We start from the raw sequence: 56,537 nt of genomic DNA on the forward strand, positions 1-56,537 counted from the left end.
GACGTGTGGTTCTCCCCCCGAAGAACGTGGGCGCTTCACCCACTGATCACTTGCTCCCCAGCAAGATCACTTTCCACACCTGAGGGAATACCCCCTCCACAGGCGCCTCCCGCGCGAACAGGTGAGTCGCTTCAGAGGTCGTGGCTTACTCGCGGGCTTGTCCGGCCTCCTGGGCCTCGGCGCTGCCGGTGTCGGTTGTCGGCCTGTTCCATTGGGCCAGCAAGCGCAGGGAGGTCTCGGACGGGCTGCCGGGTTCGGTGCCGTAGACGAAGAGGATCTGGTCGGGGTCGTCTGCGGGGGTGAGGGCCTGGTAGGTGACGGTGAGGTCGCCGACGAGCGGGTGGTGGTAGTCCTTGGTGCCGGTCGTGCGCCGGTGGACCTTGTTGTCCGACCAGAAGCGGCGGAATTCCTCGCTGCGTATGGACAGGTCACCGACCAAGGCGCTCAGGACCGGGTCGTCCGGGTGGCGGCCCGCGTCGAGGCGGAGCATGGCGGCGGTGTCGGCGGCGACGCGGGGCCAGTCCCGGTACAGCTCGCGCGCGTGCGGGTCGAGGAAGACGAAGCGGGCCTGGTTCCGCTCGGCCGCGGGGAGTGCGCGGAAGTCGGTGATCAGCCGTCCGGCGAGTGGGTTGTGGGCCAGCACGTCGAGGCGCCGTCCGAGGACGAAGCCGGGGCGGCCAGCCTGCTGGAGGGTGTCCAGCAGGTCCCAGGTAGCGGGGTGGACGCGCTGGGGACGGGGGCGCCGGCGGGCTGGCCGGGGCCGTGGCCGGGCGAGGGTGTGCAGATGGCTGCGCTCAGCGTCGTCCAACTGGAGGGCGGTGGCGAGCGCGTCGAGGACCTCTGTGGAGGCGCTGCGGCTGCGGCCCTGTTCGAGGCGGGTGTAGTAGTCCACGCTCACCCCGGCCAGCCGGGCGAGTTCCTCCCGGCGCAGTCCGGATACCCGGCGTCGGCCCAGGCCCGGGTCCTCGAGCCCGGCTTCCCGCGGGGTGAGGCGGGTGCGGGCGGAGCGGAGGAATTCCGCCATGGGTGCGCCGGTGGGGTGCTCACGGTCCATACATCCAGGGTATGCGCGTTCACTGAGGATTCGGCGGCGGCTGGGTGGCCCATTTTGTCCCCCGATCAGGCGGGCCCTTTTGAGGCCTCTTTTGCCTGCTCAGAGCTGGTTCAGTGAATGTCAGAGCCCGCCACCACAAGGGGTGGCCGGGCGAAGTAAACGGTATGGAGACATCTCATGGCAACGTGGTTCATCACCGGCGGATCCCGCGGGCTGGGACTGGAGATCACGCGGGCGGCACTGAACGGCGGCGACAACGTCGTGGTCGCTGCCCGTGACCCGCGCAAGCTGCCGGACGAGCTGCGCCGGCACGACCGAGTCCTCGGTGTCGCCCTCGACGTCACCCGCAGCGAGGACATCACCGCCGCCGTCGAGACGGCCGTGGAGCGCTTCGGCACGATCGACGTCCTCGTCAACAACGCCGGTCGTGGCCTGCTCGGCGCGCTGGAGGAGATCACCGACTCCGAGGCGCGGTCCCTGTTCGATCTCAACGTCTTCGGGCTGATCAATGTCACCCGCGCGATCCTGCCCGCAATGAGGGCGGCCAGAGCCGGAAAGGTCGTGAACATCGGCTCCCGTTCCGGCTTCGAGGGCGAGCCCGGGGTGAGCATGTACAGCGCGTCGAAGTTCGCCGTGGCCGGTATCAGCGAGGCGCTCGCGGTGGAACTGGAGCCGTTCGGGATTCAGAGCATGATCGTGGAGCCCGGCGTCTTCCGCACCGACTTCCTCGACGCCAGCTCCCTGTCAGTCGCCGCCGGGCGGATCGACGCCTACGACGGCACACCCGCCCACACCACCCTCGACTGGGCCGGCACCGTCAACCACACCCAGCTAGGCGACCCGGTCAAGGGCGCCGCACTGATCTATGAGGTGACCTGCCAGGACAAGCTGCCTGGGCACCTGGCCCTGGGGCGCGACGCGATCGAACGCCAGCTGGTCAAGATCCGAAGCCTTCAGGACGACCTCGCGGCCTGGCAGGACAAGTCCGCCGCCACCGCCTGCGACGACGCCGCCTGACCGCCCCGACCGATCCCCCCGAGAAACAGGAAGGAACCCTGATCATGACGCACCTGCTGACCGGCCGGCCGCTCGACGGCCGCGTGGCCGTGGTCACCGGAGCCTCCAGCGGCATAGGGGCGGCCACCGCCCGCCGACTCGCCGAACTCGGAGCCGCTGTCGCCGTCATCGCACGCCGCCAGGAAAAGCTCGCCTCCCTCGCCGCCGACATCACCGCGGCCGGCGGAGAGGCCATACCCCTGTCCGTCGATGTCACCGACCGGGCAGCCGTCCGCACAGCCGCCGACCAGGTGGCGGACACGCTGGGACCGGCGGACCTGGTGTTCAACAACGCGGGCGTCCAGTTGATCTCCGCCATCGACGAGCTCAAGGTCGACGACTGGCAGCGGCAGATCGATCTCAACGTCACGGGGGTGATGAATGTGATCGCTGCCTTCCTCCCGAACCTGACCGCCGCCGCCGAGCATGGAAAGCCCGCCGACCTGATCAACACCTCCTCCATCGCGGCGACCCGCATCCTGGAGAAGTTCTCGATCTACTCGGGCACCAAGGCGTACATCAGCCACCTCACCCGTCTCATCCGGGTCGAACTGGGCCGCAAGAACGTGCGGGTGAGCGCCATCGAGCCCGGCATGGTCGACACCGAACTACCCGACCACGTCACCGACCCCGACGCCAGCGCCCTGATGGCCGGCCTGCTCCACGACATCGAGTGCCTGCGCAGCACCGACATCGCGGAGACCGTTGCCTTCATTGCCTCCCTTCCCCGACACGTCAACATCAGCGAGCTGACCATCCTGCCCACGGCCCAGTCCGTATAGCGCAACAAACAGGCTGTGCCCACGCAGCTGCGGCAACTGCCGAGCAGTTGCCTCCCACCTGTGCCGGTGCCTGCCTGGTGCGCCGGGCAGACCGATGAGCCGAAGTTTTCTGAGGAGCACCATGACCATCACCGACACCGTGAGCTGGAACACGGAGGCCCTCGACGAGATCGTCTCGAACGACGGTGGGCGTCCCGTCCTGTTCACCAACGCCCGGATCGTGACTATGGACCCGCTGATCGGAACCGTGACCGGTGCCGACATCCTGTTCGTCGGTTCCCTGATCGTGGGCGTCGGCCCCGGAATCGTCACCGCGGCGGAGGACGACAACGCCATCGTCGTCGACTGCACGGGCATGACCATCGTCCCCGCCGTCGTGGACACGGTCGCGCTGGCCGGCGGACGCGGCCGCCGCTCGGATTACGTCGCGACGCTGACTCCGGGCAACACCACCGACTTCCTCGTGGTGCCCGACGAACTCGCCACCGATGTGCCGAGCGCAGTGGCCACCCTCCTTTCCCGGCCGGAGCAGGTTCGCGCGCTGGTCGCAGCCGGCCGACCCGTCCTGTGGGCGGGCACCGACGCCCCCGGCAGGGCCACCGCCCCCGAGGCGGGCATCCCGGCCGCACCGGACCTGACCGGCAGCCCGCAGGTCGGCGTCTGGATCGACCGGAAGGACTTCCTGCACCAGGGGCTCACCGCCGACGGCCGCTACGACGAGACCCGGGGTGGCCGCCCGCACGCCTACCAGGGCCGGTTCTGGATCGACGGCGACCGCATCGACTACCTGGACGACCTCGGCTTCTGGGCCTACGGAGAGTTCAAGGGCAACGAACTGCACCACGCGGGCTACGTCATGAAGCTGAGCTGACCCGCCGGTCGGCAGACGCCGTGTGGCAAACACAGCGGCCCGGCCCCCGGGCAGCCCACAGACGACCGGCTCCAGGACCGCGCTGCCCGTACACGTCCTGATCCTGGGTGCGCGACACCTGGGGAACGGCGGCCTGGTTGCCGTAGCCGGGGCGACCAAGGCTGGAAGCCGAGCAGCACCGGCGCCCCCGGCAGCCCGCCATCCCCCGCTCCGACGTACGGAAGAAGACACCTCATGAACGTCAACGACACCACCAGCGCGACCGTCCTCGAACAGCTCTGGCGCCGCCCCGCGGATGAACGGCGCATCCTGTTCACCGGCGCGACTATCGTCACCATGGATCCCGACCGCGGCGTCATCGACCGCGGCGACCTCCTTGTCGAGGGCAGCACCATCACCGCCGTCGGCCCCGGCCTCAGCGCCGGCGACGCCGTGGTCGTCGACGCCACCGGCACCATCCTCAGCCCCGGCTTCGTCGACACCCACCGACACGCCTGGGAGGCTCAGCTGCGCCGAATCATGCCTGACGTCGACGACCTCGGCGGCTACGTCATGTCCACGCTGGCCGGCTCCGCCACGGTCTACCGGCCCGAGGACATGTACATCGGTACGCGACTGGCCGCCCTCACCGCGATCGACAGCGGCATCACGACCATGCTCGACTTCTCCCACAACTCCCGCACCCCAGCACACTCCGACGCCGCCGTAGAGGCCCTTCGCGACACCGGCATCCGCGGCGTGCACGCCTCCATGGGCCCGCACTTCGGCGACTGGGACCGGCAGTGGCCCGGCGACCTGGCACGTATCAAGGGCCGGTACTTCAGCAGCGACGACCAGCTCCTCACCCTGCGCCTGGCGACCCTCGCCACCGACGAGATCGCCGGACCGGCACTCGCCTATGGCCCTGAACTAGCGCGTGTGGCAGCCGACTTGGGGATCGGAGTGAGCGTCGACGCCGTGTTCGGCCCGTCCTCGTCCGAGGCCATCCTGCGCTGGGCCAAGGACGGCATTCTCAGCCCCGACGTCACCCTCATCCATTCCACCGGACTGACCCCCGAGGCATGGAAGGCGATGGGGGAGACCGGCAGCACCGTGGCGCTCGCCCCCACCTCCGACGCCCAGATCGGCCTGGAGTCCGCGATCCCCGCCGTCGACGAGGCCCTGTCCGTCGGCATCCGCCCCGGACTGAGCATCGACGTCGAAGTCGCCCTGGTCAGCGACATGTTCACGCAGATGCGCGCCCTGCACGCCATCCAGCGCATGCGCGCCGTCAACGCCGCCTACGGCACCGACCGGCAGCCCGATCGCATCACCACCCACGACGTCCTGGACTTCGCCACCCTCCAGGGCGCCCGCACCAACGGCCTGGCCGCCGTCACCGGCTCGCTCACCCCGGGCAAGAAGGCCGACCTACTGGCCATCCAGGCCGAGGACCTCAACAACATGCCGCTCAACGACCCGATCGGCACCGTCGTACTGGGCTCCGACGCCCGCAATATCAGCGCCGTGCTCATCAACGGCGAGCCCCGCAAGTGGAACGGTCGCGTCCTCGACGTCGACGTGTCCGCCCTGCGTGAGGACGTGCGCGCCTCCCGCGACCGCGTCCTGCGCGCCTCCGGATACGCCGACCGCCGGGTCTGACCGGCCGCACCGTCGCCGGTGCCGACACGATCAGCAGGATCGGCCCGGCCATCGCCCGGCCACTCGCCTCGGCCGGGCCGTCCTGCCCATCACCTGTCAACCCAACGGAGCCCGTCCATGTTCAAAAACACCCTGCACCTGCTCGGACTGTTCACCACGCTGCTCGCCTGCGCCGCTCCGGGCGGCGGCCGCCCGGAGCCCGCCCCTCACCCGTACGTCGGCATGTGGGTCACCGCAGACGGGCGCATCCGCCAGGAACTCCTCGCCAACGGCCGCTACGAGGAGGAACGCGACGGCCGCAAACGCGCCTACACCGGCCGCTACACCGTCACCGGCACACACCTCGACTACCACGACGACCTGGGCTTCACCGCCACCGGCGACGTGCGGAACGGCGTGCTCTACCACGAGCACCTGGTGCTCTACCGCGAAACAATTTCTCGTCGATGAAAGGTCCGCGTTGCCGCGTGCGTGGTGCCGGTTGAACAGCTTCTTGCGCTTGCCCAGGTTGCGATGCTTCTTGCGTTTGTAGGGGGTACCGACTCGAACCCACAACCTACGGATTAAAAGTCCGCAGCCTCGTCGCTCCTGTGCAACGCCTGTGAGGGGCAACCAGGCCCGATCCGTGCCCATGTCCTCAGGCCCGGCCGTCCCTGCATAGGAACCGGTCTCCGGCTGGCGTGATGTGCTCATCTGCGGTCACCCAGCCGGTCAAGCACTGGTGTGCCCCGGGTGTAGTGGAGGTGGATTAGTGGATTCTTGTGCCACTTGAGTTGAAGGAGTGGCATGGGACGTCGTGGGTATCCGCCGGAGTTTCGACGCAAGGTGCTGGACCTGCTGGAGGCGGGCCGCAAGGTCGTTGACGTGGCCCGGGACCTGGAGATCAGCGAGCAGACGATCTATCTGTGGCGGCGCCAAGACCGGATTGACCGGGGCCTGGAACCGGGGCTGACCAGTGGGGAGAAAGCTGAGCTCGCCGCGGCCAAGGCCCGCATCGCGGAGTTGGAGACTGAGCTGGCGGCGACCCAGCGAGCGATCCAGTTGGTGCGAGAGGTGGTGCCCCCAAAAGGAGGTTCCAAGCCATTGCGGTGATGGCCGGCGAGGGCATCCCCGTCGAGGTGGCGTGCCGCGTGCTGGATGTGTCGGTGTCGGGCTACTACGCGTGGCTCACCCGCCCGCCGTCACAGCGCGCGGTCCGGCACGCCTGGCTGACCGACGTCATCACTGAGGTGCACCAGGCCTCGCGCAGCATCTACGGAGCCCGGCGCATCCATGCCGAGCTGACCCTCGGCCGCGGCATCACCATTGGCCACGGCCAAGTCGAGCTGCTGATGCGCCGAGCCGGCCTGCAAGGCGTCACCGGCCGCCCCAAATGGCGGCGCGTCAAGCCAGACCAGATCGCCACCGACCTGGTCGACCGGCAGTTCAGCCGCACCGGTCCTGATCAGCTGTGGGTCACCGACATCACCGAACACCCCACCCGCGAAGGCAAAGTGTACTGCTGCGTGGTCCTGGACGCCTACTCTCGTAGGGTCGTCGGCTGGTCCATCGACTCCTCACCCAACGCCGCACTGGTCACCAACGCCCTCGGCATGGCCATCGACACGCGCAGGCCCCGGGCAGGCACCCTGATCCACTCCGATCACGGCGTCCAGTTCGGGTCCTGGGTCTTCACCCAACGGGCCAAGGACTCGGGCCTGGTTCCCTCGATGGGCAGTGTCGGTGACTGCTACGACAACGCCATGATCGAGTCGTTCTGGTCCCGGATGCAGGTCGAACTGCTGGACCGGCAGCGGTGGCGCACCCGGATCGAGCTCGCCAACGCGATCTTCGAGTACCTGGAGATCTGGCACAACCGCCAGCGCCGCCACAGCGCCCTCGGAATGCTCACCCCGATACAGTTCGAAAACACACCCACCGTGGCATGAGGTCCAACAATCCCACTCCACGCAACCCGGGGCACACCAGAGCCTCCATCCGACCCGGGGCGCTTCACATCACCTGCCACCAGCGGCCCTACTTGTGCTGCGTGTCTTCAATGGTGCGACGCCGACCCGCAGTGCGGTCGGCCAGCACGCCCCTTGTGTTCTCAACACGCTCTGAGTGAGCGATGGTTCAGAAGTGACAACCGCACCTCGCGACGACTCCAGCCAGGACATCGACTACAGCGACGCCCCAAGTAACGACTCTCTGACTCAGAGTAGCCCTGCCTCCATCTGCTCGAACACCAACGACCACCAGTTTCCCTCGTCAGCAAACGCAGCCAAGTCAATTTCCTCTATCTCAACTCTCAGCATGGCTACTGAACGATCAATTTCCATATCATCCATCTGAGAAAATTGATCCCGAATTTTACCAACCCGGTACAGAAATTCTACAAGATGAATGAGTGAGCTGTTAACGAAAACATCCTGTTGTCCCGGCTGAGGATTTACAGCGTACACGCCCACCCCGCCCTTCGCCACCCCAATGTAGCGCCCTAGATCCCAACCTAGTTGATATAGAAGCCCATGCGAAGTCGACGGGAGGGTCGCCTCTACGCTATCTTGGATAGCCGCCTCGAAAAAAGGATCGACGGTGGAAGGTATTCCATACTTGCAAAAAAATTCTTTCTCCGCATTCGTTATCGCCCATCGAGCGACCACCGCGGCATCGCCATGAGCTATACCGTCAGGCCTAACCCAGCCAATGCAGGACTCATCCATTAGCACTACCTCTTTGTGGCCACATATTGAAGCATGAACAGTGTCATTTATCATACCAGGCGGCGAGCGGAGTGCGGCAGCCCGCACTCCGCTCCGGTCGTCAGAAGATCTCAGCGACCGCATCCCTGAGTTGCCGAACAGCTTCTTCACGTCCCTTGACGGCCTCCGCCGAACGACCGCCCGGGTAAAGGAAGGACCAGGTCACCTTGGCATCTCTGAATTTGCTATCGATCATCTGCTTGCAGTATCCGCCGGGCATCTCGTCGCAGGGAGACAGTTCCGAGTAGATCCGTTTGACTTGACCGGGCTTGATACCTAGCTTTTCGAGTTCCGCTGCTATTCGCCGCTCAGAATGACCAACCCCCCTAGCACTTTCTCGGGCGATAGTGTAAAGCTTTCCATTGTGCGCGAATTCAAATACGGCGACATTTCCACCCCTAATTCCATACTTCTTGCGATAATTGATCGCAGCTTTGGCCAGGTCCGTGGATCCGTATTTCACCGCTCCTGCAACCTTGGCACCTCGAGCGCTTGCCAGCGCTGAGGACCTGGCAACACCCGCCACTTCTAGGAGAGCCGAATCACTGCCGCGCGCCATAACCTTCATGACGCCTCTGATGCCACCCCGAAAAAGCCCTGGGACGCTGGAGGCCATCCCAATACCTTCACCGAGAAGATAGGAATTGCTATCTTCGTCGATTTTGTCGTCTTCGCCATACATTTGGCTTCTTGCAAGTTCTGAAGCACCCAGGGTGTTCGTGTCGATGATGCCCATGAGCATGTTCATCGCCGGATCCACCACATGCGTTTGCAGTGCTTTATTCGCGGCTTCCCATCCGCAGGAGATCGGAACCAATCCACTGCAATGTCCGTCGAACTCAATGTTCGATACGGGATTTCCGCCTCCAAATCCGTACCTGTTTCCAGTGAACGGGTCAGAGGTCAGATTCATGTCGGCGAGGGCGCCGTTATACATGTCCCGAGTAAGGAATCTATTTAGGCCGGGACTGTAGTTGCGGAAGCCCATGTCGTAGTTACCGGAGGCCGAATCCCAGCGTTTGGCGTTGAAGCGGTAGGGGTTGTAGGGCTCATTGGTGGGGTTCTGTGGATCGGGTTTGTCGATACCCGTGATCTCGTTGTCGTCATTCTGGCCGTAGGCGGTGTATCCGTAAGTAGCCTTGGTATCTCCGGTCGAGTCTGTGACTGTCTCAACGTCGGTATGGCTGTTGTAGCCGTAGTAACCGTCCTCTTTAGGACTGGAGTCGGGCTTGAACCGAACTTGGGAAAGACGTTCTCCCCATGGGGAGTATTGATATGTCTTGGTGATGTCGCCGGCAATGCTTTCGTCGAGAACCTCGCCGGACAAGCCGAGATAGCCATAGGTCGTAGTTTTGGCGTTACTGGTACCGGCGTTGGTAGTTTTAGTGGTGGTGCGATCGAGCGGGTCGTAGGTGTAGCGAGTGGTGGTCACCCCACCGGCATTTCGTTTCTGATTTTCCGTGACGTGGTCGAAACCGTTGTAGTTGTTTCGTTCGATAATTTGGCCTGCGGCAGTGACCGTATCGAGGCGTCCAAAGGGGTCGTAGTTATAGTTGGCGGTGACACCACCGCTGACGCTCGTGAGCAGACGGTTACGGTCGTAGGTGTAGGCCGTGGTGGCATTCTTAACGGTTTGCGAGATGACGTTGTTATTGGCGTCGTGAACGTAACTCTCGGCGGAGCTTACAGTTCCCGTTTTGGTAAGCTTGGTGATTCGCTCAAGCGGGTCGTATTCCCAGACAGTGGTAGTCTCTATGTAGGCGCCGTGGTTGTCGGCGTTCATCTTGCGTGCGGCATCGCGGGTCTTGTTGCTGTTCGGGTCGTAATCGAGGGCGTGTTCGGCGACCACCACGCCGTTCGGCTTCTTTTCGACTTGGCGCTGGAGGAGTCCGTCGAGGAAGTAGTCGTAGTCGACGGTGTTTCCGTTGCCCCTGGTCTGGATGTCGCGTTGCCCGCGAGAGGTGTAGGTGAAGGTGGTGACCTTGGGGGCCGGGTCAGAATCGGAGTCCTTGTCGGTGATCTTCGACGGCAGGTCGCGCGGGTCGTATTCGTAGGCGGACGACTGGTCGATACTGCCGTTCGTTTCGTGGGTGCGGGTGGCGGGGTTGCCGTTGGGGTCGTAGGTGAACCCAGTGGCGCGCTTGATGCCGGCGCCGTTCTTCTCCTCGACCCGGGCAACTTGGTTCAGCCCTGTGTAGGTGACGGTGTAAGCGTCGATCTGGGTACCGGGCGAGTGGTCGGCGATGTCAGTGAGGTTGCCGTTGGCGTCGTAGACGTAGCCGAAGTCGGTTTTCTCGCTATCGGTCTCGCCCGTGTTGTCGCGCACGAGTTTGACCGCGTCGGCCAGGACGGTGGTTCCCGCGGTGGCCTGGTCAGACAGGGTGATGTGTTGGGCGGTGCCGTCTTTGGTGAAGGTGTGTACTCCGAGGCTCTTCCAGGTGCCGCCGCCAGTGCCCTGGTCGACGGTCTTGGTGGTGCTGCTGTCAAAGTCTTGGATGGTGTACGTGGCGTCGGGCGCGGCGCCCTGCACTGACGGGTATTTGACGAAGACCTCGTAGTCGCCGTCTTGGGGGATGGTGAGTTTCCACAGGAACGAGGAGGTGCCTGTGCCGGCGTCGTGGGTGGCGTAGTCGTAGCCCTGGAAACCGGTTCCGGTCGAAATGGATGTCCAGGTTCCTCCGGTGGAGCCGGCGTTCTGGTGATCGGAGTCGTCGACCAGGACAACCTGCTTCCCGACGGGCACTCCGTCATCGGAGCGGCTCGCAAGCTTCCCGTCGGGGTAGTAGCCCCAGGTCATCGTTCGGGAGGACGAGCCTCCGGCGGAGGTCAGGGTTCGGTTGGTCTGCTTGCCCAGGTCGTTGTAGTCGTAACTGGTGACGATGTCCCACGGGTCGGTGGAGGTCTTCGTCCAGCCGTTGTCAAAGTAGGTGTAGACGGTGTCGTTGCGAACCGTCTGGCCCTCCGAGGGAGGGGCGGATACCTTCGCCAGGCGGCCGACGGCGTCGTAGTCGTAGATGGTCTTGTTCGGTGTGTTGTACCGGTCATCGCTGGGGTCGAACGGGGTGAGTTTCTGTTTGACCCGGTTGAGTTCGTCGTAGACGGTCTCGGTGACAAAGTCACCCTCGGTCGCAGTGGCTACGCCTCGTGGCGAGATGACCTTGGTCTGATTGCCGACCTGGTCGTATTCGAGCCGTGTGGTGTTGTAAAGGATTCCGCCGTCGTCTTTACGTGGCACCTCGACCTTGATCGGCTTACCGCGAGCGTCCAAGGTGATCTTGGTGGTGGTCCCTTGCTGGTCGGTAGTGGCGGTGACCAACCCATCGTGGTCATAGGCGGTCATGATGGTCTTGCCGATGGCATCGGTGACTACCGTCACGCGGTGGCTGAGGTCGTAGGTGTATTTAGTGGTGTAGTCGTCGGTGGCAGTGGTGGCGCTCTTTCGAGGATCAACGACGGTGACCACGTTGCCAGCATCGTCATAGGTGTAGGTGATCTTGTCATTTTTGGCGTTGACCACCGAAATCAGCTGATTGATCTCGTTATAATCGAAGGTCGTGGTGTAGTCGTTTTCAGTAGCGGTCAGGTTGCCATTCGGCTCGGTCCGGGTCTTGATGTTGCCGACCCTGTCGTACGTCAGCGTGCTCTTACGCTCTGGGCCGCCTGCCACATCCTTGGGAGCAAAGGTTTGCGTGACCTGGTCAGTCTCGTCATAGACAGCGGTGGTGACAGCGCCGTTGGGTGCTGTGGCTTTGACGACGTTGTCATTGGTGTCGTACTCGGGCGCGGGCGTGGTGATAAAAGTGCCGGCTGTTTGGTCCTTGGGCTGCTTTGATTCCAGGGGACGGCCGTAGACGTCATACGCCTGGGTGGTGGTGTGGTTAAGCGCGTCGGTGACGACGGTCACTTGACCTCGTTCGTCGTAGGTGAACGAGGCTGACTTTTGCAGCGGATCAGTGATGCTTCTCGGATAGCCGTTGGGATCGAAGTCGGTGTTAGTAGTGGTGTGGCCGTTGGCGTCAGTGGCGGTCTTGAGTTGGCCACTGGTGTCGTAGGTATAGGCGGTGGTGTAGTCGCCCTCGTCAGAAGTGGCATTACCGATCGGATCTGTGACCGTGGCCAGGTCGCCCTCGGAGGTGTAAGTGAAGGTGGAGGTGCGACCTTCCGGACTTTGCTTGGCGATGAGGTCGGCAATGTGGCCGTTCAACCCAGTCTGATAGGTCAGCCGGGTGCCGTTCCAGCCATTCTTAACGGCTTCGGCGTCTTTAATTTCGGTGGGGTATCCGGTCTTCGGGTCATACGCCCAGGTCGAAACCGCTGGCGTAACGCCGCTGGCGGCAGGAGGTTCCTCGAGGCGGATGACGTTGTTGTCGTCGTCCCAGCCGAGTTTGGTGGTCTGCTGCCTGGCGTTGGTGGTCTGGGTGGGACGGCCCTTGCCGTCCATCAGGTAGGTGGTGGCGTGGTTCTCGGCGTCGGTGATGACGGTCTGGACCTGCTGTCCCTGGGCGCCGTCAGGGTCGGTGTAGGCGAAGGTCGTGTCGTGATACAGCCGGTCGGTGATGGTCTTGAGTGACCATTTGAATTTAGGGTCGTCTTCGGGGGTGTCGTAGTAGGCCAGGTCGGTGGCGTGGCCGCGGGGGTCGGTGACTTTGACGAGTTTGACGTTCTTGTTGCCCTGGGTGGCGTCGTACTGGAATCCGAACACCTTGGGCTGGGACGACCCGGCGCCGTCGACGATCTCTCCGAGCAGGCCCTTGTCGGAGTAGGTGAAGGTCAGGGTGCGGCCGGAGATGTCGGTAATCGACTTGACGTGGTCGATGATGTGGGAGTTGGTCAGCCCGGTGCCGGACTTCTTCTCCCAGGTGGCGTCATCGATGTAGGAGTAGTCCTCGCCCTTGGCCCAGTAGTCGAGGGTGAGGGTCTGTCGGCCGGCCGGGTCGGTGATGTAGCGCAGGAACTTGGTCGGCTTGTTCTGGGACCGGCGGACCTCGTAGGTGAAGTCCATGCGGTTGCCGTTGTTGTCCTCGATCGAGGACAGGTAGCCGTCGCAGTCGAAGAAGAACTGGGTGCGGTCGGGGCGGGTCATCACCCAGGCGCGCGATATCTCATCCTTGGGTTTGCATTCGGCGAGGCGTTGCAGGTAGTAGTGCACACCCGCGGGGGCGACGTACTCGTCATCGGCCGGATCGCTGGTGTCTTTGTCGTCGAGGGTGAAGGTGTGGGTGGTGCCGTCGCCGTCGGTGAGGGAGACGGTGCGCCCGTGGGTGTTGGGGTGGGGGTCGATGGGGCTGCCGAGCCGCATCAGCGAGGACGCCTGGATGGACCAGCCGTAGCCGGCGACGGTGTCGGAGGTGTCCTTGGAGTTGTAGGCCAACCTGAGGAAGGTGGCCAGGCCGCGGGAGGGGTTGGTGAAGGCGTTGTACTGCCAGACCGCGTTCCCGGCGTGCAGGTTGTTCATGACCGTGGAGCCGGCGCCGGTGTTCTTGCCGGCGTAGGCGTAGAACTTCTCCAGTCCGACCTGGTCGGAGGTGGATTCCTCGACGGCCAGGCTCTGCTTGAGCGCGCCGACCTTGTTCACCGGGCCGGCGGCCGCGGCGCGGGTCGTTGTTGTGGTGCCGGACGACAGCCAGGTGCTGGTCGTGGTGTTCCACATGTCCCACTCCAGGACATGGTCGACGCGTTTGTTGCCTTCGGTGGACGGCGGTGGCGCCTTGACCTGCGCTTGGACGGTGACGGCGTCCCCAGGCACCAGGTTCTTTGGTAGGGGGGTGTGGAGTTGCTGGACGGTGACGGGGGATCCGTCGGGGCGGCTCCACCGGTAGGACAGCACCCAGTCGGCCTGGTTCCAGGTTGAGGTGGTGGTGTTGGTGAGGGTGACGTCGACGGTCTGTGTGGAGTCGGGCGCTACCGCCGCGGGGGTGGCGGGGATGTAGTAGGTGTTCTCCGGTGTGGTCTCCAGGTAGGTGACGACGAGTTGCGGGCGTAGCTGGGGTTCGCGGCCTTCGCTGGAGACAAAGATCGCGCGCTCGGTCGGTGCCGACTCGTTGCTGAGCTTGACGACGGCGCCGTGGTTGGTGGAGGGGTCGGTCACCCATTTCTGCGCGAGGGAGGTGGCGTTCAGTACGCGTTGCTGCGGGTCGTTGCTCCAGTTCCCGCCGGTGCCGGACGCGGTGGCGTCCATGTCGCCGCCCGGTGTGGTCCATGCGGTGGTGGAGTTGGCGTTGTTCCAGGTGGCGGTGGTCTCGTTGAAGTCGCGGGTCAGGCCGCGTAGTTCGTAGGTTCCGGCGCCGCCGGGGTCGACTCCCGCGCTCCAGAGCCGCAGCTCGGCGTCCAGTACGCGGGCGGTAGTGGGGATGTCGGTCAGGTCGGGGAACTTCAGGACGGCGCGGGATGTGCCGTAGGTGCCGCTGTTGTTGCCTGCCATCAGCCAGGGCTCGCCCGCCAGGACGTCCTGGTTCTCGTCCGGCCTGGACGCCGTCAACGTCGTGTCGGTGACACCGGACTGGTAGATGCGGTAGACGCGTCCGGCCTTGGGCAGGCGGGCGAGCTGGGTCGGGCCGGGGGTGATCTTTCCGTCGCGGGTTTTGACGGCGACCATGTAGTAGTAGGAGTTGCCGAACGGGTCGGTGCTGTCGGCCGGTGTCGGCTGGGCGGTGGTGTCGGTGTAGGAGCGAACGTCCTTGACAACCGGCGCGATCAGGGTGGCCTGGGACGGGGTGAAGGTCTGCCACACCGACCGGTGCACCTGGTACTCGACGATGTCGTCGTCGTCGGAGGTGGACGGGTCGTTGTAGGCGGGCCAGGTCAGGTCGGCGCCGGTGGCGTGAATGGTGGTCGGCGGGTTGACTTCGACGCCCGGGCGGCCGTAGGTGACGACGAGTTTGGGGTAGGTCGCGGTCTCGCCGTTGTAGAAGAACAGGCTGCCCTCATACCGCGGGCCGCCCTGGCCGAGGGTGTTCTCGTCCCGGGCCTTGACCACGAACCCGTAGTTGGGCTGGGAGCCGTCCAGCCAGTGCTGCACGGTGTCACGGACGGAGAAAGAATGCCATGCGGAGGCGTCGTCGCCGGCCGGGCGGACGGCGGTGCCTTCCTTGAACAGGCGGACGGCGTCGGCGACGACGCGTTTGGAGGAGTCGGAGACGTCGCCGAGTTTCACCGATCCTTGCGTCCCGGCTGTGAAGGGGTGTGAGCCGAGGGTCTTCCATACGCCTGCGTGGGCGGTGCCGGCGGACTGGTCGACGGTGTAGACCTTGGAGCCGCCGTTGTAAGTGACGGTGTACGGGGCGGTGGTGGCGGCGTCGTCGTATTGCTTGTAGTGCGCCTGCACCTGATAGGTGCCGGTCTCGGTGACGCGCGGCACCCATGTGTAGGAGTCGCCGGTGGTGGCGTTCTTGGAGATGTACAGGTCGTTGCCGACGGCGCTGCCGTCGAAGGTGTTCAGCTTGGACCAAGTGCCGTTGAGGGCGGTCTTGCCGGGGTCGCCGTCGTCGACCTGTTCGGTGTTACCGCTCAGCTCGCCGGTGATCCCGTTGGCGCTGTTCCAGGTGGCGCTGGTCTCGTCCCACGCCTGGGTGGCGCGGCGCGCCTCGAGTGTGACGGCGTTGGCGCCGCTGGTGTGGTTCTGGTCGTAGTACAGCTGCAGTTGCGCCGAGTCGATGCGGGTGCCGGCGGGGATGTCGTCGAGCGGGAACTTCAGCAGCGCGCGAGACTTGCCGGAGTTGGTGGTTCCGACCGAGAGCCGCCAGCTGTCGTCGTAGTTCTGGTCCGGCCCGTCGGAGGAGATCATGGTGTCCTGCGACTGGGTGGGCGTCGGCGCGATCTTGATGGTGGGGTCGATCACCACCGGGTAGCTGCGCTTGGGGTCGTTGAGCCACGTGGTGTCGGCGTGGACGGTGATGTGCAGCAGCCCGGCTTTGGCGTCCCAGCGCATCGACTGGGTGACCTTCGGGCTCCATGCCTTCCCGTACGGCGACGAGGCGTCGGTCTTGGAGTCGTACATGAACGGCTTGGGCAGGATGAAGACCGGACGGCCGTCGAAGTCGCCCTTGTAGAAGGCGATCGATCCGTCCGGACGCTGCCAGGCCCGCACTCCGTCGGCCTTGATGGTGAAGGCATAGGTGCCGTCCTTGGGCGGCGTGTCCAGGACGATCTTCTCCTTCAGCGCGTCCCGGGCGATCTCATAGGACACGTCCGCGCCGCCGAGCAGGTCCGCGTAGGTGATGGTGCGGCTGTCGGCCTTGGGTTTGCCGGGTTTGGCTTGCGGGACGCCCAGGGTCAGGGCCGCTCCGTCGGCGGCGAAGGTGACCAGTTCGTCGGGGCGGGTGCCGAAGAAGCTGTCGAAGGTGTTGGTCTGGTTGCCGTAGACGAACCCCTTGCGGTCGGTCGGTTTGATGCGCGGGTCGATGTCGCGCCAGCGGCCGTCCTTGCCGCGGTAGTGCAGCGGGACGGCCGACAGCTCCTTCTGCAGCCGCCCGTCCGACAACTGATAGATCTTGGTGTTGGCCGTCCGGCGGCCGGTCAGCTCCTTGACCCGCTTGGCCGGTGCCGCCTTCTTGGTCTGCGGCCTCGGCTCGTTGCGGGGCACCCCGCCGTCCGGCAGCTTGCGCGGCTTGGGGTCGTCATCCCCGAACAGCCCTTTGAAGCGGTCCCAGGCATTGCGTTTGCTCTCGGGCTTCCAGCCGTCACCGGGATCGGACGCCTCGGCACCGGCCGGAGGCTGCTGCGCGCGGGCGGGCGGTGCGAGCGCCAGCGCCAGGACGACGGCCAGTGCTGCTGCCAGGAGCCTGCGAAACCTGCTCACCACAAAGGTCCCTTCTCACCCGGCCTCAATGGCACTACGCCCGAGAGCCGGCAACCGGAGAAACGCACACCAAGGCAGATCTCCGGGCAGCATCAATACGCGCAGAGACCTTGAATGAGATACGTGGCGCCACTGGACGGGCAGCAGCGCAGCAATCGGAAAGGGGGAGCGGATCGGCCGTTTAGCTAGCCAGAGTCAGTCACCGTTGGGGAACGCATCGAACCTCCAGTAGACACGTGAAGGACGTGCTCCCCCGGCACATCGCACTTTCGCCGAAACAACGACCTCCTGAGAGGGACGGCCACGTTCCGACTTGACGATGCACGGCCGGATGATCTCCGTCAACCCCCTACCACAAGGGGATGCCGACATCGGACACCGTGATCTCGCGATCGTCCTCACAGGTAAGCGTCACCCGGAACGGGAACGTCACATCGATCTGAGAACTTTCCTGAAAACCGTCCTGACCTGCCACAACAGATCGGGCCATCCGGCACCGACCACACCGGACTGCGACGTAGGTCACTTGGACCTTTTTCCGGGACAGGAAGCAGCGCGGAGAATGATGCCATTACGGCAATGGCCCGGTCGCGATCTTCGTGTTAAAACGTGGGCATACCGGGCACCGAACGAGCCGCGACTTTCGATACACAGAAAGTACCGCATCGAACGACAGCCCGTTACCTGGCTTCCCGAAGGAGGACACAAAGGTGAGGGCACGCCCAATGATCGCCGCTATGACGGCCGCATTCACGGCCATACCGGCCACCGCCATTGCGGTTATCACGCCGGCCGCCCACGCGGCCCAACTCGCCCCCGCGCCGACCAGCGACTTCGACCACGACGGCTACCAGGACCTGGTCAGCGGCGCCCCTGCCGGAACCGCCAACGGACAGGCCGAGGCTGGCGCCGTCAGCATCGTCCACGGCGCGTCCGGCGGCATCACCACCACCCGAGCCGTCGTCCTCAACCAGGAGAGCCCCAACGTGTCCGGAGGGTCCGAACCCGGTGACGCCTTCGGCACCGCCATCGCCACCGGCGACATGAACGGCGACGGCCACGCCGACCTGGTCGTCAGCGAACCCGGCGAAGACCTCGACGCCACCCCCGATGCTGGTGCTCTCATCCTGTTCTACGGCAGCTCCACCGGCTTCACCACCACGGTCTGGATGGGGCTGGCCGCCGACGTGCGCGGTCCCGGAGATCGGTTCGGTGAGGCGGTGTCCATCGGCGACTTCAACGGCAACGGTACCAACGACCTGGCCGCCCTCACCGCCAGCGGCATCGTCCAGCCCTACTACGACGGCGCCACCACTATCACCGCCGCGGAGGCCCAGGACGAGGAACCATCCGGCGCCAGACTGCGCCCCGGCACCCGAGGCCGCTACCGCACCTCCTCCCCCGCGACGGCGACGGCCCGGTCAGCAAGCGGGACGGTCACCCGCTCGGCGGCCGCCGACATCAACGGCGACGGCTACACCGACCTGGCCATCACGTACCTCGGCACCGACGGCCGCACCACCCTGGTCACCATCCCCGGCTCCGCCGCAGGACTCGACTACGGCACGCTCACCGCCATCCCCGGCGGCGGCCGCGCCCTGGCGGTCGGCGACCTCGACAACGACGGCTACGCCGACATCGTCGCCGGGCAGCCCGTCGCCTCCGACAACGCGACCGGCATCATCGGAGGCGCCGTCACCGCCTACTACGGCGGCCCCTCGGGCATCAGCACCACCAGCCGCCGCACCACCATCACCCAGGACACCGCCAACGTTCCCGGCACTAGCACCAGCGGCGACGACCTCGGAGCGGCCGTGGCAGCCGCAGACGTCAACGGCGACGGATACGACGACGTCTACGCCGGCATCCCGCACAAGGACATCACCAACACCGCTGCCCAAACCGACGCCGGGACCGCCGTCCTGCTCTACGGCAGTGCTGCCGGACTGACCGGCAACGGCTCGATTCTCATCCACCAAGACCTCGGCCAAGTCCCCGGAGGCGCCGAAACCGGCGACCAGTTCGGATCCGCCGTCGCACTCGCCGACACCAACAACGACGGCCACGCCGACCCCGCCACCGGTGTCGAAGGAGAAAACGCGGGAGACGGCGGCTTCAGCCACCTGCTCGGCGCCACCGCCATGCCGCCAGCCACCAACGGCACCGCCTACCTCGGCAGCGCCCTCGGCCTCGGCACCGCCTCCCACGCCGGACGCGTCCTCGCTCCCTAACCGGCCACAGCCGCATCACCCGCCCTCGTCGGCCCCAACCCCGCAGCAAGGCCAGCACCCCATGCCCGCCGCCAGAACCACCCCAACCGACAACATCCCCACCAGCCCAAATCGGTCACACACCCCGCGACCCCAGGAAGCCGCACAGCACTGCACCGCCCCCGACCAACCGCCCGAACGGGCGGACCTCACCTGGGCACTGCAGTCCGCCAGAACCGGAGACCAGACCGCCTTCAACGCCCTCTACGACGACCTCCACCCGCGACTCCTACGCTACCTACGCACACTCGTCCGCGCCGACGCCGAAGACATCGCCTCCGAAGCCTGGCTGCAAATCGGACGAGACCTGCCCACCTTCCACGGCTCCTGGCACAAATGGCGCTCCTGGGCCCTCACCATCGCCCACAACCGAGCCCTCGACCACATCCGCCACCAACAACGCCGCCCACACCTCCACATCCCCATCCAAGAACTCGAAGAACACCCCAGCCGCAACAACACCGAAACCGAAGCCATCACCCGCCTCAACTGGCAGACCACCCTGACCCTCATCACCACCCTCCCCCAAAGCGAAGCCGAAGCCGTCCTCCTCCACAGCATCATGGGCTTCACCGCAACCCAAGCCGGACACATCCTCACCAAACAACCCGGCGCCATCCGCACCGCCACCTACCGCGGCCTCCACAAACTCACCCACCACGCCCAACACCTAGGCCTCACCCCATAAACCTTCAGACGATCGACACGAACCGATGAGGCTACAACCCGACCGCAGAGAGGCCATGTCGGCCTTGTCTGCTCGGCGGTTCCGAAACGGACTGGCACGAAGCCAGATGTAGTGGCACGAGACACCACCGGATACGGCCTCCGCGTCCCCGCATCCGCGGGGGCACCGAAGGCAAGGCCTCGCCCCCTGCGGACTGCCAAGCCGTGGTGGGCGCATCAGGTGGCGAGTTGTGTTCGGGTTGAGCACCGACGTCTTTTCCCTAGCTGCCGAGCGCGATTTGCGCAGCGCGGCAGTGGTTGTGTGATCCGCAGTGGTTCCGGATGCTATACGCAGTCTTGGTCGCACACCGTCAGCCGCAACTGCTGCATCGAGGTGATCGCCTCGGTCTCAATCTCGAAGTCGGCCTGACACTTGTGTCGGGCATGGTGTCGCCTCGCCGCCTTGGTGGTCTCGGGAGGCAAACCGTCCGGCGCCGACCAGCGGCTCCCTTGGTCCTGGCCTTCTCGACCGGCTCGGCAGCGAACCAGGTCTCCAGACCATCCTGCGGCTCGCCCTCGCCATGGCCGCGGATGAGCATCGGTGATGTCCTTCGGCAGGTGACCCGACGCCCTTCCGCTGCTCATGTGCTTTCTGTCAATTGCCGGTTGTCAATGTGAAGGCTCAGGACATGCTTAACCGTTCGTTCTCAGGACAGGCTTAACCGAGCGCGGCATGATGCTCGCCCAGAGTGACTGTTGTTTCGAGTGTCTCGGGTGGCGGGCGTGGATCATCAGGCGCTGATGGAGTACCGGTATCGGGCGGTGCGTGAGGTGTTGGGTGGCTCTCCGATCGGGGAGGTTGCGGCCCGGTACGGAACGTCGCGGCAGTCGCTGCATGCCTGGCGCAGGCGGTTCGAGAACGAGGGGATGCCGGGGCTGGCCGACCGGTCGCGGCGGCCCAGGACCAGCCCGACCCGGCTGCCGGCCGAGGTCGAGGCGCTGGTGTGTGAGCTGCGGCGCCAGCACCCTCGGTGGGGCGCCCGGCGGATCGTGCACGAGTTGGGGCTGCTGGGCCTGGATCCTGTGCCCGGCCGGGCGACGGTGCATCGGGTCCTGGTCCGCAACGGGCTGGTCCAGCATCAACAGCAGGAGCATCCGCGCAAGTACCGGCGTTGACAGCGCGAGGCGCCGATGCACTTGTGGCAACTCGACCTGGTCGACGGGGTCCCGCTGGCCGATGGCCGCGAGTGCAAGATGGTCACCGGGATCGACGACCATTCGCGGTTCGTGGTGATCGCGGCCGTGGAGGCGGTGCCCTCAGGGCGGGCGGTCTGCTCGGCGTTCACCCGGCGATGCGCCGCTACGGGGTGCCGTTCGAGGTGCTCAGCGACAACGGCAAGCAGTTCACCGGGCGGCACATCCGGCCGCAGCCGGTCGAGGTGCTGTTCGAGCGCGTCTGCCGTCAGAACGGCATCAATCAGCGGCTCACCAGGCCCCGCTCGCCCACCACGACCGGGAAGATCGAGCGTTTCCACAAGACGCTGCGCCAGGAGCTGCTGAACCATGTGGTGCCGTTCGAGTCGCTGGCCGCCGCCCAGGACGCCGTCGACGCCTGGGTGCACGCCTACAACCACCAGCGGCCCCACCAAGCGCTGAACATGGCCACCCCGGCCAGCGTGTTCCGCCCGCACGCCCCCGCCCGCCCCGACGAGCCCGAGCCCGAGGGCCAGGACGAGGCCGCGGCACCGTTGCGGGTCGAGGTGATCGAGCCACCGGCCGACCGGCCCGACGAGTCGGCGGTGCAGTTCGAGGTCCGCGTCCCACCCAGTGGCCAGGTGACCCTGGTGCCGGGACGGCAGCGCTTCTCGGTTCCCCAAGGTCTGGCCGGACGAACGTTAACCGTCTGGGCTGACCTGCGCAGCCTGCACATCCTGCTCGACGGGCATCTGGTCCGCACCATCGTCTCCCGGCTCTTGCCCGAGGACCTGGCGCATCTGGTGATGCGCTACGGAGCCCTCCCCGCCGGGCCGGCACCCGCCACGGCGGCGCTGCGGCGCATCAACGGCACCACCGAGCTCGGCGCCGGCGAAGCGGTGGAGATCGACCGCAAGATCCACCGCGACGGGCACCTCACCATCGACGGGATCAAATGCCAAATCGCGTTCGCGCTGGCCGGGCAGACCGTGACCATCCGGCTGGACGGCCACCTGATGCACGCCATCGCCGATAACGCCCTGGTCGGCACCTGGCCCTGTCCCATCACCGCCGAGCGGGTCGCACGGCTACCCGGTGCCCGCACGGCCTCGACTCCGCTGCCGCCACCACCGCTGCCCGCCGGATCCATCCGGGTCCAACGACGTGTGCACGCCAGCGGCCGGTTCATGGTGAACAAGCAATTCATCAAGCTCGGCCCCCGCCACGCCGGAAAGCTCGTCACCATCGTCATCGAAGACACCCACTACCGGATCCTGCACGGCGAGGAAGAACTGGCGATCAGACCCCGCCGCGACACCACACCCATCACCCGCCTCTACGTCCGCGGCAAGGGCACCCAGCCCAACTGAGGTCAAGGATCTCCTGATGACAAACGGTCAAGCATGTCCTGAGACCACACACCGACACCGGTGGGGATTTGCATGGCGGTGAGGGTGTCGGTGACTAGGTGTAGGTCTGGACGGGCTGTGGAGTTTTCGGCAGCGATCTGGCGGGCGAGGGGAGGATCGATCATGGCTTGCATGCGGTTCATCATGGCCTCCATGCGCGCCAGCATCGCCTCCTGCGGGTCCGGCTGCTTGGCCTCGTAGCCCAGCAGCACGTTCATCGTGGTTGCGGCGGCTTCGCTTTCCTCGGCCAGTGCCCAGACGTAGTGGGTGGTGGATGTCAGGTCGTTGTGGCCCAGGCGGGCCTGGACGTCCGGCAGCGGGACGCCGTGTGCCAGTAGGAGGGAGGCGTGGGAGTGGCGTAGTTGGTATGGGGTCACATCGACGCCGACGGCTTTGCGGGCCGGGATCCAGATGGTGCTCCATTCACTGGGGGCCAGGTAGTCGTTGCCGTCCCGGCGGACCCGCTGGCGGGCGACCTTGCCTTTGCGGGCCATCGCCTGCACCCGATACGCCGACCGGTAGTCCCGATACGCCTGCACGCACGGCCTACACCTGCAGCCGTGCTTGCGATAAGTGCTGGTCTTGGTGTGGGTGACCCGCGTACCGGTGACGGGTGAGATGAAGGTGGTCTTCGCGGCGGCCTGCATCTCTTCTTCGGTGCAGCGTGGGAGGTTGACCCAAGCCGTGTCCGGCATGAACAACCGCACCGGAAAGACCAGGTCACCGGGTTTCATCCCGTGTTCTTGGACGTGGGCTCGGATCTTCTCCACCAGCGGCCTGCCGACCTTGAATCGGCGGTGCTCGCCGTTCTTGGTGTAGGGGCGGGTCACGAACCGGCCTCCGGTCGGATGGAACTGCTTCGCCACCTCCACAGTCGACCGACAGACCTTCAGCATGCCGGTGTCGTAGTCCAGGTCCCCTTCCTGCAGGGAGATCGCCTCGCAGAAGCGAACCCCGGTCGAGATGATGTACTCGGCGAACAGCCGCTGCGTCGGCAGCGGCAGCTTGCTGCACAGCTCCCAGAACACCGTCTCGTTGATCACTTTGATGTTCTTGTGCGCAGACTGCTTACCGACGTTCAATCCCCGGACAGGGTTGTCGCTGCGGTAGCCCAGCAGGATCGACAGGCCGATCATCGCCGAGAGCACCTTCCGGCAGGACCGCCGCGTGTTCACCGTCCGCCCTGCCTCGGTCAGCCAGGTGAAGTACTGGATAGCGCGGCCGGAGTCGAAAGACGCCACCCGGTCGTCCTTCAGGTAAGGACGGACGTGATTGATCCAGGTCCCGAAGTAGGTCTGCATCGTGTTCGGCTCGACTCGGTGATGCCGCTGGAAGATCGGCCAGAACTCCTCGAACGTCATCGCACGCCTCTGCGCCAGCGTCATCTCCCCCAGGACGCCACCCTTGCCCCGGTCCTGCTCCCGGCGCGCCGCGGTCAGCGCCTCTAGTTCTTCGTCGTAGGTGCCGGCCGACCGGGGTGCCCCGGTCGTGTCGTAGTACATCCCCGTGTACCGGGTCGCCCCGGTGCGCCTGCTGACCTTCCTGACTACGTACGGTTGTCGCATCGACTCCTCCTCTCGACCAGAGAACGAGTTAGCGAACCGGCTAGCGGACTGCCTGTGATGGCCCCGCATCAGCCACCATCGGGCTTGATTAAAAGGTATGTCTACCAGTGATTATACCTTGAAATCAACAACTGGGCTGGGCCTGGGAGGGCTCCGGCAACGTCGCGGCCCTGGACGTCCTGCGTGCCATGGCGAAGGAGCCGCAGACCGTGGAGGCGTACTTCGCCGAGGTCGAACGCGCCGCCGGCGCCGACGCCCGCCTCGACACGGCCGTGCGCGAGATCAAGACCTCCCTCGGCGACCTGGACACCATCGAACTGCGCGCCCGCCGCATCGTCGAACGCATGGCACTGACCCTGCAGGCGTCCCTGCTCGTCCGCCACGGCCACCCCGCCGTCGCCGACGCCTTCTGCACCACCCGCCTCGCCGGCGACTGGGGCACGGCCTTCGGCACCCTCCCACCCGGCCTCGACCTCGCCCCGATCATCGACCGCACCACCCCAAAACTCGGCTGACCCACCCCCACCACGACCACCGTGAGCAAGATCATCCGCTAGCGACTCGCTAGCGGCAGGCGACCGCCTCGGGCCAACCGCATCCAGCAGAACCTCACACCACCCGACTTTCGATCACACTCCGCAACTACGGAGCCGTACTGCCGAAGGCCACGTCCGCTCAGACCGAGAAGCCTGCCCGGACTCGGCTTCTCGGCGGCCGGCAGCCATCGCCAACCACCTGCGGCGAGGCCCGTTCGCCCTCACATAGCCGATGACAGGACGTTCTTGCGGGAGATCGCCGGCACGCTTCGCGGCCGGCGGGATCAGGCGCTCAGCGCAAGTCCGGGAGCCTTGCGAGCTTGTCCGGGTTGCGGACGAGGTCGATCGCGGTGATCCGGCCGGTGTCGACCGTGAACGCCATGACCGACAGGCCGCCGTCGGCGTCCCGGATCACCAGCCCCGGGGCGCCGTTGACCGTGATGGGCAGGATGTCCAGTGGGGGCACGGCGCGGGCACGGGCGAGCATCATGGGGGCCACTCGCGCCGCCGACCGTTCGACGTGCTGCAGTGTGGCGACCTTGCCGCCGCCGTCGCCGCGCAGCACGACGTCCGGGTCGAGCAGCGCGACGAGGCCCGGCAGATCGCCGGTCTGGCAGGCGGCCGTGAACGCCTCGACCAGCTTGCGCTGCTCGGCTTCGGTGGCCGGGGTCCGCGGCCGGCCGCCCTCGACCTGCCGGCGTGCCCGCGAGGCGAGCCGGCGCACCGCCGCCGGCGAGCGGCCGACCACCTCGGCGATCTCGAGGAAGGGGACGCCGAAGACGTCGTGCAGCACCAACGCGGTGCGCTCGGCGGGGGTGAGCCGCTCCAGGACGACCAGCAGCGCCATGCTCACCGACTCGTCCAGCGTGATGCGGTCGGCCGGGTCGTGGGAGCGGGCCTCGACCAGCGGCTCGGGCAGCCACGTGCCGACGTACTGCTCGCGGCGTGCACGCGCGCTGGTCAGGGCGTCGAGCGCCAGCCGGCTGACGGTGGTCGTCAACCAGGCGTCGAGGTTCCGGACGCCCCCCGGGTCGGCGAGCCCGCGCAGCCGCAGCCACGCCTCCTGCACGCAGTCCTCGGCCTCGGCCAGCGAACCCGTCATCGTGTACGCCAGGCGCAGCAGGCGCGGCCGGTTGGCCTCGAAGGACCGTGCCAGCGACTCTTCGTCGTCCCACACGTCCTGCTCTGTCGTCCCCATGCGGTGTTGACGAGGCAGCCGGTCGGGATGTGACACGGCCCCCAGGGCGGCGAGCGTCCCGGGGGCGGGTGTCGGGTGTCGGTGTCACACCTGGGAGGGCTGCGTCGTCAAGCCACGGAATCCCAGTCCGATCCGTGGACGCTCGACACCTTCCAGGGGGAAGAGACCATGACACTTACCGAACTGAACCGAGAACCGGCACCCCGATCACCGTCGCGGCAAGGGGTGTTCGTCCGCATCGCGGGCTTCGCCCACCGCCGCAGGTGGCTCGCCCTGTTCCTGTGGGTGGCGATCTTGGGCGGCGTCTGGGCCGCCGCGTCGGTCGCGGGCGACGACTACCGCAACGACTTCTCCCTCCCCGGCACCGAGTCGCAGCAGGCGGCCGACCTGCTGGCCGAGCACGGCGCCGCGCGCGCCGCCGACACCGTCGAGATCGTCCTGCACCACGACGGCGGCCTGCGCGAGCCCGCCGTCCAGCGACGCGTGACCGCCATGCTGGACGAGGTCACCGGGCTGCCCAAGGTCGGCCAGGTTCGCAGCCTGTACGACGGCGAGGGCGCCATCGCCGGGGACGGCACAATCGGCTACGCCACGGTGGTGCTGGAAGTCCCGTCGGAGGACATGCCCAAAGCCGACACCCAGCGCATCCTCGACACCGCCCAGAAGGCCGCGGGCGGCGGGCTCCAGGCCGAGCTGGGAGGCGACGCGGCCCGGCTGCTGGCCGAGGGCGGAACCGGCGCCGCGGAGGGCGCGGGCTTGCTGGCCGCGCTGGTCATCCTGGTCATGATGTTCGGCACGGTCATCGCCGCCGGGCTGCCCATCATCATCGCCCTGTTCGCCGTCGGGTCCACCGTCGGCGTCATCGTCGTGGCCTCGCACGCCTTCACGATCGCCGGCTGGACCCCGCCGGTGATGATCCTGGTCGGCCTCGGCGTCGGCATCGACTACGCGCTGCTGATCTTCGCCCGCTACCGCGCCGAACTGGTGCGCGGCGAGACGCCGGAGCAGGCCACCGTGAACGCGATGGACGCCGCGGGCCGTTCGGTGTTCTTCGCCGGCTGCACCGTCATCCTGGCGCTGCTCGGCCTCGTCGCCCTCGGCCTCGGCTCGATCCAGGGCATGGCGCTGTCGGTGGCACTGACCGTGCTGGTGACCATGCTCGCCGCCCTGACCCTCCTGCCCGCGCTACTCGGCATCTTCGGCCGCCGCTTCGCCCGCCAGTTCACCCGGCGCGCCGAGCGGCGCCAAGCCAAGGGCCGGGCCGCCGAGGGCACCGCGTGGCGGCGGCTCGCGGCCGTGGTGCAGCGACGACCGCTGGCCGCCCTGCTGACGGCGGCGGTCATCCTCGGCGCGCTCGCCGTGCCGGCTCTGGGCATGCGGCTCGGCTTCTCGGACGCGGGCAGCGACGCGCGCGGCGCCACCAGCCGGGAGGCCTACGACCTGCTCTCCCAGGGCTTCGGCCCCGGATTCAACGGCCCGCTGCTGGTCGTGACCGACGGCGGGAGGGGCAGCGCCGAACAGGCCGCCGCGGAGGCGACCCGGGCGCTGAACGGTGTCCCCGCGGTCCAGGCCGCCGCGGCCCCGATACCCACACCGGACGGCAAGGCCGCCACCGTCCTGGTCTTCCCCGCCTCCGCCCCGCAGGACGAGAAGACCTCCCAGCTCGTCGGCACCTTGCGCGACGACGTCCTGCCGGAACTGTCCGCGCAGAACGGCGCGCAGTATCTGGTCGGCGGGGCCACGGCCGCGTCCGAGGACTACGCCGCCAAGGTCGCCGACCGGATGCCGCTGTTCATGACCATCGTCGTCGGCCTCTCGGTGCTCCTGCTGATGGCGGTGTTCCGCTCGGTGCTCATCCCGCTGAAGGCCGCGCTGCTGAACCTGCTCAGCATCGGCGCCGCGCTCGGCGCGATGAAGCTGGTGTACCAGGACGGCCTGTTCGGCATCGAGGGCGGGCCGATCGAGGCGTACCTGCCCGTAATGATCTTCGCGATCGTCTTCGGGCTCTCCATGGACTACGAGATCTTCCTGATCTCCCGGATCCACGAGGAGTGGACGCGCTCCACCGGCGACCCGTCCCACGCCGTCCGAGAGGGACTGGCCCACACCGGCTCAGTGATCACGGCCGCGGGCTCGATCATGATCTTGATCTTCGCCGCATTCATGCTCAGCCCGGAACGAATGCTGCAGCAGGCCGGCTTTGGCATGGCGGTGGCGATCTTCGTGGACGCCGTCATCATCCGCTGCCTGATCGTCCCGGCGGCGATGGAGCTGATGGGCCGCCGCGCCTGGTGGCTGCCCGCACCGCTGGCCCGGCTGCTGCCGAAGGTGGAACTGGAACGGCACTGAGCCCGCACACCATCATGGATGAGACCCGTGCATGAGCCACCAACACCAATGACAACAGAAATGGTCTGTCGATGAACGTGCTCTTGTGGATCATGCAAGCGATCTTGCCCATGTTCGCCCTACCCGGCCTGGAGAAAGCCTCCCAGCCGAATGCCAAGCCGATCGGCAAATATCCGCGGCCGCAGGCATTCCCCCGGCGATGGTGCGGTTCATCGGGGTGATGGAACTACTCGGCGCCATCGGTTGATTGCGCCCGGCCGCCACCGGAATCGTCCCCACCCTGACACCAACCGCCGGAACCGGACTGGCGGTCCTGATGGTTCTGGTGGCGGCCATGCACCTGCATCGCAAAGAACCGTCCGCCGCACCGCGTTCCGGCCGCTCCCCAACTTCCGGGCGATCGCCCGGATCGGTATCTGCTCCGACCGGTGCAGCCTACGGATCTCCCCAGTCCTCCACACTCAGCACCCCTTCGCTGTAACGAAACTGGGGACCTCAGCCACGGCACAGTTGTTGGCCCCGGCCGGTGGTTCCGCTACTCGGGTGCTGGGGTGGTGTTCAGGCTGCGGGGCGTTGGGGTAGCGGGTCGATCGGGGCGAGGACGACGTCGTAACCCAGGCGGCGCAGAGCATTGGTGTGCCGGCCGGCCTGGCGGGCGGGGTCGGCCGGTCGTAGTAGTCGGCTCCGTCTTCGCGGTAGTCGATGTCGTGTTTCAGCACGGCTCACACGATGCGGGGCAGGGGGTGGGCCCTGATGCAACGATCTAGGGACCGACGAATGGACCGAGGCCCGCCGCTACATGGGACTGGAATTCCTCACCAAGGCCCGGCTGCGCGTCATCGACAGCACCACGCCCGACCCCGCTACCGAGCAGAACTTACTGCTTAACCTGCAGAAACAGGATCACGCGGAGATCAACTCCCACACCACTCCGCTGAACGTGGCCGTTTCGGCGAGCGGCGGTGGACAGTGGCACTGGTCAGTGCTGTCCGATTAGCGAGTGCGCACCTTCAGCGGGTTACGCCCTTCCTGTATGGCTGTGACCTCTGCCGAGGAGGGCGCCCAGCAGCCCGTACCGTTCGCCTTGCAGGCGATCCAGTACCCGCATTCGCTCGGCGTCCGCTCACCGGCACCCCAGTTGACCCGGCAGGGACGGAAGTAGATCGTGTCGATCTCGGCGAAGTTCTTGTTGCAGCGCGCCCACTTCCCGGACCCTAGCGCGTTGCGGCAGCCGCCCTTCCGCCGGAGGGCGCCCGTGTCGCCCGAGTAGTCCCGCCAGTCGGCGACCGCGGACTGGCCGTCGCTGTTCTCGTCCCGGACCCAGAAGGTGTCTCCGTACGAGTGGTAGCACACCCTGGCGTAGTCGTTCCAGACGCACTGCATCTCGGTCGGAATGGAATCGGTGCCGCGTTCAGCGGTGTCCCACTCGTACGTGATCGCCGACGCCGGCCCTGCCAAGCCGAGCACGAGCGTGGCCACCAGTCCGAGTAGCAGGGGTATGACTCGTTTGGACATGCCCGCCCTCCTCTACGAGTTGCAGGTTCGACATGAAGACGCCGCCGACCGCTCGAATGTGACAGCGTGGCCGGAACCCATTCCAATTGCTCCCGGGTGGCGCTCAGCGTCCTCGCCTCGGGCTTGATCGGAGGATCTGCTCCGGCCCGGCGGTCGGCGCGGGTGGAGACGGCTGCCAGGCCCATTCGTCCGCGACGCCCTCTCCGGCGGTGCGTCCACCGTCGACCTGGGAAACATCCGCGATGCTGGACAGCCACAGCGGCCGTTCGCCTGCGACAACGCCCTCGTAACGGCGCATCAACACTGCTCGACTTTCGCCCGTATGCAAACAGGCACCCAGGTGGGTCTCCTCTGGCGTCGGCGTCGACCCGCAGCACGGTCCCGCCGTGGTCCGCCTTGCGGCGCAGGCGATGCTAGGTCCTGCATTGAGCACTCCCTCACGCGGGCTGCCGGTGCCGCCCGCCGCAGCCCGGCCTGAGCCCAGGTCAGCCGATGCGGAGGGACGCGGCAAGATTGCCGGATGAGCGAGTTCCAGATCGTCCAGCCCAACACCTGGACCCCGCTGGTCGGTACGGATGTCGAGGTTCTGGTCGACGGCGTGGACCAGGACGTGTGCGTGGATGCCGAGTTGTACCGCAACGGCCGTGGCGAGCAACTTGTCGAGTTCTCCATCGCGGCACATGCCGACGCCAAGATCGTCGTCCGCGCCCCGAAGACCGACCTGGCGTGGCCTCAGGGGTAACCCGCGTCAGCGAGTTGATCGCGTTTAGGCTCTCGCTGCGTGCTGGAGCGTCGCGGGGTCACAGCACCGTGGGGCTGCGGCGTTCGAGGAGGACGACGTCGCGCCATTGGCCGTGGAGGCGGCCGAGGCGTTGGCGGGTGCCGACGGTGCGGAAGCCGGCCTTGGCATGGAGCCGGAGGCTAGGGGTGTTCTCGGGGAAGATGCCGGTCTGGATGGTCCAGATGCCGTTGGCTTCGGTGGCGGCGATGAACGTGGTCAGCAGCGCGGCTCCGATGCCCCGGCCGCGGGCGTGCGGGCAGATGTAGACGCTGTGCTCGACTACTCCGGCGTAGCAGCAGCGGTCGGAGACGGGCGTGGCGGCGATCCAGCCGAGCACTGTGTTGGCCGGGTTTGCGGCGGTGTCGGTCGCGACGTACCGGTATTGGGAGAGCCTGGCGGTGTCGAACGCCTGCCAGGTGGGGGCGGTCGTCTCGAAGCTGGCATGTCCGGTGTCGAGGCCTTGCTGGTAGATCGCCAGGACCTGGTCGGCGTCCTGGTGCCGCATGGCTCGGATGGTGATGCCGGGGTGCTCGTGGTGCTGATGGGATGGCATGGCGTGCGTCCTGCTAGTCGGGTTTGATGGCGTGGACGATGGCCGCGTTCAGCCCGCCGGTACCGGTGGTCGTGGTGATGTCGACCGCGGTGAACCCGGCCGTTCGGAGTTCGCGGTGATACTCCTCTGCGGTGAGTGTGGAGGCGGCGCAGCCGAGGCGCCGTTGGGCGGCGGCGGTGCGTTCGGCGGGGTCGAGGCCGGGTTCGGTGATGATGTCGCTGACGCCGAGTCGCCCGCCGGGGCGCAGGACGCGGAAGGCTTCGGCGAGGACGCGGGGCTTGTCCGCGGCAAGGTTGATGACGCAGTTGGAGATGACCACGTCGACGCCGGCATCGGGGAGCGGGATGTCTTCGATGCGGCCGTTGAGGAAGTGCGCGTTGTCGGCTCCGGCCTGGGCGGCGTTGGCGCGGGCGAGGGTAAGCATGTCGTCGCCGACGTGCAGGCCGTAGGCGGTTCCGCCGGGGCCGACACGGCGGGCGGACAGCAGTACGTCCAGGCCGCCGCCCGAGCCCACGTCCAGGACGGTCTCTCCGGGGCGCAGTTCGGCGACGGCGAGAGGGTTGCCGCATCCCAGGCTGGCGCGCAGGGCGGCCTCGGGCATCCCGTCCTCGCTCGGATACCCGACGGCGTCAACACAGGAGTCGCCGCAGGGAGCGCCGTCGTGTGGGGCGCCGCCCGCCAGGGCGAGCCGGGCCAGGCCGGAGTACCGCGCGACGATGACCTCGACGGGATCACCGGTGCTGGGGTCGGGCATCAGGTGTCTCCTTCGGGCGGGCAGGTCGGGGCGGCCGGCGCGGGGCGTCCCATGACCAGGTCGGCGGCGGTGGGGAAGCAGGCCACGCATGCCTGGTTGATCCGGTAGTGGCGGGCGGTTCCGTGCTGGTCGACCAGGACGAACCGGACCTCTGACAGCACCTTGAGATGTGCCGAGACGGTCGACTGCCCGACATGGACGGCATCGACGATCTCCCCCACGCTCATCGGCCGCCCCTGCCGTGCGAGCAGCGACACGATCTGGACACGGGTCGGGTCGGCCAGCGCCTTGAACCAGGACGCGTACTCGGCGGCGATCGCCCGGTCGAGCGGCTTCTGTGTCTCCTTCATCGTCCATCGACGATAGACGATAAAAAGCTCAGACCGTGGAGGCGTACTTCGCCGAGGTCGAACGCGCCGCCGGCGCCGACGCCCGCCTCGACGCGGCCGTGCGCGAGATCAAGACCTCCCTCGGCGACCTGGACACCATCGAACAGCGCGCCCGCCGCATCATGGAACGCATGGCACTGACCCTGCAGGCATCCTTCCTCGTCCGCCACGGCCACCCCCGCCGCCGCCGACACCTTCTTCTGCACCCGCCTCACCGGCGACTGGGGCACCGCCTTCGGCACCCTCCCACCCGGCCTCGACCTCGCCCCGATCATGCCGCTTCGTCGCCGGCACGTCGACACCGCAGACCAGACTCAATTGACAACCCAGTAGGGCGGCCGTCGCCCGGTCATCGGCCGTCAACCGGTCTGAGTTCGCCGTGGCCGAGCACGCTGCGATTTGAGTCCTGACGGAAACTGAATGCCGTGGTGAGGGCGGTGTCGTGCGTCATCGCGTGTGTTGCACGACTCGATCCGTGGACAAGCAACTGCCCGATGACTACCGCAGCCACTACGCCGAAATCGAATTCGGCTACGGCCACCCCACCATCGTCCATCCCGGCCTGGACGCCGTGCAACGGCTTACCCCAACCGGGAGTTGAGCCACCTCCTAGAGTGCGTGGGTGAACCTTTCGCATCTCGGCACGCCGATCGGGCCGATGATCCGCGTCCACGGGGGGTTCGCCAACCGGATGTACCGGCTCGACACCGACCAGGGGGCGTTCGCGGTGAAGGAGTTGAACCTGGTCGACCGCCGCTGGGCCTATCGCGCCGAGGACGTGTTCAGGTTCGAGCGGGCGGCCTTCGCCGCCGGCATTCCGATGCCAGAGCCGATCTCGGCCGGCCACCACACGCTCGTTCACCGATGGGTCGAGGGCGAGAAGGTGCCCGAAGCGCCGGTGCCGGCGGCGTACGCGTTCGAGATCGGTGAGATCCTCGCGCGCATCCACGCGCTCGACGTCGCGTGGCCCCGTGTGCCGATCGAGGACCCGATCTCACGGGTCTGGCCCGAGCTCGCCGCGCGGGCGGCGGCGACCGGGCAGCCGTGGGCCGACGAGCTCGCCTCTCGCGTCGAGACGTTCCTCGGGATCGCCCACTTCGTCGACACCTGCGAACGGCCGGGCCCCGTCGTGCTGACTCACAGGGACGTCCAACCGTGGAACCTGCTCGCTCGAGAAGGTCGGCCGGTGGTGCTCGACTGGGAGCTCTCGGGGATGCTCGACCTGTCCGGTGAGCTCGGCTCGACCGCGCTGAGCCTCGCGAAGGGACCCGGCTTCGACGACATCGAGCCCGCCATCTTCCGCTCGGTTCTCGACGGCTATGTCGCGGGGGGCGGAGTGCTGCCGCCGGCAGGTCCAAGCTGGTTCGTGTTCATGATCGGCGGCTGGCTGGGGCACACGAGGTGGAACATCCTCCGGTGCCTCAGCGGTGTCGAGGCGAGCACCGGTCCTGACCTCGCCCTGTCGCACGAGTCCGTGCGTAACGGGGTGCGCGGCCTCCCCGACCTGTTCGGCCGACTTCCGCAGCTCGAGGCGCTGCTCGTGTGACAGTGACCTGCGTCGGTACTTGGCACGCTGCGTAAGGCACACATTCCGTGAACGGGTTGGAGAGTAGGGGGGCGGTGGACGTGATGGTTGCGCGGTGGAAGCTGCTGCGGGAGCGGCGCAGCTACGGCGCCAGTTCTTCGCCGAGGACGGCCTGCCGCCGGTTATGTCACCTGCTACCGAGCCGCCCAACGTGAGCCGCCAAGCCCGTGAGGCTCGCCGACTGCGTCACCGCCCGCCGCCAGTTCCCGAACATGGCCCGGCAGCATTACCGGCCACGCCTCTTGGTGCGCCGCCGAACCGTGACGACCCTTGCGATCACGAGCACGGCCACCACCACTACAAAGCCGATCGAGACCAAGACCTTTTGGACCGTCCCAAAGTAGTAGGCCAAATCACCGGCCATCGCCTCCAGCATGAACGGCATCTCCTCCCCCGGGACCGGACTTACCCCGGCACATCCGGCTCACCCTCCAGAGATGACCATGTATGTTTGGGCCGCACTTTAGCCTTGCATTATGAAAAATCGTTTGATTCGAGAAAACCAGATAAAATGGTTTGCGGGAAGTCGGCAGGTTTATTTTCCTCTCGAATTCAAACAAAGCCCTGCTCTGGGCCGCTCGTACCTCCTGATCGGCATGGCCGAGAGGCGAACGGTGTCACGTGCTCCCCCGGCGCGTCTCGGACGCGGGGCGGCTTGGCGGCCCTTAGGTCTCCTCGCCTGCGGGGGCCGGGCCGCGGGAGCCGGCCGGGTACTCCTGCAGGGGCACGCGGCCGCTGGACCAGGCGGACATGACGGGCGCGAGGACCCGCCACGCCTGCTCGGCTTCGTCGCCCCGGATGGACAGGGCCGCGTTTCCGTGCAGGACGTCCAGCAGCAGCCGGCCGTAGGCGGGCAGGTCGGACGGCTCCATCTGCGCGGTCATGGTGAGGGGCGTGAGGGTTCGCACTCCGGAGCCGATGCCGGTGAGGTCCAGGGTCACGTCCTCCGGGTCGAGCCCGAAGCGGAGCACGTTGGGGACGGCCTCCCCGAAGGGCAGGTGGGGGACGGGCCGGAAGAAGATCCTGACCTCCTTGCGGTCGGCTTCGAGCGCCTTGCCGCTGCGGAGCCGGAATCTGGTGCCCGACCAGCGCCAGCTTTCCAGGTGCAGTTCCACCTCGGCGAACGTCTCGGTGCGGCTGTGCGGGTCCACGCCGTCCTCGTCGATGTAGGCGGGGACGTCGCGGCCGTCGACGCGCCCGGCGGCGTAGCGGGCCCGGCGGGTGTGGCGCAGGACGTCCTCGTCGGTGAACGGGCGGATCGAGCGCAGCACGTCGATCTTGCGGTCGCGGAGGTCGCGCTCGCCGAGGCTGAGCGGCGGTTCCATGGCCACCAGGCACAGCACCTGGAACAGGTGGTTCTGCACCATGTCCTTGAGGGCCCCGACGCCGTCGTAGTAGCCCGCTCGGCCTTCCAGGGCGAGGGACTCGTCCCAGACGATCTCTATCTCGGAGATGTGCGCACTGTTCCAGATGGGTTCCAGCACGCGGTTGGCCAGGCGGCTGCCGAGCAGGTTCTGGACGGTGGTCATGGCCAGGAAGTGGTCGACGCGGAACACCGCCTGCTCGGGGACGACCTCGGCCAGCAGCCGGTTCAGCTCCCGGGCGCTGTCCAGGTCTTCGCCGAACGGTTTCTCCAGGACGATCCGGCTTCCCGGCGGCAGGTCGGCGCCGCGCAGGGCGGTGACGGTGCCGGGGAAAACCGCGGGGGGCAGGGCGAGGTAGAGGGCGACCGGGCCGTCGCCCGCGATGAGGGAGGCGAGGTCGGCGGGGTCGGTGGCGTCCGCCCGCCGGTACCGGGTGGTCGCGGCGACCCACCGCCGCGCGTCGGCGGGCGCGGAGGCCGCGTGCCGGTCGAGCTGCTCGGTCGCCCAGTCGCGGAACTCCTCGTCCGTCCGGCCCTTCCGGTCGGCGCAGATCAGCTGGAAGCCATCGTCGAGATGCCCGGCCGCGCGCAGGGCGGCCAGACCCGGAAGCAGGTAGCGGGCGTTGAGGTCTCCGGTGGCGCCGAAGACGACGAGTCGGTTGATCATGTTGTTCCGCCTGCCTTTGCTCGGGCGAGGGTGACGCCGCTGGCGATGACGCCGATGTGGCTGAACGCCTGGGGGAAGTTGCCCATGAACGTGCCCGTCGACGGGTCGATCTGCTCCGGTAGCAGTCCGAGCGGGCTGGCCCGGGCGCACAGCGAGTCGTACAGCCTCTCGGCTCGTTCGATGTGGCCTTGCAGGGCGAGGTTGTCGACCAGCCAGAAGCTGCACAGCAGGAACGCGCCCTCGTCTCCGGGCAGCCCGTCGGGCGACGTGTCGTGCAGGTAGCGGTAGAGCAGGCCGTCCCCGGCGGACAGGCGTTCGGCCACGGCCGCCGTGGTGGCCGCCATCCGCGGGTGCCGCGCCGGGACGACCTTCCGCAGCGGGAGTGCGAGCAGGCTGGCGTCGAGGCTCCCGCCGCCGCCGAGGTGCTCGCTGAGGCATTGCGCGTCCTCGTCCCAGGACTGCTCCAGGACGAGCTCGCGCACCTTGTCGGCCGCGGCGCGCCATGTGGTGATCGGTCCGGGCAGGCCGAGGCGCTCCCCGATGCCGGCGGCGCGGTCCAGGGCCACGTGGCACATCCCGGCGGAATAGGTGAAGACCCGGCCCTCGCTGCGCACCTCCCAGATGCCCTGGTCCGGCTCGCGCCACGCGGTCTCGGCGGTGCGGGCCAGTTCCGCCAGCTTGGACCACAGCGCCGGGTGGAGGTCGCCGCCGGTGCGCAGCCACTGGTCGGCGCAGTCCAGGACCTCGCCGTAGATGTCGTGCTGGCGCTGGTCGGCGGCGCCGTTGCCCCACCGCACGGGAGCCGAGCGCCGGTAGCCCTCCAGACCGGTGTCCTGGACCTCCTCGGGGACGGGGTCGCCGCGCAGGGTGTACATGATCCGCGGCTGCCGGCTGTTCTCGAAGGCGTCCAGGACCCAGCCGAGGAAGGCGTCCGCCTCGCCGCCGAACCCGACGCGGCGCAGCGCGAACACGGTGAAGGCCGCGTCCCTGATCCAGGCGTAGCGGTAGTCCCAGTTGCGCACTCCGCCGATCGGCGCGGGCAGCGAGGAGGTGGGCGCGGCCACCAGCGACCCGTTGACCCAGTCGTCGCACAGCTTCAGCGTGATCGCCGCGCGCCGCACGAGCGGTTCCTGGGGGCCGTCGTAGATGAAGTTCCGCATCCAGCGGCGCCATGCGGCCGCGGTGTCGCGCAGTACCGCCTCGGGTTCGAAACGGTGGTGGCGGTGGACGCGTCCCCAGGACAGCGTCGCGTCGAAGCGATCGCCTTGCCGCAGGTCGTGGACGGTGCTCAGGCCGTCCAGCGGGTGGTTGGACCGCAGATGCAGCCGCAGGTCCGGGCGCCCGGACGCCTGCACTTCCAGCCCGCTGGCCAGGGCCCGGGCCTGCGCGCCGCCGCGGGGCCGCAGTTCGACCCGCAGGCGAGCGGTCCCGTCGAGGACGACGGCGGAGCGGACGAGCTCCCCCCGGCTCGCGCCCGCGTCGTCGGACAGGTCCGCGCCCGCGCGCAGCACCAGCGCGTCCGTGATCCTGACCAGGCCGTCCGGGCCGCGCATCTCGGTCACCAGCACCGCGGTGTCCGGTTCGTAGTAGTGGCGGGCATCGCGCAGGTCCTCGACGGTGAGGGCGAAGTGGCCGCCGTTCTCGCCGTCCAGCAGGCCGCACAGCAGCGGTTCGCTGTCGAAGCGGGGCAGGCACAGCCACGGGATCGAACCGTCCAGGCCCACCAGGGCCGCCGTCGCGCCGTCCCCGACCAGGCCCAGGTCCTCCAGCGGCAGGTAGCCGTCCCGGCGGCGGACCGGCCGGAACGGCGGATCCGGATCGAGCATGGCGAACTCCTCCTCCGACTCGCGGTCCGCACCGCGCCCGTTCCATCCCGTCCGAGGGTCCATGCGCGGGTTGGACGAGTTTTTGCGGGCTCGCGGCCATCAGGGGACGGGCGTCACGTCGTTGACCGGGGAGCGGGCCGGCCGCCCGGTCAGGACCCGCACGGCCTCTTCGGCGGCGATGCGCCGCACCGCCCCGACGGCCTCCTCGGAGTAGTAGGCGGCGTGCGGTGTGACGATCACGTTGGGCAGGTCGAGGAGGGCGTTGCGCGGCCGCCAGTCGCGCTGCTTCGCGGGTTCCTCTTCGAGGTCGTCCAGCGCCGCGCCGGCGATCCAGCCCTCGGTGAGCGCCTGGAGGAGCGCCGCGTCCTCCACGATGGGCCCGCGCGCGGTGTTGACGAGGACGGCGCTCGGCTTCATCCTGCCGAGTGTCGCGCGATCGAAGGTGTGGTGCGTCCGCGGGGTGAGCGGCGACTGGACCACCAGGTAGTCGGCGCCTTCCACGAGGTCGTCGAAGGACACCGGCCGCACGTCGCGGGACCGCATCTCGGACTCGTCGAGGAACGGGTCGTGCGCCCAGACCTCGACGCCGAACGCCTGCGCCCGCTCGGCGATGAGGCGCGCGATGGCGCCGAACGACAGCAGGCCCAGGACCCGTCCCCGCAGCCGCCAGATCGGCTGCCCGGTCTTCCAGTGCCACTCCCCCTGCCGCGTCGCCCGGTCGTACTGGCAGACCTTGCGGGCGGCGGCGAGCCAGAGCGCGACGGCGTGGTCGGCGACCTCCTCGGCGCACCATTCGTTCGGCGCGTTCGTGACCTGGATGCCCCGCCGGGTCGCGGCGTCGACGTCGACGATGTCGACGCCGGTGCCGTAGCGGGCGATCACCCGGCAGCGGGTGAACGCGTCGACGGCGCGGGCCCCGACCCGCGCGTACTGGGTCAGGACGCCGTCGGCGTCCCGGCCCCGCTCGATCACCTCGTCCTCGCTCTTGCACTGCGCGGCGACGAGCCGGAACCCGGCGCCCTCGATGATCGCGCGTTCGATGTCCACGTCGCCGAAGTCGTAGTCGGCGATCAGGATCGTGCCCTGGCCGTCAGTGCGAGTCACGGGGAATCCCCTTGGTGTGTGCGATGTCCTGGTACGCCACGGCGAGCTCCATGCAGCCGCCGCCGTCCAACTGCCCGACCGTGGAGCGGTAGATCTCCTGCCACGGCGTCTGGTTCTCCAGCGCCGGCGGCGCGTACTCGGCCCACCGCGCGGCGATCTCCTCGTCGGACAGCAGGACGTCGACGCGCGCGCCGTCCAGGTCGACGCGGATCCGGTCGCCGGTGCGCAGGACGGCGAGGTTCCCGCCCGCCGCGGCCTCGGGGCTGGCGTTGAGGATGGACGGGGCGTCCGAGGTGCCGCTCTGCCGGCCGTCGCCGAGCGTGGGGAGCGCGATGACGCCCCGCCGCGCCAGCCCCGTGGGCAGTTCCATGTTGACGACCTCGGCCGAGCCCGGGTAGCCGATCGGCCCGGTGTAGCGGATGACGAGGACGCAGTGCTCGTCGATCTCCAGTCCGGGGTCCTCGATGCGGGCGTGGTAGTCCTCCGGCCCCTCGAAGACGACGGCGCGGAGGTCGAACGTCTGCGGGCGGCCGGGCGGCGGCAGGTAGCGGGCCCGGAACTCGTCGGTGATGACCGACGTCTTCATGACCGCGGACTCGAACAGGTTCCCGGTCATGACGAGGAGTCCGCCGCGCGGTGCGACGGGGTCGTCGACGGGGCGGATGACCGCCGGGTCGGCGGGCGGGGCGTCGGCCAGGTTCTCGGCGGCGGTCCGGCCGGAGACCGTCATGGCGTCGCCGTGCAGGTGCCCCGCCTCCAGCAGCGCCCGCATGACGGCGGGGACGCCGCCGGCCCGGTAGAAGTCCTCGCCGAGGTACTCCCCCGCCGGGGCGGTGTTCGCCAGCACCGGGACGTCGGCGCCGACCCGCTGCCAGTCCCGGTTGGACAGCTCCACCCCGGCGTGGCGCGCGATGGCGTTGATGTGGATGGGCACGTTGGTGGAGGCGGCGATGGCGGACGCGACGGCGATCGCGTTCTCGAACGCCGGCAAGGTCATGATCTTGCGCGGGGTGGCGTCCTCGCGCACCAGGGCCACCGCCCGGCGGCCCGTGTCGTAGGCCATCTGCGCCCGCTCGCGGTAGGGGGCCGGGATCGCGGCGCAGCCGGGCAGGGCCATTCCCAGCGCCTCGGCCAGGCTGTTCATCGACAGCGCGGTGCCCATCGTGTTGCAGTGCCCGATGCTGGGCGCGGACGCGCACACCCGCGACATGTACTCGTCGTAGTCGATCTCTCCGCTGGCCAGGAGGCGTTTCGACCGCCAGATCACCAGCCCGGAGCCCGTCCGCATGCCGGCGTGGTAGCCGTTCAGCATCGGCCCGCCGGACAGGACGATCGCCGGGAGGTTCACCGTCGCCGCCGCCATCAGGCACGCGGGGGTGGTCTTGTCGCAGCCCGTCGTCAGGACCACCCCGTCGAGCGGGTATCCGTACAGCACCTCGACCAGCCCGAGGTAGGCGAGGTTGCGGTCCAGCGCGGCGGTGGGGCGCTTGCCCGTCTCCTGCAGCGGATGGACGGGGAACTCCAGCGGGACGCCGCCGGCGTCCCGGATCCCGTCCCTGACCCGGTCGGCGAGGGCGAGGTGATGCCGGTTGCAGGGAACCAGGTCGTTGCCCGTCTGGGCGATGCCGATGATCGGCCGGCCCCCCTGCAGTTCCGCGGCGGTGAGGCCGTAGTTGAGGAAGCGCTCCAGGTACAGAGCGGTCATCTCGGGATTGCCCTCGTTGTCCCACCACTCCCGGCTGCGCAGCTCGGTCGCGGTGTCCTTCGTCGGCGGCATCCTTGCTCCTCTCGGGGCGTCAGATGACGGTCGCGGGCTGCTCCCGGGACAGCGGGTGCAGCCGCACCACGGTGGGGATCGACTCGCGTTCGAGTGCGGCGCAGAGCCGCGGAATCGCCTCGTCCTGGATGCGCCGCCGCAGTTCGGCGGGGTCCGCGGCCGAGCCGTAGGCGACCTTCAGCCGAAGCTCGGACCCCTTGGACGAGCTGATCAGCCGGGCCCGCACGGTGCGCACGCCCGGGTACTCGCCGATCTCGGCCTCCAACGCGCCGGTGATGGCTCCGGCCTCCACCCGCGTCCTGCTGGCCTCGGCGTCCGGCTCCAGCATGAAGCCCCGCGACCTGCCGGAACGGAGCTGCATGAGCAACCATGCCAGTCCCAGCAGTGCCAAGACGACGGCCGCCGCAGCCACGGCCGGCCAGAACCAGCTGTTCTCATCGGCGAAGCGGCGCGCCTCCGCGGTCAGCACCGGAGAGGAGGATCGTGCGTCGCCGAAGGCGCCCACGCCGCGTGCGAAGCCGGCGCCCCCGGCGGCGGCGAGCACAGTGCCGAGCAGGAGCAGGCCAGTGCGGTTGACGTGCGCGGGACGGCGGTCCATCACGCCTCCCTGTGCTTGATTCGCACCGCGACGGAGCGAGTGGGCAGCGGCCGAAGCCGGTCGAGCCGATCGCGCACGGCCTCGGTGACTCCCTCGTCCAGCCCCGCGGGCTCGCGCACGGGCGTCTCCGCGACGACCATGACCCGCCGGCGGCCCAGCCGGACCCGCTGGACACCCGACACCCCTGACGCCCCTTCGGCCGCAGTGGCGACGGCACGCTTGAGCCCGCGCCTGCTCACCCCCATCAGCAGGCTCGGATCCCGCCCGTGCAGCGGGACGATCCGGGACGCGCCCGGCAGCAGGGCGGCCAGCACGAAGCAGACGCCGATCAGTGCCAGGGCCGCGAAGATCGCGAGTACGTACCAGTCGTCCCAGTTCGCGGACCGCACCCACCCGTACGGGAAGATGTGCGCCGGGCGGTCCAGCGCTGCGGTGATGACCTCGATCGCGGTCAGCACGCCGGCCGCCGCCATCAACAGCGCGCCGGCAACGGCCGGCACCACCCGGCGGGAACGGAACGCGTGCCTGGCCGCGCGGTCGGCCTTGCGAGTCTCGGCCGCCCGCGGCTCCACGGCGGGCCGGGCACCGGCTTGCTCGGTCACAGCACGGTCCTTTCGCCCGCACCCGGGCGTGCGAACTCGGCCACATCGACGTCCACCTGCCGGACGGTCAGGCCGGTCAGCTCCGTCACCCGTTCGCGCACGCTCTCGCGCACCTGGCGGGCGACCGCGCGCACAGGCATCGGATAGGCCACCGACAGCGCCACCTTGGCCGTGACGATGTCCCCGTCCACCCGCACCTCGGTGCGAACGGAACGCCGCCCGGGCACCGGCACGCTGAGGACCGTCCGGCCGAGTCCGCCGGACGCTTCGACATCCTGCACGGACTTCGCGACGATGCGCGCGACGGCCCGGTCCCGGATCGTCGTCCTGCCTCGTTCGGTGTTCGTCATCGCGGCCGCCGTCCCGAGCCTCCTGAAGAGAAGATCTGTCTAAGGTCGAGGCTGCCCTCGATGACACGGCCGACCACGTAGCCGAGCGCGCCGAGGAACAGGACGAGGAAGAACGGGCCGGCGCCACCGAACGCTCCGGCGAACCCCAAGGCCACCCCGAAGGCCAGGCCGATCACGGGCCACGGCACTCTCACATCCATCCCGATCTCTCCCTCGGCTCCGCGGGACGCTCAACCGTCATCGGCCACGTCCCCGATCAGCACGTCCACCGTCCGCCGGCCGGCCAGCGGGCGCACCAGACGCCGGACGTCCTCGGCGATCTCGGCGAAGGGCCGTCCGTACCGGACGACCACCCCCACCTCGATCGCCGCCTTGCGCACTGCGACCCCCGTGAAAGGGGGTCCGGCACGGTAGGTCGCGATCCAACCGCGCGGACCGGCCGTCAGGGTCAGCACGTCCGGGCATTTCAGGGCCGTCTCACCGACCCGCTCCGCCAGTTCGGCGAGCGGCTCCCGGCTGCTGGGTGCCGAGTCTTCGCGGGTCGTCCCCGCGTCGGTTCTCTCGCCCGACACACCCTTGGGTCGCGTTCCCCGGGAGGCGTCCCCCTCGCCCCCCACTCCTTCTCCGGCCGGATCCCGTGCCTCGTCCGGAACGGACCAGAGTTGGTGGTGGGACGACTTCGCCCTGTCCGACCCGGCAATCATCGAACTCGGGGCTCCTCCGACCGCGTTTCCGAATCCTCGCCCTCCACATGGACATCGTCGACGGTGATGTTCACCTCGACGACCTCGAGACCGCACATGTGCTCGACCTCATTGACGACGTTGGTACGCACGGCGGCGGTCAAGTCGGGGATGGAAAGCCCGTACTCCACGACGAGGTCGATGTCGACGGCCGCCTGATGTTCGCCGACCTGCACGGCCACGCCCTGGGTGTCGTCGGCCGTCATGCCGGGCAGGCGCTCCCGCACCGATCCGAGCGTCCTGGACATGCCCGCGCCCATCTCGTGCACGCCGCCGACCTGCCTGGCGGCCATGGTGGCGATCTTCGCCACGACGGCGTCGGCGATCCTGGTACTGCCGCCGGAAGTGATGAGTTCACTCGACCCCCCGTCGGAGCCCCGCTTCCGCATCGTCCCGGTGGCGCCCTGCTCGGCGCCCCGCCTGTCGTCTTGGCTCACGATGCCCCCTAAATCCCGGCGTCGGCCTCTTGGACGGCTGACGTGCCAGTAATTCTCGCGGAGCGTCACTTAAAACCGGCACATGCATAAAGAGCAACCAAATGTCGATTTACCCTTTAATGCTCCAGCCGCGCCGGGAGATCTGGAGCGCAAGAACGGCCGGGCGCCGACCGAGTTCGCCGGCGACGCGGTGCGCGACGCGCTGGCCGCGGGTGCCGGTGGTCGTGACACGGGCTTCGCATCGACCACCTCAGGCGGCACCGAGACGACGGACCTCGGGGACCGCGACAAGTTGGCGACACGGTGTTGGTATGTTATCGACATGATGTCGACAAAAACGCGGGTGTGGGGCTGATGTTCCTCGCCGTTCGCGAGCTGCGGTTCGCCAAGGTCCGGTTCGGGCTGATGGGCGCCGTCGTCGCTTTGATCGCGGTCCTCATGGTCATGCTGTCCGGACTGTCGGTGGGGCTGGTCAGGGACGGGGTGTCCGGGCTGCAGAAGCTCCCGGTCACGTCCTTCGCGCTCGAACGCGGCGTCCAGCACGACTCCGCCTTCTCCCGGAGTGTGGTGGAGATGTCCGCCGTGGACGCCTGGCGGAGCCGGCCGGGCGTGGCGGAGGCAGCTCCCTACGGCAACACGCTCATCAACGCCAAGAGCGACCGGGGCGTGGACATCGACCTCGCGCTGTTCGGGGTGGCGCCGGAGTCGTTCCTCGCCCCCAAGGTGAGCGAGGGCTCGCGGCTCAACGGCGCGGACGGCATCGTCGTCAGCGGCACGGCCCTGGACGCCGGCCTGCGCCTCGGCGACACGATCACCGTCGACCGGCTCGGCACGAAGCTGCGCGTCATCGGCGCCTTGGAGGGGCAGCACACCTTCGGGCACGTCGACGTGGCGTACGTACCGCTGCCGACCTGGCAGCGGATCAAGGCCGGGGCGGCGCCGGGCGACGCGGTGCCCGCGCACGCCACCCGGGAGATCACCGCGGTGGCGGTGCGCGCCGAGCCCGGCGCCTCGGTCGATCTCACCGCGGGGGACGCGGCCGCCGGCACCGAGAGCCTCACCCTGGAGGAGTCCTACGGCGCCTCGCCCGGCTACACGGCCGAGACGTCCACGCTGCAGCTCATCCAGGGTTTCCTGTACGCCATCTCCGCCCTGGTCGTCGGGGCGTTCTTCGCCGTCTGGGCGATCCAGCGCAAGCACGAGGTCGCGGTGCTGCGCGCCATGGGCGCGTCCAGGAGCTGGTTGCTGCGCGACGCGCTCACCCAGGCGCTCATCCTGCTGCTGGCCGCCGTCGCGATCGGCGCGGGTATCGGCGTCGGCCTCGGCTCGCTCGTCACCGGCGGCGGGGCGCCGTTCGCCCTCAGCGCGCCCAGCATCACGACCGCCGCCGCCGGGCTGGTCCTGCTCGGGCTCGCCGGCGCCGGGGCCGCCGTCGCCCGGATCGCGTCCATCGACCCGGCCACCGCCCTTGGAGGAAACCGATGACCCACCAGCCCGCACCGGCCGCCGGGCCGCGCGAGGACGGCGCGACCGCGCCGGAGCGCCCGGGACTGGTCTTGGAGGGCGTCTGCCTCCGGCACGGCGACGGCGGTGAGACCGTCCAGGCTCTCGACAACGTCGACCTCTCGGTGCGCGCGGGAGAGCTGGCCGCCATCGTCGGCCCGTCCGGCGCCGGCAAATCGAGCCTGCTCGCGGTCGCCGGCGGACTCGCCCGCCCGGATCGGGGCACGGTCACGGTGGCGGGGCTCGACCTCACGGCCGCGGGCGCGCGGGCCAGGGCGAAGCTGCGGCGCGACCACATCGGATTCGTCTTCCAGGCCGGCAACCTGGTCCCGGCGCTGAGCGCCCTCGACCAGCTCCGGCTGCCGCTGCGGTTCCGGCCGCGCCGCGCGCGCTCCGGCCGCGACCCGCTCGCACTGCTGGAGGACGTGGGGATGGCGGACAAGGCCGGTCGGCACCCGCACCAGATGTCCGGCGGGGAGCGTCAGCGGGTCGGCATCGCCCGGGCCCTCGTGACCGAGCCGAGCGTGCTGCTCGTCGACGAGCCCACCGCCGCCCTGGACCGCGCGCGCAGCCACGAGATCGTCCGGCTGCTCGCCCGCGAGTCGCGGCAGCATGGCGTGGCGGCCGTCATGGTGACCCATGACCACGACGTCCTCGAACACTGTGACACGGTGTACGAGATGATCGACGGGCGCCTCACCGCACTCGCCTGACGCCCCGGCCGGGCCGTCCGGCGGGTACGGCGGGCCGGGGAAGGGGGCCGCGTGCCGAAGATCCAGGCGCCGACCGTGGCCGAGCATCGGGCCGCGCAGCGGGCGGCCCTGCTCGACGCCGCGCGCAGCCTGCTGTCCGAGGAGGCCGAGCGGGCCCCGAGCATGGCGGCGGTCGCCCGCCGGGCGGGGCTCGCCCGCTCCAGCGTCTACGCCTACTTCACGTCCCGGGACGATCTCCTCGACGCCCTCATCGTCGACACCTTCCCGCGCTGGTCCGCCTACGTCAGAGCGCGGATGGGAAAGGCCGGGACCCCCGGCGACCGGGTGCTGGCCTACGTCCACGCCAACCTCCGCCTGGTCGCCCGCGGGGACCACGCGCTGGCCCGCGCCCTCGCGGCCACCGGCCGCACCGACGCGCTGGCCAACTCCAGCCGGCTACTCCACGACGAACTCCAGACGCCGCTCCGCACGGCCCTGGCCGACCACGGCGCAGGCGACCCCGACCGGACCGCCGAACTCGTCCAGTCGATCGTCTACACCCTCAGCCGGATGATCGAGGACGGCCTGCCCGAACGCGCCGCCCGCCGCCTTGCCGACGAATTGCTCACGCCGTACCTGAACCCCGCCACACCACATCCGGCGTAACGACTCCCCTGTCGCCCTGGCGCAAAAGATCAGGTATTGGGACGCCGGGCGTCCGCCATGTTGGGCGGTGGCCGGATCTGTTCGGCGTCGCATGGTCCTGCTGGCGAGGCCGGTCGCCGGAGGGCGCTTCGTCCACTCCGTCACCGGCCTGCTCAGCGTTCCGGAGGTCGTCTGGTTCGTACTGGAGCACCCTGCTGTCCGGTCCCCGCCGGGGGCCGGACAGCGGCGGGGGCCGTCACCAGCCGACTTCGTCGCATCCTCTGTGGGACGCCGGCTCGACCTGGAGGGTGGCGTGGGCGATGCCGTGGCGCTCGCGCAGAAGGTCGCGGGCCTGGTCCAGGACCGCGTGGTTGTCGGCCTTCTCTTCGGTCACCAGGTGCGCGGTGGCCACGTGCATGCCCGACGTCAGCGTCCACAGGTGCAGGTCGTGGACGTTCCGGACACCGCCGATGGCGGCCAGTTCACCGGCCACGGCATCGACGTCCAGGCCCTCGGGGGCGTGCTGCCCGAGCACGGCCAGCACCTGCCGTCCCAGGGCGACCGCGCGCACGACCACGAAACCGGCGATCGCGATGGCGACGACGGTGTCGAAGAGCACCTGCCCGGTCGCGGCGACCAGGACGCCGGCCACGATCACTCCGACGGAACCGGCCGTGTCGGCCATCACCTCGAGATAGGCGCCCTTGACGTTCAGGCTCTCCGACGCCCCCGCACGCAGCATGACCAGCGCGACCAGGTTGATCACAAGACCGAGCGCCCCGACGACCAGCATCGGGCCGGACGACACCTCCGCGTCCTCGCCGATCCGGGACACGGCCTCGGCGCCGATGTAGACCGCCATGCCCAGCATCACCAGCACCGCGAACCCTGAGGCGAACACTTCGGCGCGATAGGACCCGTAGGTACGGCGGCCGGTGGCGTCCGGCCGTGTCGCCATCTTGGTCGCCACCAGCGCCGCGGTCAGCGTCACCACGTCCGCGGCCATGTGCCCCGCGTCCGACAGCAGTGCCAGGGACCCCGACAGCAGCCCGTAGACCAGCTCGACCACGAAGAACGAGCCGACCAGGGCGGCCGCCGCCCCCAGGCGCCACCGGTGGCGGCCCCCGGCGTGCCCGGCGGCCTGCCCGACGACTTGGCCATGCCCGTGCCCGTGTCCCGCGCCCATCGCATCTCCCCTCCGAGGCGTCGACCTCGTTCTGCTCAACGTTCGCCAGGGACAGACCGAAGACCTCGGATGCGCGGCCGTCCAGTCAACACCTGCTCATCTGAAGATATGATCATACATAGGTCCGCAGCGGCGGTCTGCACGGTGTAGTGGCGTTCGACGCAGACCCCGTTGTCGGTGTGGGGACGGCGACATGGCCAGGCCCCCCTCTCCCCCGGCCCCCGGCTCTCGACAGCGGAACTGGCTCCCACGGCCCCGTCATCGCCAAGATTGACCAGGGCGGCGACGCCCACCAACGCCCTCGCTCTCGAACGTCAGGTAGTGCACCGCTGTGTGACCACCCGGCCCGCACCCCGCGCCGCCTGCCCGATCATCCGCGGCTTCACCGCTGCCTCCCTCGAAGGCACCCGCCGCATCTACCGCGACAGCACCCTCCTGGAGCCCCTCGGCAAGAGGGGTGTGCCGTAGTCAGGAGGCAACGGCACTGGTCTGCGTCAGGACTTGCTGAGGTGGGCGCGGAGTAGGGCGGCACCGGACTCGGTGAGCCAGTCGCTCAGGGTGCGCAGGCCGGGGTGGATGACGCGCAGTGTCTCGATGTCGGCGTGCCAGCGGTGACCGGCCTGCCAGTTCCTTCGTGTCTCGGCGATCTGCGGGTTGAGCGCGGCGGCCTGGCCGTCCGTGAGCTGCTCGTACCGGATCGGAATGCCGGTGGCCTCGGTGATCGCGACGGCGGCCTCGACCGGGGTCGGTTCGTCTCCGGCCAGTTCCAGGGTCCGGCCGGCGAACCGGGCCGGGTCGGCGAACGCGAGCACGGCGAACTCGGCGACGTCTTCCAGCGCGATGATCTGCATGGGCTCGTGCGGCGGGAAGACGTGCCGGTGTACGCCGTGGGAGATGCCGTCGAGGCCGGTCACCATGACGCCGAGATAGTTGGTCATGAACCGGACCGGACGCAGAATGGTGGGCCGCGCGATGTGGTCGCGCAGGTAGTCCTCGATCAGCAGCTTCCCCTCCCTGCCCCGTGTCGCACCCGATGTGGAGGCGACGGTGCTGAACACGACCTGCTCGACACCCGCTGCGGCCGCGGCGTCGATCAGGGCCCGGCCGCGGGTCGCCTCGAGTTCTGTTTCGGGTCCGGCCGGGCCGAAGGCCACGGGTGGTATGCCGAACACGGCGGTGACGCCGTCGAGTGCGGGCGGCAGGCTCGCCGGGTCGTCGAAGTCACCGGGGACGAGCTGGGCGCCCAAGGCGGCCAGCTCGCGAGCGGCGGGCGCGGTCAGGTCGCGCACCAGGGCGCGGACCGGTCGTCCTGTGGTGAGGAGGCGCCGGGCGGTGGCGCCGCCCTGCTTGCCGGTGGCGCCGGTGACGAGGATCGGGGAATCGGGGTCGGCCGGTGTCGCGGTGGTCATGGGGCCCTTTCCAGAAATGGCGGGGGATGCTGAGATGATCCGGAATGCTCCACCCGCTTCTGCGCCGCAGACAAGGATTTCGTGACATGACGGCATCACCAGGGGCGGCCCATGCCGGGCGCGCCGATGCGCGCCGCAACCGGGAGATCGTGCTGCGCACGGCGTTGCGCGTGTTCGCCGAGGAGGGGATGCAGGTCTCACTCGGCCGGATCGCACAGCGCGCCGGGGTCGGCGCCGGGACCGTCTACCGGCACTTCCCGAGCAAGGAGATCCTGGTCGAGGCGGTGCTCGCCGAACACGTCGAGGTCTTGGTGGCCGCCGCCGACCGGTGGGCCGCCCGTACCGCCCCCGGAGACGCGCTGTTCGGATTCGTACTCGAGGTGATCGAGACCTCGGCGGGCCGCCAGCACGTCTGCGACGCGCTCACAACTGACGAAGGCTGGCCGCACGCCATGCTGGCCGGGGCGAGGCAGCGGTTCTTCGAGGCGCTGGAGCGCCTGGTACACGACGCCAAACACGCCGGTGCGATACGCACCGATGTTCAAACCGAGGACATCTCTGCACTGACCATCGGTGGTGCCGCGGTGCGTTCGGCACATCGGGACAAGGCACGCGGCACGCAACTGGTGCGGCTACTGCTGGACGGCTTACGCCCCCGAGCCGTCACGAAAGACGAAACGTTCCGTGACTCGTTCTCTTCGCGACACGAAACCGCCGACCTCAAATACTGCATGGAATGCGGCGCGCGGCTGCGTGTCCGCGCCACCGGGCGGCCGCCTCGCTACTGCGGTCCGGCCTGCCGCCAGCGCGCTCACCGGCGCCGCCGCCCCGCATGACCCACGGGCACGAACCGGGTACGGACCGGAGAGCGGTGGTTCAGAGGTGGTGGCGCAGGACGAGGTCGGCCGGGAAGGGGTCCAGGTAGGTCTGTTCGGCCAGGTAGGCGAGTTCTTCGCCTTCGGCGTGGTGGCGCAGCAGCGCCACCGGGACGCTGAGCGGGGCTTCGCCCTGGCGGTAGGACTCGACGGCGGCCACGATGTCTTGCCGCCTGGCCTGGTTCAGGTGCTCGCTCAGCGGGCCCAGGACGTGCAGGAGCGCGTTGGCGTTGCGGCCGCGCTTCGGACGGATGGCGAGAGCGGCGGCAAAGGCATGGCGGTACTCCGATTCCAGATCGTCGCGGTCGCCGGTGCCCGCCCGTGCCACGATCCGTCCCATACTCCGGTAGGCGGACGGGTCGTGCGCGAGAATCTGGAGCTTGTGCCTGGTGTGGAAGGCGACCAGGTCCCGCGGACGCCAGTCGTGCTCGAAGAACTCGCGGAGCCGCGCCTGGGCGAAGACGCGCTCGATGAAGTGCTCGCGCAGGATGGGGTCGTTGAGCCGTCCGTCCTCTTCGGCGGGCAGGTCGGGGAGCGCGCTCATGACGCGGTCGGAGAACAGGCCGCGGCCGCGGCGGTCCACCGGCTGCCCGTCGGTGCGTTCGCCGGGCCTGCCGGACGCGTAGCGCGGCAGGTTCATCAGCCCGCAGCTGGGCGAGCGGGATTTGAACACGTAGCCGTCGACGTCCGCGAGGTCGGAGAGCCGGTCGTCCGCCAGCGCCGTGATCGCCCCTGTGTGATCGGCGGAACCGTCCTTGGTGACGAGATGCCCGTCGGAGAGCAGGCGCAGGGTGGGCCGGGGCGCGCCGAGGCCGATCTCCATCTCCGGGCAGACCGGGACCCAGTCGACATGGTGCGCGAGAGGGCCGGTGAGGAACCGGTCGCGGCTGTGGCCGCCGTTGTAGCGGACCGGCGCGCCGAGCAGGCAGCTGGACACCGCGAGCCGCGGACGCGGGTGCCCCGCCTCGGCGGCGGGTCCGGGCGGCGGCATGGGCGGGGTCATGCACACACCCGTGCCCTGGGACAAACCGCTTCAAAACTTGCGGCTCCAGCACGTCGTCCGCCTCGGCCAGCGCCGCCGCCAGCGCGTGCACCGGCAGCCCTGCGGCCGATCCCCTCCAGGACCGGGCCGGCGCCGGTCGGGGTGACGTCGTCTCCGGCTACGGCAAAATCCGGTCACCGTGCGTTGTGCGCGCCAGACCCTGGGTAGGCAGCGTCCGACCGAGGGGGGAGAATGACCAACGGCGGTGATGCGTCGGCCATGCCCGAACGCGGGCAGGGCGCGGACCGCCGGAAGTTGTGCCTGGTGACGGGAGCCAGCGGCTACATCGGGGGGCGGCTGGTCCCCGAACTGCTGGACGCCGGTCACCGGGTGCGGTGCATGGCCCGTTCGGCGCGGCGACTGCGCGATCATCCCTGGGCCGGACGAGTGGAGATCGTGGAGGCCGACGCCACCGATCCGGAGGCGACCCGGCGCGCGCTGGACGGTGTCGACGTCGCCTACTACCTGATCCATGCGATCGGCGGCGCGGGCGGCTTCGCCGAGAACGACCGCCGGGCGGCGCGCACGTTCGCCGGGGCGGCGCGGGACGCGGGGGCGGGACGGCTGGTCTACCTCGGCGGCATGGATCCGAAGGAGAGACCGTCGCCGCATCTGCGGTCCCGTGCCGAGGTCGGCAAGATCATGCTCGACAGCGGGGTGCCCGCGGTGTGGCTGCGCGCCGCGGTGATCATCGGCTCGGGGTCGGCGTCGTTCGAGATGCTCCGCTACCTCACCGAGCGGCTCCCGGTGATGGTCACGCCGCGGTGGGTGCATACGCGGATCCAGCCGATCGCCATCCGGGACGTCCTGCACTACCTGGTGGCGGCCGCCGACCTGCCCGCCGACGTGAACCGCGGCTTCGACATCGGCGGGCCGGACGTGCTCACCTACGCCGGCATGATGCGCCGGTACGCCGCAGTGGCCGGGCTCAACCGGCGCGTCATCATCCCGGTCCCGCTGCTGAGCCCGTCCCTGTCGAGCCTGTGGGTGGGAGCCATCACCCCGGTTCCCGGCGGGCTCGCGCGCCCGCTGGTGGAGTCGCTGCGCAACGAGGTCGTGTGCACCGAGAACGACATCAGCCGGTACGTTCCTCCACCGCCGGACGGGCCGACCGGCTTCGACCGTTCGGTCGAGCTGGCACTGCGCCGGGTCCGCGATGCCGAGGTCGCCACGCGCTGGTCGTCGGCCAGCACCCCCGGCGCCCCGAGCGACCCGCTGCCGACGGACCCGGACTGGGCCGGCGGCAGCCTCTACACGGACGAACGATCGTGCCGGGCGGACGCTCCACCGGAGCGGCTGTGGGACGTCATCGAAGGGATCGGCGGAGAACGCGGCTGGTACTCCTTCCCGATCGCCTGGCGGGCGCGCGGCGTCCTCGACCGGCTGGTGGGCGGCGTCGGGCTGCGGCGCGGACGCCGGGACCCGCACCGGCTGCGCATCGGGGAGACGGTGGACTTCTGGCGCGTCGAGGAGATCGAGACGGGCCGGCTGCTGCGGTTGCGGGCCGAGATGCGGCTGCCCGGCCTGGCCTGGCTCGAACTGAGGGTGAGCGCGGAGGACGGCCGCAGCGTGCTGGAGCAGCGGGCGCTGTTCCATCCGCGCGGGCTGGCCGGCCACGCCTACTGGTGGGTGTTCCGGCCCTTCCACGACCGCGTCTTCGGCGGCATGTGCCGCGGCATCACCCGCGCCGCCGAGAACGCCCGCACGGTCTGAGCCGACGGCTGCGGAGGCGGGGGCGGTCAGTGGTCGGCGGCGGCTGCGGGGGGTGGGCCGGTTCCGGTTGGCGGGCGGCGGTGCAGGATCGAGACGGTTCCGTCCGGCTGTCCCGTTCCCTCCTGGCGGCCGGTCGTCTGCGGGCCGATCGCTCTGAGGTGCTGGACACCCTCGGCGGCCTCGGCTCCCCGCCGCTGGTCGGTGATGAACTGGTCGATGCTCCGGCGGGCCCGTTCGGCTTCCGTGCGGGCGGCGTCCCGTTCGGCGATCAGCATGCTCACCTTGCCCTGCAGTTCGCCGGCGAGCCGGGCCTGCTGGGCGGCCTCCGCCTGCTGTTCGGCCAGCGCGGTCCTGGTCTGGTCGAGGCGCTCGTGGGCGGAGCGGGTGCTCTCCAGCGCCCGGTCGCGCTGGAGCAGGGCGTCCTTGATCTGGTCGCGGGCGTCGCGGGCCTGCTGCTCGGCCTTGACGCGCGCGGTGTGCTCGGCCTGCGCCTCCGCGCGTGCCCGGCTCGCGTCCTGGAGGGCGGCGGCGCGCTCGGCCGTGATCTCGTCCGCGCGGAGGCGCTGCTGCCGCAGTTCGGCGGCCATCGTCGCGGCCTGGTCGCGGACGGCCTTCTCCGCGGCCTGCGCGGTGACGAGAGCGGCGCGCAGGTGCTTGGCCTCCTCCAGGCTCGACTGGAGCGAGCCGGTCAACTCGGTGACCTGGTCCGCCAGCTGCGCCCGGTCGCGGCGGGTCGCGGCCAGCGCGGCGTTGGTCTCCTCGGCGGTGCGGGCGAGTTGCCGGAGGTCGCCGCCGGCCCGTTCGTAGCGGGCGGTCAGCTCGTCGAGGCGGCCGTGCAGTTCGGCGTTCTGCGCCTCGGCGTCCTCCGCCCGCCGCCGCTGCGCGTCGGCGGCGCCGAGCGCCTCCCTGGCCTGGGACCGCGCCGTCTCGGTCGCCCGGTGGGCCTCCGCCTCGACCGCCGAGGTCTCGGCGCGGACCTGCGCGATCCGTGCCTCGACACCGGCGACCGTGAGCTCGCCGTCGAGCGCGGTGGCGAGCCGGGCCGCCGCGTCCTCCAGCCGTTCGACCAGGTCCCGGGTGACGGCCACCTTCCCGGTGAGTCCGGGGGCGCCGATCTCCCGGGCGCGCTGCTCCGCGGCGGCGGTCTCGCACGCCGACGGACCGGCGCCGCCGGAGCAGAAGCGCCGCGGGGGCCCGCCCGGCGCCTGGGGAACCGGCCGGCGGCAGAACCCGCACGGCCTCGCGGCGGACGCGTTCTGACGGTCCTCGGCGCCCCTGGCATCGACGTCGGGGCCTCCCGAGCTGGTTTCGATGACGACCTCCGGGCAACGGTCAACGAGCGCGTCGCGCCACGCCGAGAACAGAGAAACTTCTCCGGGCCCCCGGCTTCGGCGGGCGGTCTCCGGAGAATGCGGAATGGCGATGACGGTAGGCGCAAGCCCCTTAGAATCGCGTCAGCGTCCGCTTAACATCTGCTTAAGAGATGCCGCCCGCGAGGCTGTGACGAGGGCTGACGCGCCTAGCGGCCGTAACCCCGCCGTCCGCGTCGGACGTTTTGTGCGGGTGCAATGCCATCGGGACGGTTTATGGTTGGCGCGTGGTCAGTGTTTTGATGGTCGAAGACGACGAGCATGTGCGGAGAGCGCTCGTCCGGGAACTTTCCGCGCTCGGGCATTCCGTGCGGAGCGCGGGCCGGGCGCTGGACGCTCTGCGCGAGGTGACGTCCCATCCGCCCGAGGTGGTGGTGCTCGATCTCGGGCTCCCCGACCTGGACGGCGGCGAGGCGTTGAAGATGCTGCGGGCCGTCTCCGACGTGCCCGTCGTGGTGGCCACCGCCCGGGACGGCGAGCGGGAGATCATCCGGCTGCTCCAGTCGGGCGCCGACGACTACGTGGTCAAGCCCTTCTCCGCGGAGCACCTGCACGCGCGGCTGCTGGCGGTGCTGCGGCGGATGCGGACGCAGCCGCGCCGCGAGGCGCTGGTCGTCGGAGCGCTCCGGATCGACGTCGAGCGGCGCCAGGCCGTGCTGAACGGGGTGCCCCTGCAGTTGTCGCGGCGCGAGTTCGACCTGCTGGCCTTCCTGGCGGAGAACGCCGGCCGGGTGGTGCGGCGCCGTGACCTGCTGTCGGAGGTGTGGCAGCAGCCGTACGGGGACGACCAGACCATCGACGTGCACGTGTCGTGGCTGCGCCGCAAGCTCGGCGAGAGCGCGGCCTCGCCCCGGTACCTGCACACGGTGCGCGGTGTCGGGCTGATGCTCAGCGAACCCGCGGGAGTGGGCGTCGACTGACCGCGCGCGGCCTGGCGTCCGCGCGTGTCAGAACTCGCTCACCTGGACGATCGGGGGGTGGCCGTTCCAGACCGCGATCACGGTCGAGCCGTGCGTCCCGTCGGTCAGGTCCACCCGGATCCAGGTGGACGTCCGCCACACCTTCGTCTGGAACCCGGCCTTGGGAGTGGCCGAGACGAGGCGTGCCGTCTTGGCGTTCAGCGCGTAGACGACACGTCCCGACTTCACCACATAGGTCCGCGTTCTCTCCGCCGGCGACGCGGCGGGAGAAGAAGGGCGCACCGCCTGCTTTGACGGAGTGGGAGAGGGAGTGGACCGATCGCGCGTAGGAGGGACGACGGACGGCCCGGTATCGGATGCCGCGGGCGGAAGGGCGGGCGGCCGACCGGTCTCGACCGGAATTCCGGCGGCGAGATCGGGAGACTCCACGACCGTGCCGCGCAGGGCGTCCCCCACACCGGCCCAGCTGATCGCCATGCCCGTCGCGGTGACGGCGACCCAGACCGCAATGAAGCGAATCGGAACCCGCATACGTCGCATCGCTATTTATCAGCTCTCTATCAGACCAGTGCAATTAAAAGGGACACCGGCCGCCGGTGACGTGATGGTACAGAACAGGACGGGGTGGGGATGAGAGGGGCGCTGGCGCGGATCGCCACGGCCGTGACGGCGATGGTCGCTGTCGTTCGTGGTGCCGCTGGGCCTGCTGAACGGCCAGATGGCCCGCGACCGGGCCCTGAGCACGGCGGTGCGGCAGGCCGAGTCCCTCGTCCCGGCGCTGATGGTCACGACCGATCCGGCGGCGCTGAACGAGGCCGTCGGGTCGACCGCGGCCGGCGCCGCGGGGTCGATGGCCCTGCACCTGCCCACCGGGCCGCCGATCGGGGTCCCCCGCGCGACCGCCGACGACCTGCGCAGGGCCCGTGCGCAGCAGCGCTCCTTCGCCACCTCCGCGCGGGAGGGGACCATCGTGGTGCGCCCGGTCACGCTGGGCCCCGGCCGGCACGCGGTGATCGAGGTGTTCGTCCCGGACGCGGAGTTCGGCCGGGGCGTGCTGAAGTCCTGGCTGATCCTGGTGCTCGTGGCGCTGGCGCTGGTCCTGGTGTCGGTGGCCATGGCGGACCGGCTCGCCGTCCGCGTGGTCGAGGTCGCCGACCGGCTCGCGCAGGCGGTCACCCGGGTCGCCGGCGGCGACCTGACGACGCGGGTCGAACCCGCCGGCCCCGCCGAGCTGAGCGCGGCGGGCGAGGCGTTCAACCACATGGCCGACCAGCTCGCGCGGCTGCTGGCCGCCGAGCGCGAGGCCGCCGCCGACCTGTCGCACCGGCTCCGCACGCCCCTGACCGCGCTGCGGCTGAACCTCAGCGGCCTCGCCGCCAACCCCGCGGACCCGGTGCGGATGGCCCAGAGCCAGGACGCCCTCGGACGGCTGGAGCAGGCCGTCGACGAGATCATCGACGCCGCGCGGCGGCAGGACCGCGTCCCCGCGCGGTGCGACGCGGCGCAGGTCGTCCGGCAGCGGCTCGACTTCTGGTCGGCGCTGGCCGGCGACCAGGACCGCGCGCTCGACGTGCTCGTCCCGGACGACCCGGTGCCGGTCCCGGTGGCCGCCGCCGACCTCGCCGCGGCGGTCGACGCCCTGCTGGGCAACATCTTCCGGCACACCCCGCACGGCACCGCCTTCTCCGTCACCGTCCACCGCGGCCGGAACGCCGCCGGCCTGCTGTTCGGGGACGCGGGGCCGGGCATCGCCGAACCGGAGGCGGCGCTGCGGCGCGGGGCCAGCGGGGCGGGCTCCACCGGCCTCGGCCTGGACATCGCGCGCCGGCTCGCCGAGACGACCGGCGGTTCGCTGCGGATCGGCACCTCTCCCCTGGGCGGGGCGCAGATCCAGGTGTGGCTGCGCACGGCCGAGAAGTCCGCGCCCCGCCGTTCGGGACGGTCGAGAAAGCATCGGGCCGGCCACCGCCGCTAGCCGGCCGGACACTGAAAAAAGGAACACGCCC

52 protein-coding genes are annotated in these 56,537 nt (G+C 69.0%); 26 read left to right on the top strand and 26 right to left on the bottom strand.

Features of this window, described 5'->3' with window-relative positions; translation table 11 throughout:
• Positions 1-145: 145 nt before the first annotated feature.
• Entirely contained in the window at positions 146-1,054 is a 909-nt protein-coding gene (locus AB0K34_RS11890; protein ID WP_089331152.1) for a helix-turn-helix transcriptional regulator, read from the bottom strand.
• A gap of 177 nt (positions 1,055-1,231) precedes the next feature.
• On the opposite strand from AB0K34_RS11890, the gene AB0K34_RS11895 reads away from it, so the two are divergent.
• From AB0K34_RS11895 to AB0K34_RS11925, 7 genes are all read left to right on the top strand, one after another.
• Complete coding sequence (locus AB0K34_RS11895; protein ID WP_089331151.1) at positions 1,232-2,071, top strand: SDR family NAD(P)-dependent oxidoreductase; 840 nt, start codon at positions 1,232-1,234, stop codon at positions 2,069-2,071.
• A 44-nt stretch (positions 2,072-2,115) separates the two neighbouring features.
• On the top strand, positions 2,116-2,892 hold the full coding sequence (locus AB0K34_RS11900) for an SDR family oxidoreductase (protein ID WP_089331150.1): 777 nt from the start codon (positions 2,116-2,118) through the stop codon (positions 2,890-2,892).
• A gap of 121 nt (positions 2,893-3,013) precedes the next feature.
• Positions 3,014-3,763 (top strand): Atu4866 domain-containing protein, encoded by a 750-nt coding sequence (locus tag AB0K34_RS11905; protein WP_171069426.1) that lies wholly within the window; start codon positions 3,014-3,016, stop codon positions 3,761-3,763.
• A 234-nt stretch (positions 3,764-3,997) separates the two neighbouring features.
• A complete protein-coding gene (locus AB0K34_RS11910) occupies positions 3,998-5,404 on the top strand; it encodes an amidohydrolase family protein (protein ID WP_089331148.1) in 1,407 nt (468 codons plus the stop codon).
• A gap of 117 nt (positions 5,405-5,521) precedes the next feature.
• Positions 5,522-5,854, top strand: a complete 333-nt coding sequence (locus tag AB0K34_RS11915) for an Atu4866 domain-containing protein (protein ID WP_138641305.1) — start codon at positions 5,522-5,524, stop codon at positions 5,852-5,854.
• A gap of 336 nt (positions 5,855-6,190) precedes the next feature.
• The gene (locus tag AB0K34_RS11920) at positions 6,191-6,496 is read left to right on the top strand and encodes a transposase (protein WP_364547739.1); all 306 of its coding nucleotides are present in this window, start codon (positions 6,191-6,193) and stop codon (positions 6,494-6,496) included.
• On the top strand, positions 6,496-7,332 hold the full coding sequence (locus tag AB0K34_RS11925) for an IS3 family transposase (protein WP_364547742.1): 837 nt from the start codon (positions 6,496-6,498) through the stop codon (positions 7,330-7,332). The genes AB0K34_RS11920 and AB0K34_RS11925 overlap by 1 nt, the downstream gene beginning before the upstream one ends.
• A 267-nt stretch (positions 7,333-7,599) precedes the next feature.
• Here AB0K34_RS11925 and AB0K34_RS11930 read toward each other — a convergent pair whose 3' ends face one another.
• Both AB0K34_RS11930 and AB0K34_RS11935 read right to left on the bottom strand, forming a co-directional pair.
• Positions 7,600-8,109: an SUKH-4 family immunity protein gene (locus tag AB0K34_RS11930; protein ID WP_364547745.1), complete on the bottom strand. Its 510-nt coding sequence runs from the start codon at positions 8,107-8,109 to the stop codon at positions 7,600-7,602.
• Positions 8,110-8,209: 100 nt separating this feature from the next.
• Positions 8,210-16,945, bottom strand: a complete 8,736-nt coding sequence (locus tag AB0K34_RS11935; protein ID WP_364547748.1) for a DNRLRE domain-containing protein — start codon at positions 16,943-16,945, stop codon at positions 8,210-8,212.
• 737 nt (positions 16,946-17,682) lie between these two features.
• Between AB0K34_RS11935 and AB0K34_RS11940 the strand changes: the two genes are divergently transcribed.
• The 4 genes from AB0K34_RS11940 (at position 17,683) to AB0K34_RS11955 (ending at position 22,445) form a co-directional block, all read left to right on the top strand.
• Positions 17,683-19,176: an FG-GAP-like repeat-containing protein gene (locus AB0K34_RS11940; RefSeq protein WP_364547751.1), complete on the top strand. Its 1,494-nt coding sequence runs from the start codon at positions 17,683-17,685 to the stop codon at positions 19,174-19,176.
• Between the two features lie 61 nt (positions 19,177-19,237).
• Complete coding sequence (locus tag AB0K34_RS11945; protein WP_364547754.1) at positions 19,238-19,903, top strand: RNA polymerase sigma factor; 666 nt, start codon at positions 19,238-19,240, stop codon at positions 19,901-19,903.
• Positions 19,904-20,655: 752 nt separating this feature from the next.
• Positions 20,656-21,057 (top strand): helix-turn-helix domain-containing protein, encoded by a 402-nt coding sequence (locus AB0K34_RS11950; protein ID WP_364547757.1) that lies wholly within the window; start codon positions 20,656-20,658, stop codon positions 21,055-21,057.
• Positions 21,058-21,233: 176 nt separating this feature from the next.
• Positions 21,234-22,445: an integrase core domain-containing protein gene (locus AB0K34_RS11955; RefSeq protein ID WP_364547760.1), complete on the top strand. Its 1,212-nt coding sequence runs from the start codon at positions 21,234-21,236 to the stop codon at positions 22,443-22,445.
• A gap of 2 nt (positions 22,446-22,447) precedes the next feature.
• On the opposite strand, the gene AB0K34_RS11960 is transcribed toward AB0K34_RS11955, so the two are convergent.
• Positions 22,448-23,986 carry a tyrosine-type recombinase/integrase gene (locus AB0K34_RS11960; protein WP_364547763.1) on the bottom strand — a complete coding sequence of 513 codons (1,539 nt, stop codon included), beginning with the start codon at positions 23,984-23,986 and terminating at the stop codon, positions 22,448-22,450.
• A 251-nt stretch (positions 23,987-24,237) separates the two neighbouring features.
• On the opposite strand from AB0K34_RS11960, the gene AB0K34_RS11965 reads away from it, so the two are divergent.
• Entirely contained in the window at positions 24,238-24,564 is a 327-nt protein-coding gene (locus tag AB0K34_RS11965; protein WP_364547766.1) for a hypothetical protein, read from the top strand.
• A gap of 313 nt (positions 24,565-24,877) precedes the next feature.
• Here the strand turns inward: AB0K34_RS11965 and sigJ are convergent, their stop codons facing one another.
• The gene (sigJ, locus tag AB0K34_RS11970) at positions 24,878-25,783 is read right to left on the bottom strand and encodes an RNA polymerase sigma factor SigJ (protein ID WP_138641274.1); all 906 of its coding nucleotides are present in this window, start codon (positions 25,781-25,783) and stop codon (positions 24,878-24,880) included.
• A 168-nt stretch (positions 25,784-25,951) separates the two neighbouring features.
• On the opposite strand from sigJ, the gene AB0K34_RS11975 reads away from it, so the two are divergent.
• Entirely contained in the window at positions 25,952-28,132 is a 2,181-nt protein-coding gene (locus tag AB0K34_RS11975; RefSeq protein ID WP_171069425.1) for an MMPL family transporter, read from the top strand.
• 799 nt (positions 28,133-28,931) lie between these two features.
• Entirely contained in the window at positions 28,932-29,129 is a 198-nt protein-coding gene (locus AB0K34_RS11980; protein WP_138641276.1) for a hypothetical protein, read from the top strand.
• Here the strand turns inward: AB0K34_RS11980 and AB0K34_RS11985 are convergent.
• Positions 29,126-29,647, bottom strand: coding sequence for a hypothetical protein (locus tag AB0K34_RS11985; RefSeq protein ID WP_138641277.1), 522 nt, complete (start codon positions 29,645-29,647; stop codon positions 29,126-29,128). The genes AB0K34_RS11980 and AB0K34_RS11985 overlap by 4 nt on opposite strands.
• A gap of 520 nt (positions 29,648-30,167) precedes the next feature.
• On the opposite strand from AB0K34_RS11985, the gene AB0K34_RS11990 reads away from it, so the two are divergent.
• Positions 30,168-30,389: a hypothetical protein gene (locus AB0K34_RS11990; RefSeq protein ID WP_138641278.1), complete on the top strand. Its 222-nt coding sequence runs from the start codon at positions 30,168-30,170 to the stop codon at positions 30,387-30,389.
• Positions 30,390-30,447: 58 nt separating this feature from the next.
• Here AB0K34_RS11990 and AB0K34_RS11995 read toward each other — a convergent pair whose 3' ends face one another.
• Genes AB0K34_RS11995 through AB0K34_RS12010 form a run of 4 tightly spaced genes read right to left on the bottom strand, consistent with a single transcriptional unit; the run spans position 30,448 to position 32,330 of the window.
• Positions 30,448-30,981, bottom strand: coding sequence for a GNAT family N-acetyltransferase (locus AB0K34_RS11995; protein ID WP_240808512.1), 534 nt, complete (start codon positions 30,979-30,981; stop codon positions 30,448-30,450).
• Positions 30,982-30,994: 13 nt separating this feature from the next.
• Positions 30,995-31,735, bottom strand: coding sequence for a methyltransferase domain-containing protein (locus tag AB0K34_RS12000; RefSeq protein ID WP_138641279.1), 741 nt, complete (start codon positions 31,733-31,735; stop codon positions 30,995-30,997).
• Entirely contained in the window at positions 31,735-32,085 is a 351-nt protein-coding gene (locus tag AB0K34_RS12005; RefSeq protein ID WP_301174551.1) for a metalloregulator ArsR/SmtB family transcription factor, read from the bottom strand. Before AB0K34_RS12005 ends, AB0K34_RS12000 begins: the two co-directional genes overlap by 1 nt.
• Positions 32,082-32,330, bottom strand: coding sequence for a hypothetical protein (locus AB0K34_RS12010; protein WP_301174550.1), 249 nt, complete (start codon positions 32,328-32,330; stop codon positions 32,082-32,084). Before AB0K34_RS12010 ends, AB0K34_RS12005 begins: the two co-directional genes overlap by 4 nt.
• 269 nt (positions 32,331-32,599) lie before the next feature.
• On the opposite strand from AB0K34_RS12010, the gene AB0K34_RS12015 reads away from it, so the two are divergent.
• Together AB0K34_RS12015 and AB0K34_RS12020 are read left to right on the top strand one after the other, a co-directional pair.
• Positions 32,600-32,725: a hypothetical protein gene (locus tag AB0K34_RS12015; RefSeq protein ID WP_274704629.1), complete on the top strand. Its 126-nt coding sequence runs from the start codon at positions 32,600-32,602 to the stop codon at positions 32,723-32,725.
• A gap of 57 nt (positions 32,726-32,782) precedes the next feature.
• Positions 32,783-33,670: an aminoglycoside phosphotransferase family protein gene (locus AB0K34_RS12020; protein ID WP_274704630.1), complete on the top strand. Its 888-nt coding sequence runs from the start codon at positions 32,783-32,785 to the stop codon at positions 33,668-33,670.
• Positions 33,671-33,935: 265 nt separating this feature from the next.
• On the opposite strand, the gene AB0K34_RS12025 is transcribed toward AB0K34_RS12020, so the two are convergent.
• The 11 genes from AB0K34_RS12025 to AB0K34_RS12075 form a co-directional block, all read right to left on the bottom strand.
• Positions 33,936-34,085 carry a hypothetical protein gene (locus AB0K34_RS12025; RefSeq protein WP_171069126.1) on the bottom strand — a complete coding sequence of 50 codons (150 nt, stop codon included), beginning with the start codon at positions 34,083-34,085 and terminating at the stop codon, positions 33,936-33,938.
• Positions 34,086-34,374: 289 nt separating this feature from the next.
• Positions 34,375-35,739: a glucose-6-phosphate dehydrogenase gene (locus AB0K34_RS12030; RefSeq protein ID WP_138637998.1), complete on the bottom strand. Its 1,365-nt coding sequence runs from the start codon at positions 35,737-35,739 to the stop codon at positions 34,375-34,377.
• Positions 35,736-37,565, bottom strand: a complete 1,830-nt coding sequence (locus tag AB0K34_RS12035; RefSeq protein WP_138637997.1) for a glycoside hydrolase family 15 protein — start codon at positions 37,563-37,565, stop codon at positions 35,736-35,738. The genes AB0K34_RS12030 and AB0K34_RS12035 overlap by 4 nt, the downstream gene beginning before the upstream one ends.
• A gap of 99 nt (positions 37,566-37,664) precedes the next feature.
• Positions 37,665-38,669 (bottom strand): C-terminal binding protein, encoded by a 1,005-nt coding sequence (locus AB0K34_RS12040; protein WP_138637996.1) that lies wholly within the window; start codon positions 38,667-38,669, stop codon positions 37,665-37,667.
• Positions 38,656-40,446 carry an IlvD/Edd family dehydratase gene (locus AB0K34_RS12045; protein ID WP_364547777.1) on the bottom strand — a complete coding sequence of 597 codons (1,791 nt, stop codon included), beginning with the start codon at positions 40,444-40,446 and terminating at the stop codon, positions 38,656-38,658. Before AB0K34_RS12045 ends, AB0K34_RS12040 begins: the two co-directional genes overlap by 14 nt.
• Positions 40,447-40,465: 19 nt before the next feature.
• Positions 40,466-41,044 (bottom strand): alkaline shock response membrane anchor protein AmaP, encoded by a 579-nt coding sequence (locus AB0K34_RS12050; RefSeq protein WP_138637994.1) that lies wholly within the window; start codon positions 41,042-41,044, stop codon positions 40,466-40,468.
• Positions 41,044-41,646, bottom strand: coding sequence for a DUF6286 domain-containing protein (locus AB0K34_RS12055; protein WP_138637993.1), 603 nt, complete (start codon positions 41,644-41,646; stop codon positions 41,044-41,046). Before AB0K34_RS12055 ends, AB0K34_RS12050 begins: the two co-directional genes overlap by 1 nt.
• Complete coding sequence (locus AB0K34_RS12060; RefSeq protein ID WP_138637992.1) at positions 41,643-41,996, bottom strand: Asp23/Gls24 family envelope stress response protein; 354 nt, start codon at positions 41,994-41,996, stop codon at positions 41,643-41,645. Before AB0K34_RS12060 ends, AB0K34_RS12055 begins: the two co-directional genes overlap by 4 nt.
• Positions 41,993-42,196 (bottom strand): hypothetical protein, encoded by a 204-nt coding sequence (locus AB0K34_RS12065; protein WP_138637991.1) that lies wholly within the window; start codon positions 42,194-42,196, stop codon positions 41,993-41,995. The genes AB0K34_RS12060 and AB0K34_RS12065 overlap by 4 nt, the downstream gene beginning before the upstream one ends.
• 30 nt (positions 42,197-42,226) lie before the next feature.
• Positions 42,227-42,568 (bottom strand): Asp23/Gls24 family envelope stress response protein, encoded by a 342-nt coding sequence (locus AB0K34_RS12070; RefSeq protein ID WP_138637990.1) that lies wholly within the window; start codon positions 42,566-42,568, stop codon positions 42,227-42,229.
• A 128-nt stretch (positions 42,569-42,696) separates the two neighbouring features.
• Positions 42,697-43,128, bottom strand: a complete 432-nt coding sequence (locus tag AB0K34_RS12075; protein ID WP_138638002.1) for an Asp23/Gls24 family envelope stress response protein — start codon at positions 43,126-43,128, stop codon at positions 42,697-42,699.
• A gap of 130 nt (positions 43,129-43,258) precedes the next feature.
• Here AB0K34_RS12075 and AB0K34_RS12080 point away from each other — a divergent pair, with 130 nt between their 5' ends.
• Genes AB0K34_RS12080 through AB0K34_RS12095 form a run of 4 tightly spaced genes read left to right on the top strand, consistent with a single transcriptional unit; the run spans position 43,259 to position 46,037 of the window.
• The gene (locus AB0K34_RS12080; RefSeq protein ID WP_138637989.1) at positions 43,259-43,531 is read left to right on the top strand and encodes a hypothetical protein; all 273 of its coding nucleotides are present in this window, start codon (positions 43,259-43,261) and stop codon (positions 43,529-43,531) included.
• Entirely contained in the window at positions 43,531-44,661 is a 1,131-nt protein-coding gene (locus AB0K34_RS12085) for an FtsX-like permease family protein (protein WP_138637988.1), read from the top strand. The genes AB0K34_RS12080 and AB0K34_RS12085 overlap by 1 nt, the downstream gene beginning before the upstream one ends.
• Entirely contained in the window at positions 44,658-45,392 is a 735-nt protein-coding gene (locus AB0K34_RS12090; protein ID WP_138637987.1) for an ABC transporter ATP-binding protein, read from the top strand. Before AB0K34_RS12085 ends, AB0K34_RS12090 begins: the two co-directional genes overlap by 4 nt.
• Before the next feature lie 51 nt (positions 45,393-45,443).
• A complete protein-coding gene (locus AB0K34_RS12095; protein WP_138637986.1) occupies positions 45,444-46,037 on the top strand; it encodes a TetR/AcrR family transcriptional regulator in 594 nt (197 codons plus the stop codon).
• A 235-nt stretch (positions 46,038-46,272) separates the two neighbouring features.
• On the opposite strand, the gene AB0K34_RS12100 is transcribed toward AB0K34_RS12095, so the two are convergent.
• Positions 46,273-47,202, bottom strand: a complete 930-nt coding sequence (locus AB0K34_RS12100) for a cation diffusion facilitator family transporter (RefSeq protein WP_138637985.1) — start codon at positions 47,200-47,202, stop codon at positions 46,273-46,275.
• Positions 47,203-47,535: 333 nt separating this feature from the next.
• On the opposite strand from AB0K34_RS12100, the gene AB0K34_RS12105 reads away from it, so the two are divergent.
• Complete coding sequence (locus tag AB0K34_RS12105) at positions 47,536-47,670, top strand: hypothetical protein (protein ID WP_274704628.1); 135 nt, start codon at positions 47,536-47,538, stop codon at positions 47,668-47,670.
• A 26-nt stretch (positions 47,671-47,696) separates the two neighbouring features.
• Here AB0K34_RS12105 and AB0K34_RS12110 read toward each other — a convergent pair whose 3' ends face one another.
• Positions 47,697-48,611, bottom strand: coding sequence for an NmrA/HSCARG family protein (locus AB0K34_RS12110; RefSeq protein WP_138637984.1), 915 nt, complete (start codon positions 48,609-48,611; stop codon positions 47,697-47,699).
• Between the two features lie 86 nt (positions 48,612-48,697).
• On the opposite strand from AB0K34_RS12110, the gene AB0K34_RS12115 reads away from it, so the two are divergent.
• Complete coding sequence (locus AB0K34_RS12115) at positions 48,698-49,447, top strand: TetR/AcrR family transcriptional regulator (protein WP_138637983.1); 750 nt, start codon at positions 48,698-48,700, stop codon at positions 49,445-49,447.
• 40 nt (positions 49,448-49,487) lie between these two features.
• On the opposite strand, the gene AB0K34_RS12120 is transcribed toward AB0K34_RS12115, so the two are convergent.
• Positions 49,488-50,489, bottom strand: a complete 1,002-nt coding sequence (locus AB0K34_RS12120) for a DUF523 and DUF1722 domain-containing protein (RefSeq protein WP_240807899.1) — start codon at positions 50,487-50,489, stop codon at positions 49,488-49,490.
• Between the two features lie 258 nt (positions 50,490-50,747).
• On the opposite strand from AB0K34_RS12120, the gene AB0K34_RS12125 reads away from it, so the two are divergent.
• Complete coding sequence (locus tag AB0K34_RS12125; protein WP_138638000.1) at positions 50,748-52,241, top strand: SDR family oxidoreductase; 1,494 nt, start codon at positions 50,748-50,750, stop codon at positions 52,239-52,241.
• 26 nt (positions 52,242-52,267) lie between these two features.
• Here AB0K34_RS12125 and AB0K34_RS12130 read toward each other — a convergent pair whose 3' ends face one another.
• Positions 52,268-53,329, bottom strand: a complete 1,062-nt coding sequence (locus AB0K34_RS12130) for a hypothetical protein (RefSeq protein WP_301174548.1) — start codon at positions 53,327-53,329, stop codon at positions 52,268-52,270.
• A gap of 509 nt (positions 53,330-53,838) precedes the next feature.
• Here AB0K34_RS12130 and AB0K34_RS12135 point away from each other — a divergent pair.
• Positions 53,839-54,531, top strand: a complete 693-nt coding sequence (locus AB0K34_RS12135; protein WP_205719515.1) for a response regulator transcription factor — start codon at positions 53,839-53,841, stop codon at positions 54,529-54,531.
• A gap of 27 nt (positions 54,532-54,558) precedes the next feature.
• Here AB0K34_RS12135 and AB0K34_RS12140 read toward each other — a convergent pair whose 3' ends face one another.
• Positions 54,559-54,759 (bottom strand): hypothetical protein, encoded by a 201-nt coding sequence (locus AB0K34_RS12140; RefSeq protein WP_138639843.1) that lies wholly within the window; start codon positions 54,757-54,759, stop codon positions 54,559-54,561.
• Between the two features lie 460 nt (positions 54,760-55,219).
• Between AB0K34_RS12140 and AB0K34_RS12145 the strand changes: the two genes are divergently transcribed.
• Positions 55,220-56,506, top strand: coding sequence for a HAMP domain-containing sensor histidine kinase (locus tag AB0K34_RS12145; RefSeq protein ID WP_364547789.1), 1,287 nt, complete (start codon positions 55,220-55,222; stop codon positions 56,504-56,506).
• Positions 56,507-56,537: the final 31 nt, after the last annotated feature.

It is taken from the genome of Actinomadura sp. NPDC049382 (assembly GCF_040677125.1).
Taxonomy (GTDB): Bacteria; Actinomycetota; Actinomycetes; order Streptosporangiales; family Streptosporangiaceae; genus Spirillospora; species Spirillospora geliboluensis.

Excerpts from the sequence above, each read along its gene's own strand:
- AB0K34_RS12120 (WP_240807899.1), bottom strand. The coding sequence starts at position 50,489 with ATGACCCCGCCCATGCCGCCGCCCGGACCCGCCGCCGAGGCGGGGCAC.
- AB0K34_RS11960 (WP_364547763.1), bottom strand. The coding sequence starts at position 23,986 with ATGTACTACGACACGACCGGGGCACCCCGGTCGGCCGGCACCTACGAC.
- AB0K34_RS12050 (WP_138637994.1), bottom strand. The coding sequence starts at position 41,044 with ATGGACCGCCGTCCCGCGCACGTCAACCGCACTGGCCTGCTCCTGCTC.
- AB0K34_RS11920 (WP_364547739.1), top strand. The coding sequence starts at position 6,191 with ATGGGACGTCGTGGGTATCCGCCGGAGTTTCGACGCAAGGTGCTGGAC.
- AB0K34_RS11995 (WP_240808512.1), bottom strand. The coding sequence starts at position 30,981 with ATGCCATCCCATCAGCACCACGAGCACCCCGGCATCACCATCCGAGCC.
- AB0K34_RS11965 (WP_364547766.1), top strand. The coding sequence starts at position 24,238 with ATGGCGAAGGAGCCGCAGACCGTGGAGGCGTACTTCGCCGAGGTCGAA.
- AB0K34_RS12110 (WP_138637984.1), bottom strand. The coding sequence starts at position 48,611 with ATGACCACCGCGACACCGGCCGACCCCGATTCCCCGATCCTCGTCACC.
- AB0K34_RS12115 (WP_138637983.1), top strand. The coding sequence starts at position 48,698 with ATGACGGCATCACCAGGGGCGGCCCATGCCGGGCGCGCCGATGCGCGC.
- AB0K34_RS11985 (WP_138641277.1), bottom strand. The coding sequence starts at position 29,647 with ATGTCCAAACGAGTCATACCCCTGCTACTCGGACTGGTGGCCACGCTC.
- AB0K34_RS11910 (WP_089331148.1), top strand. The coding sequence starts at position 3,998 with ATGAACGTCAACGACACCACCAGCGCGACCGTCCTCGAACAGCTCTGG.
- AB0K34_RS11925 (WP_364547742.1), top strand. The coding sequence starts at position 6,496 with ATGGCCGGCGAGGGCATCCCCGTCGAGGTGGCGTGCCGCGTGCTGGAT.
- AB0K34_RS11895 (WP_089331151.1), top strand. The coding sequence starts at position 1,232 with ATGGCAACGTGGTTCATCACCGGCGGATCCCGCGGGCTGGGACTGGAG.
- AB0K34_RS11905 (WP_171069426.1), top strand. The coding sequence starts at position 3,014 with ATGACCATCACCGACACCGTGAGCTGGAACACGGAGGCCCTCGACGAG.
- AB0K34_RS11990 (WP_138641278.1), top strand. The coding sequence starts at position 30,168 with ATGAGCGAGTTCCAGATCGTCCAGCCCAACACCTGGACCCCGCTGGTC.
- AB0K34_RS12085 (WP_138637988.1), top strand. The coding sequence starts at position 43,531 with ATGTTCCTCGCCGTTCGCGAGCTGCGGTTCGCCAAGGTCCGGTTCGGG.
- AB0K34_RS12080 (WP_138637989.1), top strand. The coding sequence starts at position 43,259 with ATGCATAAAGAGCAACCAAATGTCGATTTACCCTTTAATGCTCCAGCC.
- AB0K34_RS12005 (WP_301174551.1), bottom strand. The coding sequence starts at position 32,085 with ATGAAGGAGACACAGAAGCCGCTCGACCGGGCGATCGCCGCCGAGTAC.
- AB0K34_RS12045 (WP_364547777.1), bottom strand. The coding sequence starts at position 40,446 with ATGCCGCCGACGAAGGACACCGCGACCGAGCTGCGCAGCCGGGAGTGG.
- AB0K34_RS12090 (WP_138637987.1), top strand. The coding sequence starts at position 44,658 with ATGACCCACCAGCCCGCACCGGCCGCCGGGCCGCGCGAGGACGGCGCG.
- AB0K34_RS12025 (WP_171069126.1), bottom strand. The coding sequence starts at position 34,085 with ATGCTGGAGGCGATGGCCGGTGATTTGGCCTACTACTTTGGGACGGTC.
- AB0K34_RS11930 (WP_364547745.1), bottom strand. The coding sequence starts at position 8,109 with ATGGATGAGTCCTGCATTGGCTGGGTTAGGCCTGACGGTATAGCTCAT.
- AB0K34_RS12075 (WP_138638002.1), bottom strand. The coding sequence starts at position 43,128 with ATGCGGAAGCGGGGCTCCGACGGGGGGTCGAGTGAACTCATCACTTCC.
- AB0K34_RS11940 (WP_364547751.1), top strand. The coding sequence starts at position 17,683 with ATGACGGCCGCATTCACGGCCATACCGGCCACCGCCATTGCGGTTATC.
- AB0K34_RS12035 (WP_138637997.1), bottom strand. The coding sequence starts at position 37,565 with ATGCTCGATCCGGATCCGCCGTTCCGGCCGGTCCGCCGCCGGGACGGC.
- AB0K34_RS12030 (WP_138637998.1), bottom strand. The coding sequence starts at position 35,739 with ATGATCAACCGACTCGTCGTCTTCGGCGCCACCGGAGACCTCAACGCC.
- AB0K34_RS11980 (WP_138641276.1), top strand. The coding sequence starts at position 28,932 with ATGGGACTGGAATTCCTCACCAAGGCCCGGCTGCGCGTCATCGACAGC.
- AB0K34_RS11890 (WP_089331152.1), bottom strand. The coding sequence starts at position 1,054 with ATGGACCGTGAGCACCCCACCGGCGCACCCATGGCGGAATTCCTCCGC.
- AB0K34_RS11915 (WP_138641305.1), top strand. The coding sequence starts at position 5,522 with ATGTTCAAAAACACCCTGCACCTGCTCGGACTGTTCACCACGCTGCTC.
- AB0K34_RS12000 (WP_138641279.1), bottom strand. The coding sequence starts at position 31,735 with ATGCCCGACCCCAGCACCGGTGATCCCGTCGAGGTCATCGTCGCGCGG.
- sigJ (WP_138641274.1), bottom strand. The coding sequence starts at position 25,783 with ATGGGGACGACAGAGCAGGACGTGTGGGACGACGAAGAGTCGCTGGCA.
- AB0K34_RS12060 (WP_138637992.1), bottom strand. The coding sequence starts at position 41,996 with ATGACGAACACCGAACGAGGCAGGACGACGATCCGGGACCGGGCCGTC.
- AB0K34_RS12065 (WP_138637991.1), bottom strand. The coding sequence starts at position 42,196 with ATGGATGTGAGAGTGCCGTGGCCCGTGATCGGCCTGGCCTTCGGGGTG.
- AB0K34_RS11900 (WP_089331150.1), top strand. The coding sequence starts at position 2,116 with ATGACGCACCTGCTGACCGGCCGGCCGCTCGACGGCCGCGTGGCCGTG.
- AB0K34_RS12100 (WP_138637985.1), bottom strand. The coding sequence starts at position 47,202 with ATGGGCGCGGGACACGGGCACGGGCATGGCCAAGTCGTCGGGCAGGCC.
- AB0K34_RS11975 (WP_171069425.1), top strand. The coding sequence starts at position 25,952 with ATGACACTTACCGAACTGAACCGAGAACCGGCACCCCGATCACCGTCG.
- AB0K34_RS12020 (WP_274704630.1), top strand. The coding sequence starts at position 32,783 with ATGATCCGCGTCCACGGGGGGTTCGCCAACCGGATGTACCGGCTCGAC.
- AB0K34_RS11955 (WP_364547760.1), top strand. The coding sequence starts at position 21,234 with ATGCGCCGCTACGGGGTGCCGTTCGAGGTGCTCAGCGACAACGGCAAG.
- AB0K34_RS11945 (WP_364547754.1), top strand. The coding sequence starts at position 19,238 with ATGCCCGCCGCCAGAACCACCCCAACCGACAACATCCCCACCAGCCCA.
- AB0K34_RS12125 (WP_138638000.1), top strand. The coding sequence starts at position 50,748 with ATGCCCGAACGCGGGCAGGGCGCGGACCGCCGGAAGTTGTGCCTGGTG.